Below are 57005 nucleotides of genomic sequence, written 5' to 3'. Positions count from 1 at the left end.
TCTTGGTAATCCTGGTGCTCTTGGTAACCATGGTTTATGGCCCAATCGCCGCGATGTTAGTTGAGATGTTCCCAACTCGCATTCGTTATACCTCGATGTCCTTGCCATACCATATTGGTAACGGTTGGTTCGGTGGCTTATTGCCAACAATCTCCTTTGCCTTGGTAGCGCAAAACGGCAATATTTACTATGGTCTCTGGTACCCAATCATCATCGCTGCGATGACATTGGTAATCGGTACACTGTTTATTAAAGAAACAAAAGACGTAGATATCTACGCAAAAGACTAAGTCATTTAGTTTGCATCAAATAAGAAACCCGATCAGAAATGGTCGGGTTTTTTTATTCCCACAAATCTTTTTGATTGCGATTGTTTAAGAGCTTTTGATTTTGCTGAGCAATAGAGGTTTCTCTTGAGCCTGGGATTACGGTAATTTGAGCGCCAGCAGAAATTACCCCAGTCTTTAATACACGTAAATACCAACCGCTAAAGCCAGATTGAAGCATTGCCTTGCTTGCGCCTTTGTAGCCAACGGCTGCATTGAATTTGAAACAAGGCTCGCGTAGTTTTGCAACTATGAATTCTAAATCGCCAATCTGTAGTCTATCGCCAACAAATACTTCCGTCTCTAGTAGGCCCTCGATCGTGAAGTTCTCGCCGATAGCGCCATATTGCAAATCGACGGGGCTTTTGGTTTCGCGGGTGAGTAGATCATTCCAGAAAGCGTAGTGCTCAGCTGGATAAACATAAATTGCCTTTTCAATACCGCCATGCACCGATAGGTCAGCCTGCTCATCACCCTTGACGCCCAGTGGGGTAATTTCAATTGGGGTGAAATTTTCTAGGTCGCTTACTGCTTTCTTGCGAATTGCTGAAGCAACTGACTTGTAGTTAGGATGATGATTGCCAAATAAAGGGGCTACTTTGCCAGCGGATATTGAAATTAGTCTCATAGGGTGAGGAAGTGATAATTAGTAGCGGCAGCGTGCATCACTCTTGTATTTAGTGAAATACACAATGAGATCTGCTTCAGACTTATATTGGGTGTAATAAATTACTGCACGTGCATCACCCTTGTATTTTGTATAGAACCAAACGCCCGGCTCGCTATCGCTGGAGTATTGAGTGTCATACACAATGCAGTTTGCCTCTGATGGGTACTTGGTGACAAAGACTTTAGCATTGGCTTCAGACGGGTAATTGGTGACGAAGATTTGGGCTGCTGAAGCGCAAAGAGGTATGCACAAGCTCAATAGTAGGGAAATTAAAAGGCAAGAGAGAAATCGATTCTTCATTTAAGAATATTACGCCTTCTGCTTTTTATCCGTAGCTTGGGATAATATGAATATATGAAGTATTTCTCTCAAAAGAAAATTGCCCCCACGCTTAGTCGGTTAGCCCTGCTAATTTTTGCTGTCATGACGAATCAAAGCGTACATGCCAAGTGGGATGCAGAACGTGACATGACTACTAATGGCAAAGAGGAATTGGTTTACTACTACAAGACCAATGATCAAGATCAAAAGCTTGTATTGGATAAGTATGTAAAACGCCTTATTTTTATACGCCCCGATAAGTTTTATAAGCGCTCTATTAAGCAAATTAAGATTGATGGTGTAGCCGTGGATGTCACAAGCGACCCTTTTTCGCGCTACCCCGAGCAAACAGCCATTGTTTTTGAAAACAAGGATGAAGTGCTGAAAAAGCTCTTTTTAGCTAAGAAAATAGAATTTAATGTGCTTTATGGTCGCGACGAGGCGCTTAGCACCTTCCAGATTAAATAAAGGCTCAACGGGGGCTTTGGGGATGGCAACCCCGTTTCCTTTAGACAGATAGGCTCTGATCATTTACAATAGTGAGTTCGGCGAATTAGCTCAGCTGGTTAGAGCGACGGAATCATAAAAATGTTTGTGAGTGCTAACTCAGTTCTAAAACATTGATTTAAGCATACTCAAATTCTGCCGTTCACTACACACCAAAAATATTGGCATCAAAAAATACTTGCAGGCATTAATCTGCGTTCGCAGAACATCGTGTGAGATTTTGACTACGAAGAAAAAATAATCGTCGTAGAAAATGCAAGACGACAGCACACTAAGCGTGTATGTCTAATCTCAATCAACTCTTTGCAAACCCCATCCCCGCAACCCCAAAGGCTATAAGGCTTATAGATGGGAAGGTTACTGTCTATAAGCGTCCCCAGTCGGCACAATGGCAATGCCGCTTTAAGCTGGCAAATAACAAGTGGCATTCGGCAAGTACTGGTACAGACGAGCTAACTGAAGCAAGACGCAATGCCATAGTTCTTTATGAAACTGTGCGTATCAAAATCGATGCAGGGTTAGCACTCACAGAAAAAACATTTGGACAGTTAGCATTAGAAGAGATGGCAAATATGCGTCGTACTTCGAATGGAAAAAGAGGTGAACGCAACTACAAAGATTATTTTTTTATCTGGCAAAAATATCTCATTCCATTTTTCGGCAAATACAAGGTAGGTGAAATCACGCAAGAGTTAGTTGCAGACTTTGAAGCGTGGAGAACTTCGGTAATGGGCAAAGAGTCAAAAGCAATCACCAAAAAACATCACGCACTGGCATACAACAGAGTGGTGACGTTGGCTAAAGAGCTTGGATAGATTTCTCAAAACAAGATTGTTCCATTGCTAAACATTGCTGGTGCAAAGAGTGAGCCTCGTCCCGCTTTCTCGCAAGAAGAGTTAGAGCAGTTGTATGCCTTCTTTCCGATTTGGCAAAAAGACGTGCACCACAGACATTCGGGTGAAGTTAGGGTGCTGTGTGCCGCTTACATTCAGTTTTTGGTGAATACAGGTATTAGGCACAGCACCGAATCTATGCCGCTTAGGTGGAAGCACCTGCAATGGCACTTTATCGGCGATAAGCGGTATTTACGTATATGGGTGAGTGGGAAGACAGGGCAGAGGAATTTAATCGCTAAAAACGCTGTTTTAGACGTTTTGGAGGGGTTAATGCACTGGCAGAAGCTCCCATATGCCAGTTTGGGGGAAATCATCGACATAAAGCTCGATAAAAAGATATTTACGCTCCCCACAGGTGAAATGCCCCATTTACTGGAAAACATCTTTCGACACTTAATGAAAAAGAGTGGATTGCTTAAAAATGGTGCTGGGCAAAACAGAACGCTATACAGCTTGAGGCATACCTACGCTACGCAAGCATTGGCTAGTGGGGTGGACATTCACACGCTGGCTAAGCAGATGGGTACAAGCGTCTTAATGATTGAGCGGCATTACAGCAAGATAACCCCAATGATGAATGCTGAGAAGCTGGCATAAACAAGGGGCAAAGGTGTCGTGTTTGACACGACAGACAGGATGTTGTGCAGCCCATAGCATCCAAATTGAAAATAAGTAGAAACCAGGATTTATTATAATATTTATATAGTTACAGTACTTGTAATCATAATAATGACTAGGGGATAAATTTGAAGCGCAAACTAACTTTCGCACTTATTTCGGCAGTTTTATTTTCAGGACAAGCCTTCGCACAAAGTTATTCGAACCTTATTATCTTTGGTGACAGTAATTCAGATAGCGGTAGATATAAATACATACCGTCATACACAGGGGGAGCACTTGCAACATATGGAGCGTTCACTACAAATCCAGGGGCTGAGTGGACGGTGGGTTTGGGGCAAAAATTTGGTGTGACTGTTATTCCAACCTCAGCACCTGGCGGTGGCAATAACTATGCGGCTGGAGGTGCTCGCGTTTCATATACTGCCGCGAACAGTAATGCTTGGTCTGCAACCTCTCAGGTTAGTGCTTATCTAGCAACTAATTCAAGTATTGCCGATCCAAATGCCCTATATATCATGTCAATTGGTGTTAATGACCTTAAGACAACTACAACTGGGGGCGCTGGCAATATAGTTGATCCTCAAAATATATCGGCAATTACCACCCTTGGTCGGCAAACGGCTAATTTAGTTGGTAGTCTTTACTCGGCCGGCGCTAGAAATTTCTTAATACCTAATATGAATGCTTTTAAATCCGCCGCAGCAGCATCGGCCGCGGGGTATTCGTATAACGCTGTTCAGGTAGCTTCTCGTGACTTATATAGCCAAACTGTTTGGAATAATGTTGCGGCCCAGGGCATTAATTTTGTGCCTGCTGATTGGAGTACGGTATACAACTACATTGCACTAAACCCTGCACGGTTTGGTATTACAAACACAAACGTTAATACTCCTGCTTGTGGCACGACTACTGCGTCAATCAACTGTGGCCCATCCAACTATGTCACCCCCACAGCAGATCAAACATATTTGTATGCCGACGGTCCATTATCGTCAAATGGAGGTGGACATTTAACTACGGCAGGTCAAAAAATTGAAACCGATTACTACTACGGTCTTTTAGTTGCGCCAGGTCAAGTCTCGATGCTTGCTAATCAAGCCTCGATTGGTCAGATCGCAATGAACAATTCTTATTTAGATCAGGCAGGCTATAGTTTTCGCGCTAACGCCCCTCAAACATTGGGTGCTTGGGTATTAGGCGGTGCGCAACAGGTCAATATGACTGGTAGTCAAACCAGCACTAGCAGTGCGCCCTACAACGGTGCCGCTGGTATGGATTATCAGTACAACCAAAATATCTTACTAGGCGGTTTTGTTGGCTACGGTCAAGCGCAGGTGAATTACAACACTAGTGGCAACTTTACACAGTCCGGTACAACCTTGGGGGCGTACTCAAGCTATAAGGATGGTGGTATATGGGCTAATGGGTTGGTTGCTTACAATTGGTTAAATAGCAATGTCAATCGCATTACTCCAATTGGCATTACTTCATTCTCAAACGCCTCAACGGTTAATGGCTCCAATACTTCTGTAGCAGTACAAACAGGCTATAACTTTGACTACAGCGTAATCAATCACGGCCCTGTTATCGGCTATGCGTATGTCAATACCAGCATTAATGGTTTTACTGAATCAGGCAACTTCAATAGCTTGCAATTTGGCAGTCAGAATATCAATGCACAAGTAGGCTCGGTTGGGTATCAGGTTCAGGCAAAAGTGGGTGATTGGCTTCCATTTGCTAAAGCAATCTATAACAGCCAGCTTGGTAACTTAGATCGTTTGGTAACAACTACATTAACTACGGTGGCGGCGCCAAGCTATACGATGCCGGCAATGGGTTATGGCAGAAATTGGACAAACCTAACGGCTGGTATTGGCTATCAAATTGATCCTAAGACTGTAATCAGGGCTAGCTTTACTGAGCAAGTGGCGCAGCAGAGTGTGAATAGTTATAACGCCATTGTCAGTTTGAGTTCACATTTCTAAGTATATTAAGGTGTCGTGTTGCACACGACACCACAGCCCCTTTAAATCCACTTCAAAAATCGTCTATACGCAAATCATTTGGCGCGCCAAATAGCTGTGCATCAGAGAGCCCCTGTTTTAAGCTTGTAGCTTGGATTTGAGGCATTTTCTTAATTCTGTCGTCTTTATCCCACGATTTGAATAAATACATTTAGCACCACCAAAGATTATTGCTATTTTCTTTGGCGGAGCTAAATGCTAAGTCATTGATTCTTGGAAAGATTATTGATCACACATTTTGGTCGTTCTTTTGAGCAAAAGAATACAAACTGCATACACAGTTTTATTTATCTAAAGGACAAAAATGGCTCAAGCAAAAGCACTCACCACAAACGAATTAGAACAAGTCTTACGCTACATCAGTAGCACAACTTATGCGGAACGCAATCGCGCAATGTTGCTCATGGGATATTGGGCAGGACTTCGCGTTAAAGAAATTGCCCAATTAAAAATGGGAGATGTATTAAATGACGATGGCTCGATTAAAAGTGAAATTCGTTTAAGTGCACAGCAAACTAAGGGGAATGACGGCAGAACGGTGTTCTTGCCAGCAAAGCTAAAAGAAGAATTGGCTGTGTATCTCAAAACTCGACATATCACCATGCCTGATATTCCCTTATTCCATACATCTAAGCGTTTGGGCTGGACGCCTAATACCTTATGCCAGCACTTCTTTTGGCTTTATAAGAAAGCGGGTATTGAATCGCTACCAATATCTTAGACACTTCCCAACCTCGCTTGGTACTGCTCTTCAAATCTTACCGGAGAAAGTCCATTGTTGTAACTATGGCGTCTAACCGGGTTGTAAAACATTTCGATGTAATCAAAAATATCTTCTCTTGCTTTTGCTCTGCTGGCATAGGTTTTACGTTTAATCCGCTCCCGCTTGAGTAGTTGGAAAAAGCTCTCCACTACGGCATTGTCATGGCAGTTTCCGCGCCGACTCATGCTTTGTTTGAGGTTATGTTCTTTTAAGAACGCTTGCCACTCGTAACTAGAAAATTGACTGCCTTGATCCGAGTGGATCATCACTGTCTGCTTGGGTTTTCGTTTCCATAAAGCCATCAGCAAGGCGCTGACCACCAACTCCTTATCCATTTGACCTTGCATCGACCAGCCTACAATCTGGCGGGAGAATAAATCCAAGACCACCGCCAAGTACAGCCAACCCTCATGCGTGCGGATATAAGTAATGTCCGTTACCCAGGTCTCATTAGGTTCTAAAACATCAAACTGCTGACCCAAGTGATTGGGGGCTGCCACATGAGGCTTACCAGTATGGTGCCGTGGTTTACGCTTGTAGCCTGTTTGGGAACGCAGGCCCTGTGCCTTCATCAATCGATACACCCGTTGCCCTCCACAAGCAATCCCCAGATCTTGCAGGTCATCATGGATCTTGCGATAACCATAGATGGTGCCGCTTGCCAGCCACGCTTGCTTAATTTGACCTACGATCATCTGGTTCTCATACGCTCGAGACGAGAGCGGCTCTTTAAGCCAAGCGTAATAGCCACTGTGGTGGACTCGCAAAACCTTGCACATCGTGCGGATGGCATGCTCATTCTGGTGCTTTTTGATGAAGGCGTACTTTAACCGGACTCCTTGGCAAAGTACGCAGCGGCCTTTTTTAGGATGTCGCGCTCTTCGGTAACCCGCCGCAGCTCCGCCTCCAGTCTTTTAAGCTTAGCTAATTGATCATCTTGAACTAAGCGCTGCTCGGCTGGAATACCATATTTATTAATCCAGGCATACAGACTATGGGGTGAGGTGCCCAGCCTAGCAGCCACATCTCGAACCCCAAATCCTCGCTCAACGATTTGCTTGACTGCCTCTAACTTGAACTCTTCAGTAAACCGTCTTCTTGTACTCATTACACACCTCCTAATAGACTAAATATTAGGCTAGAAAGTGTCTATAGAAGTGGTAGCGATTCAGGTAGGCAGTCAAGAAAAAAAGTTTTATGGAGGATTAATGGCGAAGCTATACAGCCTACGAGCATTGCATTGGGCTATAGACAATATGCTCGATATCAAACCCAAATCAAAAATTATCTAACTGGTGGCGTTGAGTACAGTAAGGTAAAAATCCCTAATTCCCCTTTATACAGAGGCATTCCTATTTTTGAATTTGAAAAAAAAGCGCTCCATATTCTTGGGTTGACCTATTTTTAAGAGATCATATTCATATGATTGGTTTGGGAATGGAGTACACAGAATCAATCTTGTGGTGGCTTTTGGTTGAAAAATTTGCCTTACAGATGAAGTATCCAAGTTATGTTGGCGGCGCTACATACCATCATGTAGTAGTGGGCAAAAAGATTGGTGACAGGGATCGAGTCAAATTAAATATGCTTGAGGATTTAGGTGTTCGAGTTGCCGTTGTTAATGCAAGTTCTTATGAAGATAGCTACTATCAAATTGCTGACAGCATTAAGCCTGGCATTTCTAAAATGAGGAAAACTGAGGACTGGAAGGGCATGTATAAGCCCTAAACCACAATTTCATTTGATAAAGAGAGGATTCTCATATCTTTGCCAGTCGCACACCGTTAAGCAGGATTTAGCACCGTAAAGAAACCTACGGACGGCTTAAATAGACAGAGTTTTCACAGACTTGCACATTTGCACAGCACCACTGTAATCATTTACAATAGCGAGTTCGGCGAATTAGCTCAGCTGGTTAGAGCGACGGAATCATAATCCGCAGGTCCGGGGTTCAAATCCCTGATTCGCCACCATATTTAGTTTTAACGATACCTAGCATCACCCAGAAAACCCTTGAAGATTAAAGCCTTCAGGGGTTTTTTGCTTTCTGTAGCCAACCCTAGGAAATGTGAGTAATATCAGTCCCATGTGAGTAGAAATGTGAGTAATTCGCAATCTACTCATAAAAGTTACTCACAAAAAGGCTTCAAAATGGCTTCAAAACTGCTTACAGATTCATTTATTAAGGCAATCAAGCCATTGCCCACCCCCAAGGGATATAGCGATGGTGATGGGCTTTCCCTGCTTGTTTTGCCAAATGGGGTGATGAGTTGGCGGTATCGGTATCGCTATGCAGGCAAGGCTAAGATGCTTTCCCTCAAAAGCTACCCTGAAGTAACACTCAAGCAAGCTAGGGAGAATAGGGATGAACTTAAGAAAATCCTCCAGTCAGGCAAAGACCCCTCCCTTTTTCGCCAGCAAGCAAGCAAAGAGAAGATTAAGGCTCAAGCCAATACCTTTGAAGCAATAGCTGGGGAATGGCACGAAAGATGGAAGGCAGATAAAACTCCTGAACACGCTGAGAGGGTGTGGAGAAGGTTAGAACTGAACATATTTCCCCATGTCCAAAATATCCCCATATCTGAAATTACTCCCAAGGCTTTAAAAGGAATCATTCAGAAATTGGAGGACAGGGATGCTACCTCTATGACAAGAAGGGTTTTAAATACCTGCTCACAAGTTTTTGGCTTTGCAGTCCATGAGGAGTTAATGGACATCAATCCAGCTACAAACATTGATGCTAAGTTAGCCTTTAAGCCCCATGTAGAAAAGAATTTCAAAAGAGTTAGTGCAAAGGAGTTGCCTGCATTGCTTAGGGCTATTGATGGCTATGGTGATGAAGTTGCTGGGACTGAACTCACTCGCCTTGGCTTGCAGTTGCTTGCCTATACCTTTGTTAGGACTTCAGAGTTAATCGGTGCAAGATGGGATGAAATAGACCTTAAGAAGGGTATATGGCAGATTCCAGCCGAAAGAATGAAGATGAGAAATCCTCATATCGTTAAGTTATCCAAGCAAGCCCTAGCAATCTTTGAAAGACTGCAGGATATAACTGGTGGAAGGGACTTGGTATTCCCAAATGCGAAAAGTCCTAAAAAGACGATGAGCAATAACACTTTGATTTATGCACTCTACCGCCTTGGGTATCACTCCAAAATGACTGGGCATGGCTTCAGGGGCATTGCTTCAACTATCTTGCATGAACAAGGCTTTCCCCATGCTCATATTGAATTACAACTCGCCCACTCTGAAAAGGACAAGGTATCAAGTGCCTACAACTATGCAGAGTATTTAGAGCCTAGAGCCAAGATGCTTCAAGCATGGGCGGACTACCTAGATGGCATTAAGGCTGGTGCTGAAGTTATCAACATAAAGCAGGCTTAACCATGAAACCATTGCAAAGCTGGTCACCTGACTACCTCCATAAACTCTATAAACACGAGGTCGATAAACTCACCCATGGTGAATTAAATCTTAAGCAAAAAGAAGTCCAAGAAAGAAAGATTGAAGCCCTCTATCGCCTTGGGACTTATCCAGATATGAAAGCGGTATGGGAAAAGTTGCTTTCTAAAGATGCTGACATGATTGTTTATCCAGTCGATAAGGAACTCGCCCTAGTAGGTGGGATTCTGGAGCAAATATGGATTAACCCCTTTGGTGAACCACAAGTCAGACCCTCTGATAAGGATGAGCAATTAGGGGAAATAGCAGAAAAGATTAAGGAACTTCAAAGGCTGATTAACAAATCAAAAGAAGCATCATACGAAGATGGGCAGATTCTAAAAACTATCCTTCATAAGAGGAATATTGAATATAGAAATCAGCATGGCGAACAAATTGGCTCACAGTCACCAAATTACTTCAAATTTATAGACATCAATGCCAATGCTGAATTAAGCCAAATAGCATTAGATGAGCATATGCCTTGGAGGGATAGGTATCCACTACAACGCTTAGGCTGGTGGACTAGGGAAGCTATGACACTTCAGCTAACCGACATTCTGGGCTACTACTCAGAAAGAATGGGCGATTACTCCAAGACTTACAAAGACCATTATGCAAAGGACACCTCCCAATTAAGCCGAGGTTTATCTTGGTTAATGAATCAGATTTATGGCAAAGACTTAGACGACTATGTAGCCAGAATCATTAACGCTATCTTGGATGTAGATTCATGGGACAAAGACAAGGTAAGAAAGAATAGAACCTACGAGAAAGCTAAATAAGGGGAAGTTTTTAGCTTAACTTTCAAACTTTTTTACCTCCCACCTAGATACCCTAAAAACTCATCATCACCCCATGGTTGCTAACCCTAGTAACCGCTAGCAAATGAGGTGCAAAATGAGTAATAGGAATGTAATTCAAGAAGTTGAAACCCTCCCCATAATTGGGATGAGTAGGTTCAGCCAGTTCAAAAAGTTTCTCCCTCTTTCAAGAGAGAAATTCCGCCAACTATCCAAAGCTGGGAAAGCCCCCAAAGGCATTCGTATGGGTTCTCGGCTAACCATGTATCGAAATGAGGAACTGCACCGCTTCCTTTCCAACCCTCTTATATATGTATCGGAGGAGAAATGAAACCAATCAATATTCCACAAAGCATCAAAAAAGACTTCCTATACCGAACATTGCTGCTTATTGCAGAACTAAACCAGAGTATCGAAAAAAGTTTTCCGATACTGGTGGGTGATGAATCTGTGTATATCAATGGTCTGGCAGAGATTGGTGATGTAGGGCTTCGCCACAAGGTAATGCTAGAAGCATTTGCGAGGGCATTAACAGAATGAAAAAAATCGCCTATTCCAAAACTTCAAGAATAAGCGACCTTGGCAAGCCTAATTCTAAATCTAAATTAAAACTAGTTAACAACACTTTTATTGGAGGTGCAGTATGACTTCAATACAAGATAGAGGTACTGCTGCTATAGCCATGTATTCCGCAGCTAGTAAGTTGATGGATAAAGATAGACCAAAAGTATTTTATGGGGATGAGGTCGGCTGGGTAAAAAACCTTGAATGGTTTGAGCCGGATGTCAAAACTACAGCCAGAAATCTATTTCCATTAGATGCTTTGCCTGACATTATTCGTGAGCATGTTCAAGAGGTTGTAGAAATTACTCAATGCCCAATTGCTTTGGCGGTGAATAGTGCATTAGGTGCGTTAAGTGGTGCAGCACAAGCCCATTTTGATGTAGCTAGGGATGCCAATACAAACATTCCAATTTCGTTATGGTTTATGACTGTCGCTGAATCAGGTGAGCGGAAATCTTCGGCTGATAGGTTTTGTTTTGAGCCTTTTAAAGTCTGGGAATCAAATCAGCATCTTGAGTATTCAAATCAGATGCAGGAATACAAGCTAGAGCTAGAAGCCTATGAAGTGGCTAAAAGTGCTATTAAGTCTGGTAGTAAGAAGCAGTCACCTGAAGAAATAATGCATCAATTGCGCAGGTTAAAAATGCCTGAACCGCCAATTGAGAAAATTATTCTATGGGAAACATTTACTACTGAAGCCTTGATTAAGCATTTATCAGGATTTCCGATTGCCTATGGATGTGTAAATGAAGCTGGAACATTGTTGGGTGGTTATGCAACGAAACCAGAAAATGTCCAAAGAACTTTTGCAACTTGGAATAAGTTATGGGATGGGCAGTCCGTTAAGGATGTGACACGAGGTGAAGGAACTAGGTTTGTAGCCAGCCCCAGATTCACCTTCCAATTGATGTTGCAGGAATCAATTTACAAGTCGCTACTAGGCATTGGTAATGGTATGGCTCAAGGAATTGGCTTAACCAGTCGATTTTTAGTGTGTCAGCCAGAATCAACTATGGGCATGCGGTTTTACTCTGAACCTCCAAATCGCATAAATCGCATTAATAGGTTTACAAAAATACTTACTCAATTCTTGGATAAGCCAATGAACCTAGAGGATGGGGTTCTTAAGCCTGCAGTTCTCAACCTATCGCCAGAAGCAAAGGTGGAGTGGATTGAGTTTCATAACCTAGTTGAGGAAGGTTTGGGCTTTGAGGGTGACTACCAAACCATCAAGAGCATTGCGGCTAAATCTGCTGAAAACCTCCTTCGTATTGCCGCAAATTTTCAAGTGGCTATAGAACCCAATGCCAATGAAATATCGGCAGAAACCATGGTATCTGCTAAAGAGGTTGCAAATTACTACTTAAATGAAGCCCTAAAAATGGCTTTGCCACAGGTGCAGATTGATGCAGAGAAGATTTTGAATTGGCTAGTAAGAACAATAGGCATACATCCATATGAAAAAAAGCTGGTAGGTAAAAACTCAAGCATTCGCAAAGCAGACAGGGTAAATCCAGCAATTGAATACTTGATTGAACAAGGTCTAGTACAGACCGCAATCATTAACCAAATTGAATGGATGGCAATTAATCCAAATTTACTGGGGGGCAGATAGTGCGATTGGTGCGATTTGTGCGATTCAAGATGTCTAAATCGCATGATTCGCATGAATCGCAGTAATGCAGGTATATGACAAAACTTTCGGAACGACTGGAATTGAATCGGTCTATGCAATCACCCAGTAAGGCTAAGCCAACAAGTAGGGATGTTGCGGAGTTTGAGGATTTATACAACCTCCTTGCCCCTAAAAACGATTGGAGTGAAGCTGACTATGTCGCTTGGTGCTTAGACCTTGCTGAGGATAAAAAACTCACCATAGGCTGTTTAAGGGCTTTACAGAATGCTTGCGAGGCAGGGCGAGCAATGACAAATGAAGATTGGAGTAATGAATGGTAGATAAAGAAACAAAACAAATTAGACTTCCCTACAAAGAAGGTCAAAGCCTAGAGCAGGCTTCGACTGAATACATCCTAGACCCTAAGACATTGGGGGCTTTAATCATTGATGGAAACAACTCCAATGTATCTACTCAAGTTGATATGGAATATGCAAGAGAAGTAATTGGGCAAGGCATAGATGAGGTTAAGAAAGGGGACTTATCCAAATTGGAGGAAATGCTTTATTCCCAAGCAGTAGCCCTCAATATGATGTTTAGCAATTTATCAAGAAGGGCATCACTTCAAACGAATGTGGACATCAAAGCCACCTTAACGAACCTTTGCTTCAAAGCCCAGAACCAAAGTAGAAACACGATTCAGACACTTATCAATCTGAAGCAACCTTCCCAGACCTCTTTTATCAAGCAGGCAAACATTGCCCATGGGCATCAACAAATCAATAATGGAGTTGCTCAATCTTCTCCAGAAAATTTATCAAATCAGACAAACGAACTTTTGGAGGTTCAAGATGGCAAATGGCTGGACAGAGGAAAGAAAGCAAAAGCAAAGGGAGTTAATTCAGAACTGGAAGCCTTGGGAGAAGTCCACAGGGGCTAAAACACTGAAGGGTAAGGCGAAGTCCAGTAAAAATGCCTATAAGCATGGGTTTGCCGAAACCAAAGCATTGCTTAGGGAGTTAAATCAAATGCTCAGGGAAGAAAAGAAGCTAATAGATTGACTATGGTCACCCAAGAATTGCTAAGATGGAAGTATTAAGGGGTGATGATGAAAACTATAAGAAAACTAACTTTGCTGGGTTTTGTCCTGTTTATGCCTTTATTTGTATTTGCTCAGGCTACAGACCCAAGTGCCGAATGTTTTAGTGCTTTGGAAAGTAATCCTGAGCTTCAAGTCCTAAAGGGCAAAGTAGCCCTAGGTAATGTTAGTGGGCAAAGTCTTGAAATACTTGCTAATGATAAAAAGCCTTCACCAGCAGAAAAATCTGCCCTAGCTAAATGGGATTCTTCTAGACAGCCCTGTATTCAGCAAAGCCTTGAATGGAGTCATTCCCACTATGCCCCTAATGTGGCTGTAATTCTTGAAAGGTTGATAAGTCAATTCAAGAGCAATCTAGCAGACTTATATGCTGGCAAGATTACTTATGGTCAGTTTGCAAAAGCTAGACAAGCCAATGCGGATAATGCGAAAGCCGAAGCGGTTAATCTTGACCAACAAAATCAGAATGCCAATGCTCAAAATAAGCAAAGACAGCAACAGTTAAACCAACAAGCACAGCAGGCAGAGGCACAAAATCAAGCCCAAAGAAATGCTTTAGCCACCCAAATGATTTTGAACAATAAGCCATATCAAGCACCATTCGTGCCAATGCAAACCGCACCATTGGTTGCACCTCATATAAATAGCCCTACGAATACAAACTGCCGAATGATTGGCAACACGATGAATTGCACTACTTACTAAATGAAAAAAGTTAAATACCTATTGGCAATTTGTATTCCTTTGGCTTTATCTTCCTGCGGAACGACGGAGGTCATAAAAAATACCGCTACCAATTCTTATCAAGTTTCCGCTCAATATGGTGCTTTCAATGGTAGCTGGGGAAGGGCAAGTAAAGAGGCTGGGGAAAAAGCAATTGCATATTGTCAGGCTTTAGGTAAGCAGTTTGTATTTCTGAATGAGCAAAGGTCTGGGGTGGTTGGTTGGTCTCCTCAGGAATCAGTTATTAATTTTGATTGTGGGGATAGCACCCCTCCCATTACCAATATCAATGGTGGATAAGTGGCTTAACAATAACTAACTAAATAAGAAATATATGAGAATCCTATTACCAACATTGCTAATTACCTTATTGGCTGGTTGCGTTGCATCTTCAACTGGAATTATTCCAATGGGTCGTGATACTTACATGATTGCTAAAGAGCAAGGTTCAGGCTTTCCAGGGCTTGGCACAATGAAAGGGGAAATCATTACTGAGGGTGTTCAATTCTGTGCAAAGCAAGGTAAGGAGTTTCAGATAACCTCAACCAAAGAAACTCAGCCACCTTATATTCTTGGCAACTATCCAAGGTCAGAAATTGAATTTATGTGCCTTAATGCTGGGGATAAAGAACTTCAGCGTCCAAAACTACAACCTGTTCCTAATACTGTTATTCAGATGAAATGATTTTGAAGATTCTTTTGTAATGTCAAATATTGAATACTTTGCTAAGTTAAGCCCCAAAAAACTTACCTCTTTGGATGAGGATTTCAAGGCATGGCGAAAACAGATGCAAGAGGATGACAAGCGAAATGCCCTAAGAAGGGCAGGTAAGCTAAAACCTGAGCCAGCAGAAACAGTCTATGAAAGATTCCCTGAAGAAACCTAAACCTACCCTTGAAAGTCTTTTGAAGGAAAGTCAGGTCATCACAGGAAAAGACCTGATTAAGCAGAAAGAGGATAAGGTCAAAGAATTGGCTTTATTCCAAGAGGCACTAGAGTTTGAGGAAAGACACCGAAAGTCGAAAACCTCCTAATCTATGGATAATGGAGTGAATAAATACAACACCTCAAAAAACCAGTTTTTAAGGGGGTACATTGAGGATTGTGAGTAACTTTGTGAGTAATAAATTAATAGGTGAGTTAAGACAGTTATATAAATCAATAGGTTACAAGCCTAGTATGAATGTCTGATTCGCCACCAAATCTAAAGGCCATTGCCCACCGGCAGTGGCCTTTTTCTTAGGGTGCTGGGTATGGCGAAATTGTGGAACTTTGTTATTTTCCAGCTTGGTTGGTTTGCCTGTGTGCTGGGCGCGGCCAATAAACAAGTGCTTTGGGCGGTAGTGGCCACCCTGGCCTATATCGCCTTCCACGTTTGGCGCTCACCTTCCCCCAAAACAGAAATTAGCCTTTTATTGAAGGCCTTCATCTTTGGCTTGATGGCCGACACCCTCATCATGCATTTGGGCTACCTGGATTTTCGGGATGATTGGCCGGCGCCGTATTTATCGCCGCTCTGGATGTGGGTCTTATGGGTATTGGTAGCCACTACCGTTAATGGCTCCTTGACCTGGTTACGCGGCAGACCTGTTTTAGGGGCTGTTTTAGGGGGCATTGCTGGCCCCATGTCTTATGAGGCGGGTATTCGGATGGGGGCTGGATCTTGGGTTCCTGGCAGCGAAGTAACTGGATTTATCCTAGTGGGAGTGGTCTGGGCGGTTGCTATACCCCTGTTTTTCTACTGGGACCGAGTCAATCAAGTGCAGCCTAGTCAAGAATCCGTAAATTCAGTTTAAAAGTCACTTGCAAAGAGTACTGTTTTTATATACAGTAACTCCTAAGTTGTTACACAGTAGATAAAACTTCGGGAAAAAGCCCAGTACATAGTGAAAAGGGAATCAAAAAATGGCCTTGGATAACAAAAAGCAATCAGCCTCTTCAGAATTTGAAGGAATGAGCGGAGACAAACAAAAAGCACTCACAGCAGCGCTGGCACAAATTGAGAAACAGTTTGGCAAAGGTTCAATCATGAGATTGGGCGATGCTGAAATTAGTCAAGATATTCAGGTGGTATCTAGTGGTTCACTCGGTTTAGATATCGCCCTTGGAGTTGGTGGTCTTGCACGCGGTCGCGTGATTGAAATCTACGGACCAGAGTCTTCCGGTAAAACAACATTGACCTTGCATGCGATTGCAGAAATGCAAAAGCTTGGTGGCACTTGCGCGTTCATTGATGCGGAACATGCTCTGGATGTGCAGTACGCGTCACGTCTCGGTGTAGATGTAAATAATCTTTTAATCTCTCAGCCTGATACTGGTGAGCAAGCATTAGAAATCGCAGATGCTTTAGTGCGCTCTGGCTCGATTGATCTGATCGTTATTGACTCGGTTGCTGCTTTGGTTCCAAGAGCCGAGATCGAAGGCGATATGGGTGACTCTTTGCCGGGCTTGCAAGCTCGTTTGATGAGTCAAGCTTTGCGTAAGTTGACTGGCGCTATCAAGCGTACCAACACTACTGTGATCTTCATTAACCAAATTCGTATGAAGATTGGTGTGATGTTTGGTTCCCCAGAAACCACTACTGGTGGTAATGCTCTGAAGTTTTACGCTTCTATGCGTTTAGATATCCGCCGTATCGGTAGTATCAAAAAAGGTGATGAGGTTGTTGGTAATGAAACCCGTGTGAAGGTTGTGAAGAACAAAGTTTCTCCTCCATTCCGCGAAGCAATTTTTGACATCATGTATGGTGCCGGTATTTCTAGAGAAGGCGAGATCATTGACATGGGTGTTGAAGCTGAGCTCGTTGATAAGTCAGGATCTTGGTATAGCTATAACGGTGATCGTATTGGTCAAGGTAAGGATAATGTGCGCGAATTCTTAAAAGAGAATCCAGCGATTGCTAAAGATATCGAAACAAGAATTCGTGAGAAATTAGGCGTTAAATCTGGTTCAGCAGTTGTAACTGATGTGCTGAGCGAGGAAGAAGAAGTCGAATAACCGCGTTGAATAACTCAATGTCAGAATTAAGCAGTAACAAGAAGGTCAAGCAAAGCCCGAGTCTCAAAGCTCGGGCTTTGCGCCTTTTGTCACAGCGGGAATACAGTCGCAAAGGCCTGGCTGCCAAACTGACGGAATCAGAGGCGAGATGGGGCAAGCTAGGGGGTGAGCAGGCAGAGCAGACTCCCGAATCCAGAAATTCTCAAATTGAGGCGGTTTTAGATGATTTTGAAGCTCGTGGATGGTTATCCGACGAGCGCTTTGCAGAGGCCCTGGTTCGTCGCAGGAGTGAGCGCTACGGGATGCGAAAGATTGCCGATGAGCTAGAAAGGGCTGGCGTGGATGCAAAACAGTCAGCCAAGCTTCTTGGGAGCCTCAAAGAGACGGAATTTCAGCGTGCATTTGATCTCTGGACTAGAAAATATGGGGTGCAACCACAGGACCAAAAGGAGAAAGCTAGGCAGTATCGTTTTTTGGCTTCTAAGGGTTTTGGCTCCGAAGTAGTTGCAAAAGTGATCAGCGGCCAGAGCCCTGATTAGGGCAATTACGGATCAGCATAGGCAATTTGCGGCGTTGCAGCATGCTAGACTAATGGAGTCGGTCAAGCCGTTCGCATTTATTCAAATTTGGCTAATTTAGCTATTTCTAGAGTAAGTATGGGATCAAGGCAACATCGGTTTTACTAATCCTCATCACTTGCTAAAAAAGATACCGTTTCGGAGTAATTATGAAAATTCACGAGTACCAAGGCAAAGAACTTCTTCGCCAATTTAATGTGCCAGTCCCTAATGGCATCCCTGCGTTTAGTGTTGATGAGGCAGTGAAGGCTGCTGAAAAACTCGGTGGTCCGGTGTGGGTAGTGAAGGCGCAAATTCATGCGGGTGGTCGCGGTAAAGGCGGCGGCGTGAAATTGGCTAGAAGCATGGACGAGGTGAAGAAATATGCTTCAGAAATTTTGGGAATGCAGCTCAAGACCCATCAAACTGGTCCAAATGGTCAAAAAGTTAATCGCCTCTTGATCGAAGATGGCGCGGACATTAAAAAAGAGTATTACTTCAGCATCGTTACAGACCGTGGCACACAAAAGAATGTGATCATGGCTTCTAGCGAAGGCGGTATGGACATTGAGGAAGTTGCAGAATCCCATCCAGAAAAAATTATCAAAGTATTTGTTGATCCAATGATTGGTTTGACAGATACGGATTGCGACATTGTTGCTAAAGGTATTGGCGTTCCAGAGGCGTCTATTCCAATGGCGCGTGACGTATTTAAAAACTTGTACAAGACATACTGGGATACCGATGCTTCATTGGTTGAAATCAACCCATTGATTCTTGAAGGTAACGGCAAGATCAAGGCCTTGGATGCAAAGTTCAACTTTGATCCAAATGCATTGTTCCGTCATCCAGAGATCGTTGCGTACCGTGATATCGACGAAGAAGATGCTGCTGAAATCGAAGCCTCTAAATTTGATCTTGCTTACATCTCATTGGACGGCAATATTGGCTGTTTAGTGAATGGTGCAGGTCTAGCAATGGCTACGATGGATACCATTAAGTTGTTCGGCGGCGAGCCAGCAAACTTCTTAGACGTTGGTGGTGGTGCTACCGCAGAAAAAGTAACCGAAGCATTCAAGATCATGCTCAAGAACAAGAGCGTCGAAGCAATTTTGGTAAACATCTTCGGCGGCATTATGCGTTGCGACGTGATTGCTGATGGTGTTGTTACTGCATGTAAAGCAGTAAACCTGACAGTACCTTTGGTTGTGCGTATGAAGGGTACAAACGAAGAGTTGGGCAAGAAGATTCTTGCAGACTCTGGTTTGCCAATCATTAGCGCCGATTCAATGGCTGAAGCTGCTACTAAGGTAGTTGCTGCTGTTGCCAAAAACAAATAATCCAGGAATTTCGATATGTCTATTTTGATCAATAAAAACACCAAAGTCATTACACAAGGAATTACTGGTAAGACCGGTCAGTTTCATACTGAAAAATGTCAGGAATACGCAAACGGCAAAAACTGTTTTGTTGCTGGTGTAAATCCTAAAAAAGCTGGCGAGTCCATTTTTAATATTCCAATTTACGGAACAGTTAAAGAAGCAGCTCAGCAAACTGGTGCAACTACTTCTGTAATTTATGTTCCGCCTCCTGGTGCAGCTGCTGCGATTTGGGAAGCCGTTGAAGCTGACCTCGACTTTGTGATTTGTATTACTGAAGGCATTCCAGTGCGTGACATGCTTGAAGTACGCAACAAGATGCATGCTAAAGAGGCTGCTGGTGGCAAGAAAACTTTGTTACTAGGCCCTAACTGTCCTGGCATCATTACTCCAGATGAAATCAAGATCGGCATCATGCCTGGTCATATTCATAAGAAAGGCCGCATTGGCGTTGTTAGCCGTTCCGGTACATTGACTTATGAAGCTGTTGGTCAGTTGACATCCATTGGCTTAGGTCAGTCCACAGCAGTTGGTATCGGTGGCGACCCAATCAACGGTTTGAAGCACATCGACATCATGAGAATGTTCAATGAAGATCCAGAGACTGACGCTGTCATTATGATTGGCGAAATCGGCGGTCCAGATGAAGCTGAAGCTGCTCGCTGGTGCAAAGACAATATGAAGAAGCCTGTAGTTGGATTCATTGCGGGTGTAACAGCGCCTCCAGGCAAGCGTATGGGTCACGCAGGTGCGTTGATTTCTGGTGGTGCTGATACTGCAGATGCCAAACTTGCCGTTATGGAAGAGTGTGGCTTCAAGGTAACAAAGAACCCATCAGAAATGGCTGCTTTGTTGAAGGCCATGTTGTAATTAGCCGCAAGAAAAAGGATGCTGTTTATTCAGCATCCTTTTTTGGTAGCAAATAGTTGTGAAAACATAAAAAACGTAGGAGACAAGATGGATTTATCAATATTTTCTGGACCGGCATTCTGGGCCGCTCTTTTATCAATTATTGTTGCGAATATTTTGTTGTCTGGTGATAACGCAGTTGTGATTGCGCTCGCTTCACGTAATTTGCCACCGGTACAGCAGAAGAAAGCCATTTTTTGGGGCAGTGCTGCCGCGATTATTTTGCGCGTATTCCTCACTATTACCGCAGTTCAATTATTGACATTGCCGTATCTCAAGATTGTTGGCGCTATTTTGTTGCTTTATATTGGCGTTCAGCTTTTGGCTGATAGCGGTGAAGAAGAAGATATGCAAGCGCATCCAAATATTTGGGGCGCGATTCGCACTATCTTGGTAGCTGACTTAGTTATGAGTCTAGATAACGTGTTGGCAGTAGCCGCCGCTGCTCAAAAAGGTCCAGAAGAAACTCGCTTGGTGTTACTCATTGTTGGCTTGGGTTTATCTATTCCGTTGATTATTTTTGGGAGCGCTTTGCTTTTAAAGGTGATGGATCGCTTCCCGATCATCATTACTTTGGGGGCTGGCTTATTGGGCTTGCTTGCAGGCGGAATGTTAGTTGAAGACCCTGCAATCAAAGACTCTATGCAGGCTGCCTTTGAAGATGCGCATATGATTTTTGAGGGTATTGGGGTTGCTATCGTACTTTTAGTTGGCACTTATCTTAAAAAGAAGCAGAAGAATAAAGAAGCTGCGTAATTTCTCCGCGTTAAATCAGAAAAGCCGGCTCAATATGCCGGCTTTTTTGTTACTCATTCCCTTGTGAGTGGCCGCGTAAAATTAGATGATTGAGTATTTCACATGGGGGAATTAGAAGATGCAGAAGCACAGTAAAGATATTCGAGATACTCAAAATACAAATAGCAATCAAGAGGCGGGCTTTACCTTGATTGAAGTGATGGTCGTTGTAGCCATCATTGGTATCTTGGTTGCAGTGGCAGTGCCACAATACCAAGATTACATTGCTAGAAGTCGGGTTGTGGAAGGCATGAATTTGTCCTCTAGTGCCAAGCTTGCAGTGACGGAAGCTTTTGCAAGTCGCGGGACTGTTCCTATGGATGAAGCAACGCATGGATCATTTACATTTACGCCAACACGCAGTGTGAAGTTAATTGAAATCACTACATCAGGTGCTATTGCGATTGACTATCAAGTGAGTGTAGCGCCTGACGGTAAAAATACACTTCATTTAGTACCAACAAATGAGCCTGATGCCAATTCTCCTAGACCTATTGATTTATCTAAACCAGAAGGTGCAACCTGGGCGGGCGGTTGGTCATGTCGATCTACTGAAACAAATTTAATTCCTCAGTTATTGCCTTCGGAATGCAGAATAGGTAAGTAAAATTTCTAATAAAAAGCCGCTCACGAAGCGGCTTTTTATTAGATTAATCAGTCCCAAGGTCTTTAGGAAGATTTCCATTCTCCAGACTTCCCGCCACTCTTCTCAAGTAGCTTCACATCACCCATGACCATGCCTCGGTCTACTGCTTTGCACATATCGTAGATTGTCAGTAGGGCTACTTGGACTGCAGTGAGGGCTTCCATCTCAACGCCTGTTGGTCCTGTAGTCTCTGCTCTGACTTGGCAGGTGACGCTACTTTCTTGGGGATTGCTTTTATATTCCAGGCTAACGTGAGTCAGCGCCAATGGATGGCATAAAGGAATAAGGTCTGATGTTCTTTTTGATGCCTGAATGCCTGCAATTCGGGCAATACCTAGGACATCACCCTTTTTATGGGTGCCTACTTCTACCATTTTGAAGGTTTCTGGCAGCATGGTGATTTTGCCGGTGGCGATGGCTATGCGGTGGGTGTTAGGCTTATCACCTACGTTTACCATGTGGGCTTGCCCGCTTGCGTCAAAATGAGTTAGTTTGTTCATGGGATAAGTTTTACCATATAGAGATGCAAGACATAAAGTCCGTTACAAAAACCTCTTTATTGCGCCGTGCTTTAGCCGTTCAGCTGATGGTCGGGCTGGCTTGCTCTGGATTTCCTGCATATGCAGCTACTCCTGCTGGGGACGTGTCTGTTGAGGGTAATTCAGCCGCCATTCAGAATATCGGTAGGGCAATGCAGTCGCCTGATGCGCGTCCCGCTAATGCACCTACACGTAACTCTATGCAAAGTCAGCCAACGATTATTTTGCCTGACATGGGCGATCCTGGCGGAGATGCCTTAAGCAGAATGGATGAACGCAAGTATGGCGAAATGATCATGCGCCAGATTCGTCCGGATCCCGATTATTCAAATGATTTACCACTCTATGATTTTTTAAATCAAATGGAGCGCCGTCTTTTGCAAGCTGCTAGAAAGTTGCAACTTGGGGGCGCAAATGAGCAGGGAAGTGGCGCTTATAACTTTGAAGTCTTCGCTGTAAAAGATAGCAGTATTAATGCGTTTGCATTGCCTGGCGGATTTATTGGCTTTCATACGGGACTGATCGTGAGTGCTGAATCTGATTCTGAGGTTGCATCAGTGATGGGGCATGAGACTGGTCACGTATTGCAACGCCATTTGGCACGTCAAATGGATAAGCAAACCACCAATATGATGATTGCATTGGCAGGCATGGTTCTGGGGGCTTTAGCAGCTTCCCGCAATCCTTCTGCTGCTGCCGGTCTAATGCAGGGCGGTCAAGCGGTTGCAGTGAATAACCAGCTGTCATACTCCCGTGATGCGGAGCGTGAAGCGGATCGTATTGGATTTCAGATTCTGGATGCAAGTGGATACGATGTCAATGGTGCGCCAGGATTCTTCCAGCGCCTGCAAAAAGCTACCGGGATTATGGATAAAGGGGTGCCTGGCTATGTTCGAACCCACCCCTTAACAACAGATCGTATTGCAGATATGCAAGATAGAGCTAGGACCGTAGGGGCACGTAACGTCCCAACTTCTGTCGAGTTTTATTTCATCAAAGCACGAGCTCGCATGGAACAATCAGGTACATCTAGCGGAATGTATGACTTGAAAAATACTTTTGAGAGCTACAGTAAGCAACAACCAATTGGCAAGCAATTAGAAGGCTTCTATGGGCTGGCATTAATAGCGCAACGCCAAGGAAAAATTGACCAGGCAGAGGCTGATTTGCAACAAGCTCGCAATTTGGCTCAGAAGGCAAGCGCACCGGGATCGCCCATCCAAAGACAAAGCCTATCTCTAGACATCACTGCCTCAGAGCTAGCCTTAGCAAAAGGAAAGGGCGAAGAAGCATTACAAATTGCCCAAGCTACATTACGCGCGTATCCCCAGTCTTATGCCGCTGGCGCTGCCATGATTAATGCTGAGCTAAAACTAGGTCGCACCAATGATGCCATTACATGGTTAAAGGCTCGTACAAGATCTCAGCCCGATGAAATTGTTTGGTGGACCTTGCTTTCTCAATCCTATGATCAGGCCAAGAATATCCCTATGCGACATTACGCTCTCGGTGAAAAATATGCCTTAGAGGGCGCTTGGCCCTCAGCAATTGAGCAGTTGAGAATTGCTCGCGCTGCCGGTGGCGCCGATTTTTATCAAGGCTCTAGTATTGATGCGCGTTTGCGTGAAATGCAAAGGCAGTATTACGATGAGCTCAAAGAGCAAGGGAAAAAAGCTCCGGGTTAAGGCTGTGGTTTTGCTATGTAGTGGAAGCGGGAAGCAAGCTCCTCAGAGTGAATGGGGTCCAAGGGCAATTGTTTTCCTTGCCAAACCCATGACCCCCCAAAACTACAAGCTTCTTCATGTAACTTGGCTAGCCCAGAAAACTGATCTAAATCGTGATCATGCAACAAAGCGATTGTTTGACTATTGCGCTCAGTAAATTGACCGTTCTTACGATCGCTGCTGTTATAAATTATTTGATTTAGGTTTCCGGCAATATAGATATTGCCCTTCTCATCACTCAGTGCGCCAGCTGGATCCATATTTTGATGGCATTGGTTAATAAAATTGAGACCTTTGTTGCTAGGAAGAATTCTTACAATCCAAGGAGTAGCAGCTAGTGTTATATGAACGCGTTGCGGCCCATTCTGAAAAAAGTATCTGCCAACTGCATCACAGGCATAGTTACGAGCGATAAATTCTTTCAGAGCGGTGTGTTCAATTACCTGACCTGGGAGATTGTTGAGTTGTGTGAACTCATCTCGCATACGCCATTGACCGCGACGATCCAAGGCAAGCCAGCCATAGCAATCAGGCACATTTGGCCACTTCATCAGTGACCGAAGTACTTGATCATCCATGATGCTTAATGCAGGCCGTGAGGCGTAGAAGGAGCGTCGAAAGTGTCTTCGGTAGAGTGGCTGGCATGTAAGTGTGCAATACGCCAACCCTGACTATCTTGCAGTAGCACGAGCGTGATATTGAGAAAAAATTCTGCTTCAACTTGATCTGCTCGCAGGTGTACTGCTTCGGTTGTGTCATATACAGCAGCACCTAAGACCGAGTGACTAATACAAGCAATAGGCTCTAAAAATAAAGGTTGCTTGGCAAGTAGCCTTTCTAAGCCCTCTCGAATTTCTGCATGACCAGTCAGGCGATGACCTTCTGGAAGAACGCAGGTGATCGAGTCATCATCCAACCAAATATCTAGGGCACCCTGAACATCGCGATGACGTAGTGCATCTCGCCACGCCTCTACAACTTCATCTGCATTGTGAAAGAGTCTGGCAAGTTTGGTCATAGCTTACTGTTCCTAGGTTATGGCTGCAAGGTATTCAGTGTAGCGAATACTTGTTCCGGCAAGATGTCGTTTAAGCACTTTAAGTGACCCAGTGGACATTCTTTTTTATGGCATGGGCTGCAAGGCAGGTTGAGCCAAATTACCTTGGCTTTATCTGACAATGGCGGAGTATGTGCTGGGTCGCTTGATCCAAAGATGGCAACTTGAGGAGTTTTGAGGGCTGCTGCAATATGCATTAAGCCCGAGTCATTGCTAATGACCGCTTTGCCCATACCAATCAGGGCAATCGCTTCATCCAGCGAGGTATCTCCACACCAGTTATGTATGGGGGCATCTTGCTTGGTCTGGGAGCGGATTTCTTGGGCAAGCGCATGATCACCTTTGCTTCCCAAAAGAATGATCTGACTATGTGGATTACTGGCAATGAGTTTTTGCGCCAATTGTGCAAAGTGACTACTTGGCCAGCGTTTGGTTGGGCCATATTCGGCGCCGGGACACATCACATAAATGTTGGCTGTATCAATATTGGCGCTGAGTAATTTGGCCTGTACTGAATGATTTGCAGCAGCAGATACATTTAACTTTGGAGTGAGATCGATTGCCGTGGCTACTGCCTGCTCTTGATTGAGGGCTTGGCTTAATGCAAGATAGTGCTCGACCATTGGCGGGCGATTTACTTTGCTTGGATTACCTAGCGCTACATTAATGAGACCAAAGCGTAATTCTCCGCGATAGCCAGCTCGAAAAGGAATGTTAGCAAGCCAAGGAATGAGCGCTGACTTAAGACTATTAGGTAATACAAAACAGGCTTGATATTTTTTTGTCGCCAACTTTTTTGCTAGTTGTTTACGAAGGTCCCACTGTAATTTTTTGTGTTCAAACTTCGCTTCAATGACTTCATGTACTTCAGAGCAAGCGCGATAAATTGGGGCTACCCAAGTGCTCGCTAGAACATCAATGTTTGCTTCTGGATATTGTTCTTTGAGCGATGCCAGCAATGGCTGAGTCATTACAGCATCCCCAATCCAGTTTGGGGCAATGATCAGAATACCGTGCATGTAATGCATCCCGACTCAGCACCTCAAGAAGAGGTGCTGATAAGGCTTAGTGACCGTGTGGCTCAGTGCCGGGAATGAGTTTGTACTCAGTGCCGCAGTATGGGCACTTGGCTTCACCGGTTTCAGTAATGTCTAAGAAAACTCGTGGATGCGAGTTCCATGCTGGTGTTTTATTAGTGGGGCAGTGCAGCGGCAAATCTTTGCCATCCACCATTACAACCTGAGCTTGAGTCATGTGCTGTTTCCTAATTACTGAAATAACTTAACGCATTACTTAACGTAAGTGAGCCAAGATTTGTACTGATCGTTTCTGCCATAAACCGCATCAAAATACGTCTTCTGAATCTTCTCAGTGATCGGGCCACGCTTACCGTCGCCAATTGTGCGGTCATCCAATTCACGGATTGGGGTAACTTCAGCGGCAGTGCCGGTAAAGAATGCTTCATCAGCAGAATAGACTTCATCACGTGTGATGCGTTTTTCGCGAATTTCATATCCCAAATCTTTTGCGATCTGAATAACGGAATCACGGGTAATGCCATCTAAGCATGAAGCCAAATCTGGCGTGTAAACGATGCCGTTACGAACCATAAAGAGATTTTCACCTGAGCCTTCAGAAACATAGCCTTCGGTATCAAGCAATAAAGCTTCATCGTAGCCATTGGCGGTTACTTCTTGATTGGCCAAAATGGAGTTGATGTAGTAGCCAGATGCCTTGGCGCGAACCAATGAAGAATTAACAAAGTGGCGTGTAAATGAGGAGGTTTTAACCCGAATACCCTTGTTTAGGCCATCTTCACCCAAATAGGCACCCCATTCCCAGGCGGCTATCGAGGTGTGGATGCTGTTACCTTTTGGGGAGATTCCAAGCTTTTGCGAGCCAATAAAGATAATTGGGCGGATATAGCAGGCTTCGAGCTTATTGCTGTTGACCACCTCAATAATGCCCTTGGTGATCTCTTCAGGGCTAAAAGGCATGTTCATTTGGAAGATCTTGGTGCCGTTAAAAAGGCGCTTTACGTGCTCCGGGAGGCGGAAAATAGCGGTTCCCTGGGGGGTTTTATAGGCTCGGATACCCTCAAAAACGCCCATTCCATAGTGCAAACTATGGGTTAACACGTGAACGTTAGCCTCACGCCAAGGGATTAGCTTCCCATCAGTCCAAATAAAGCCATCGCGGTCGGACATCGACATTTTCTTTACCTTTTGTGTCTATTAATTATCTGTAAAAGCGGTTTAAGCGGGGCACTGGGCCCAGAATGCATTTAAGTCCTTATTGTAGAGCAGGCAGGGCAGTCTGTTGGCTCCGATCCTTAGAGGTAGCTGGGCCAGAGCCTTTAGAATGGAGCATTCCCCATAAACCATCTTATTTACCCAAACTCATGCCGGATTCCTTATTTAAAGTTAAGCGTTTAAGCGAATTAGCCCAATCAGGTCAATTAAAGGGTAAGCGGGTATTTATCCGTGCCGACCTCAATGTTCCTCAAGACGAAGCTGGAAACATTACCGAAGACACTCGCATTCGGGCATCGATGCCGGCAGTACAAATGTGTTTGGATGCTGGAGCAGCTGTGATGGTGACCTCCCATTTGGGGCGTCCAACCGAAGGGGAATTTAAACCAGAAGATAGTTTGGCTCCTGTTGCTGATCGCATTGCCAACTTACTGAATCGCAAAGTTCCACTCATTAGTGATTGGGTGAATGGAGGATTTGAAGTAAATCCTGGTGAGATTGTGTTGCTCGAAAACTGCCGCCTTAATGTTGGCGAGAAAAAGAATAGTGACGAGTTAGCTAAAAAGATTGCTGCCTTGTGCGATGTCTATGTAAACGATGCATTCGGCACCGCTCACCGCGCTGAAGCTACTACATATGGTGTAGCCAAGTTTGCGCCAGTCGCTTGCGCCGGTCCTTTGATGGCTGCTGAATTAGATGCGTTGAGTCGTGCATTAGCCAGTCCAAAACGTCCGTTGGTGGCGATTGTTGCTGGCTCTAAAGTTTCTTCTAAGCTCACCATTCTGAAAGCCTTGTCAGAAAAGGTGGATGAGCTGATTGTTGGTGGTGGCATTGCGAATACTTTCATGCTAGCTAAAGGTTTACCTATTGGTAAATCACTTGCTGAGCCTGACTTGGTTAATGAGGCTAGAGAGATTATGGAGATCATGGAAAAGCGTGGTGCCCATGTTCCGATTCCAGAAGATGTTGTGGTTGCGAATGAATTATCTCCGTTGGCCCGCGCAAACCGTGTTCCATCTGATCAGGTGGCAGAAGATGACATGATTTTGGATATTGGTCCAAAGACCGCTGCACGCTTATCGATCATGCTCGCTCATGCCGGCACTATTGTTTGGAATGGCCCACTGGGCGTATTTGAAATTGATCAATTTGGCGGTGGCACCAAGATGTTAGCTGCAGCTATTGCACACTCACCTGCATTTTCTATTGCTGGTGGTGGCGATACTTTGGCAGCAATTGCGAAATACGGTATTGAGAATCAAGTTGATTACATCTCAACTGGTGGTGGTGCGTTCTTAGAATTTTTAGAAGGCAAAACCTTGCCAGCCTTTGCAGTACTTGCTGAAAGAGCGAAAGAATAAATATGTTGAGAGCAACAAAGATCATTGCAACCTTAGGGCCTGCTTCCGAAAAGCCTGAAATCTTGCGTGACATGATCCGTGCTGGTGTAGATGTTGTGCGGATGAACTTCTCTCACGGCACTGTTGCCGACCATAAGGCGCGTCATGACTTAGTGCGCACAATTTCCGCTGAAGCTGGCAAAGAAGTCGGCATCATGGCTGACTTACAGGGCCCTAAAATTCGTGTCGGTAAATTTGTCGATAGCAAAATTCTTCTAAAAGAAGGCGATAAATTTACTCTGGACGTAGCTTGTGAGCTCGGGGATCAAACTAAAGTAGGTCTTGATTACAAAGAGCTCCCAGGCGATGTAAAACCTGGCGACCGTCTTTTATTGAATGATGGTTTAGTTGTTCTTACCGTTGAGAGCGTTAAGGGCGGAGAGATTTTTACCATCGTTGAGCAGGGTGGGCCACTCTCCAATAACAAAGGTATCAATCGTGCTGGCGGCGGTTTGACTGCGCCCGCACTGACTGAAAAAGATATTGCCGATTTAGATGCTGCGATTGCTATGGGCGTTGATTTCTTAGCAATCAGCTTTCCCAAAGATGGTGCTGATATGGCCTATGCCCGTAAGCTGGCAGACGCTGCAAGCGCTAAGCATGGGGTTGGTAAAGTTAGGACGATTGCTAAAGTAGAGCGTGCAGAGGCGATAGAACCCGAAGCGCTGAAAAGCATTATTGCTGAGAGTGACGGCATTATGGTTGCTCGTGGCGACCTTGCTATTGAGGTTGGCAATGCTGCAGTACCTGCTTTGCAAAAGCGCATGATTAAGTGGGCGCGTGAAGCGGATAAATTTACAATTACTGCTACGCAAATGATGGAGTCCATGATTAATGCTCCAGTGCCAACGCGTGCTGAAGTGAGTGACGTTGCTAATGCCGTATTGGATGGCACTGATGCGGTGATGTTATCTGCTGAGTCTGCTGCCGGCATGTATCCAGTGCAGACCATCAAAGCGATGGCAGAGATTTGTGTGGAGGCGGAGAAATCTGATCTTGTAAAGCTTGATACTGACTTCTTAGATCAGACCTTTACGCGTATCGATCAAACGATTGCTTTGGGTGCTTTGTTTACTGCCCATCATTTAAATGCAGACGCAATTGCAGCCTTGACCGATTCCGGATCAACCGCGATTTGGATGAGTCGCCACAATATTCATGTGCCAATCTTTGCGCTTACTTCTAAGATCGCAACCCAGCGCGCTTTAAGCACGTATCGTAATGTCACGCCGATAGGATTGGATTACACCAAAGATCGTGATACTGCTTTGCAAGAGGTAGAGACTTGCTTAAAAAAATCGGGCGCGGTTAAAAAGGGCGATACCGTTGTGCTTACTTCAGGAGAGCCCATGGGTGAGCCTGGTGGTACCAATACCCTCAAGATTATTCATGTGAAGTAATTCACATTGAAAAAGATTCAAAACAGATTTATTTTTAACCTCATTACTATTTATTAAGAGAACATCATGGCTTTAGTATCTTTAAGACAACTCTTGGATCATGCTGCTGAAAACGGTTACGGCCTGCCAGCATTTAACGTGAATAACTTAGAGCAAGTAACGGCGATTATGGAAGCGGCGAATGAAGCCGACTCTCCAGTCATCATGCAGGCTTCAGCAGGTGCCCGCAAATATGCTGGTGAAGCATTCTTACGTCATTTGATCTCTGCTGCGGTTGAGGCTTACCCCCATATTCCAGTTGTGATGCACCAAGACCATGGTCAAAGCCCAGCAGTATGTATGGCTGCGATCAAGAGTGGCTTTACTAGCGTAATGATGGATGGTTCATTAGAAGCAGACGGAAAGACCGTTGCTAGCTATGAGTACAACGTTGACGTATCTAAAGAAGTAGTAAAGTTTTCTCACTCTATTGGGGTTACGGTTGAAGCTGAGCTCGGTGTTTTGGGCTCACTTGAGACTATGCAGGGTGATAAAGAAGATGGTCATGGTGCCGATGGGAAGATGACGCGCGAGCAGTTGCTGACTGATGTGGAACAAGCTGCTGATTTTGTGAAGGCAACCCAATGCGATGCTTTGGCTATTGCGATTGGTACTAGCCATGGGGCATATAAGTTCACAAAAAAGCCAACAGGCGATATTTTGGCAATCGATCGCATCAAAGAAATTCATGCTCGTATTCCGAATACGCATTTAGTAATGCATGGCTCTTCTAGCGTTCCCCAAGAGTTACTAGCTGAGATTCGTGAATTTGGTGGCGATATGAAAGAGACTTATGGCGTTCCTGTTGAAGAGATTCAAGAAGGCATTAAGAACGGTGTTCGTAAGATCAATATCGATACGGATATCCGTTTGGCGATGACTGGTGCGATTCGCCGTTACCTAATTGAAAATCCAACTAAGTTTGATCCACGCGATTATTTGAAGCCCGCTCGTGAAGCTGCCAAGAAGGTATGCATTGCGCGTTTTCAAGCTTTTGGTTCTGCTGGTCAAGCATCCAAAATCAAATCAATTTCTTTAGAGAAGATGGCTGAGCTATACAAGAGCGGCAAATTAACTCAAATTGTGAAGTGATTTAAATATGCCAGCTCTTTACGCTACCTCCATTAAATCATTGCCTTTGCTGTCAAAGGGCAAAGTACGTGACGTTTATGCTTTAGATGACGACAAGTTGCTAATGATTACAACTGATCGTCTCTCTGCATTTGATGTAGTCATGGGTGAGCCTATTCCTGAGAAGGGCGTAGTTCTCAATCAAATGGCAAATTTTTGGTTTGATAAATTAGCTTCTGTTATTCCAAATCATTTGACCGGTATTGACCCAGCCACTGTTGTCGCTCCTGGTGAAGTTGATCAGGTGAAAGGTCGCGCTGTTGTGGCTAAACGCCTTAAACCAATTTTGGTTGAAGCGGTAGTTCGCGGTTATCTAGCAGGAAGCGGCTGGAAAGATTACAAAGAAACTGGCAAAGTTTGCGGCATTGCATTGCCAGAGGGTTTAGAGAATGCCCAGAAGTTACCTGAGCCTATTTTTACTCCCGCTGCAAAAGCTGAGGTGGGTGAGCACGATGAAAATATCTCATTTGAAAAAGTGATCGAGGTTATTGGCGAAAAATTGGCTAACCAAATTCGCGAAGTGAGTATTCGTTTGTATAAAGAAGCTTCTGAATACGCCGCCACTCGTGGAATCATCATTGCAGACACCAAGTTTGAGTTCGGTTTAGATGCAAATGGCCAATTAGTATTGATGGACGAAATCTTGACTGCAGATTCTTCACGTTTCTGGCCAGCGGAGACCTACTATGTGGGCTCAAACCCACCCTCTTATGACAAGCAGTTTGTGCGAGATTGGCTTGAAACCGCCATGGTGGATGGCAAGCTATGGCCTAAAACAGCACCTGCACCGCAATTACCAGCAGATGTCATTGAAAAGACTGCCCAAAAGTATCGTGAAGCCCTTACCCGGCTTACTGAGACTGCTTAACGGATAGGTGTAACTCGAGGATAATAGAGTCCTTGATAGATATAAGGCATGTGGAGAGGTAAATGAGTAAGAAGCCAATCGTCGGAATAGTCATGGGATCCAATTCAGATTGGGACACCATGCAGCACGCTGCTCAAATGCTTGAGCAATTTGGTATTGCTCACGAAGCTAAAGTCCTCTCCGCGCATCGCATGCCTGACGATATGTTCCAGTATGCAGAAAAAGCGCAAGCCAATGGCTTGCAGGCGATTATTGCTGGAGCAGGTGGCGCAGCCCATTTACCAGGCATGCTCGCATCCAAGACTATTGTTCCGGTTTATGGCGTTCCTGTTGCAAGTAAATATTTGCGCGGTGAAGATTCTCTCTATTCCATAGTGCAGATGCCAAAGGGTATACCTGTTGCTACTTTCGCAATTGGAGAGGCTGGTGCTGCTAATGCTGCCCTGCATGTGATTGCTGGTTTAGCTTTGCATGACGCTGATTTGGCAAAACGCTTAGAAGAGTTCCGTATAAAGCAATCTGATGCTGCGCGTTCAATGAATTTGCCGGGATATTAATTACATGGCAGATCGTATGGAGCCCATTTTGCCGGGTTCGTATTTAGGAATTTTAGGTGGCGGTCAATTGGGGCGAATGTTCACTCAGGCTGCTCAAGCGATGGGCTATAAGGTTTGCGTACTTGATCCAGGTTCTGATAGTCCTGCGGGTTCCATTGCGGAAAAGTTTATTCAAGCTGATTACACGGATAGTGCCGCTTTAAAAGAGATGGCCGCATTGTGTTCATCAGTGAGTACTGAATTTGAAAACGTTCCTGCTCAAGCTTTGGATGAGTTGGAATCTTTGGGTGTCTTTGTGGCGCCGCGTAGTAGTTGTGTTTCATTGGCTCAAAACCGCGTTGCTGAGAAAAATTTCTTAGCTACCTGGAAGTCGGAAACCAATATTGGCCCAGCCCCTAACTTTGTCATTGAGTATGAGGCTGATATTGCCCATACTCCAAAAGATCTCTTTCCTGGGATCTTAAAGACAGCACGCATGGGCTATGACGGAAAAGGTCAGGCGACTGTTTACAGCTCAGAAGAATTAACTACTGCATGGAATGAATTCGGGTGCGTACCATGTGTGCTTGAAAAACGTATGGAGTTAGATTTTGAAGTATCAGCTTTGGTGGTGCGTGGCTATGATGATGCTGTAGTGGCTTATCCAGTTGCTCAAAATATTCATCGCGATGGTATTTTGCACACCTCGACTGTGCCAGCTCCGTCACTCAAGCCTGCTCAAGAAAAAAAAATCATTGATGCGGCTAAGGCTCTCATTCGCAAGATTGATTACGTTGGCGTTCTTTGTGTCGAGTTCTTTGTTCTCAAGAATGGCGACATTGTTGCGAATGAAATCGCCCCACGCCCACATAATTCTGGTCACTACACCATGGATGCTTGTGTGAGCAGCCAATTTGAACAGCAGGTTAGGGCAATGGCTAGATTGCCCTTAGGCGATACCCGTCAGTTAGCTCCTGTATCTATGTTGAACTTATTAGGCGATCTTTGGTTTGAAGGTAAAGAAGATCAGTCAAAAGAGCCTGCTTGGGATAAAGTACTGGCCCATCCTGATGCCAAGTTGCATCTCTATGGCAAGTCTGCACCGCGCATCGGCAGAAAAATGGGTCACATTAACTGCTTGGGCGAGAATCTTAATGAGGCTCGGAAAAATTGCGCAGCTGTTGCCCTTGAATTGGGGATCGAGCCCTAGAGATGTCTGCAGACAGTACCCCGCTGCAAATATCAGCAGTAATTAATGAAGCAGTGCAAAACTTGCGTGATGGTGGTTTAGTTGCATTCCCCACAGAGACTGTTTATGGCTTGGGCGCGGACGCTAAAAATCCTGAAGCAATTAAGAAAATCTTTTCTGCTAAGGGTCGTCCATCTAACCACCCCCTCATTGTTCACTTAGCTGCGCCAGATAAATTCGATCAAACCCAGATTGATTGGGTCTCCCTATTGACACCATGGGTGAGAGATTTATCCGAAGAGGCAATCAAGTTAATCAATTCATTTTGGCCTGGCCCATTAACGCTAGTCTTCAAGAAAGATAAAAGCGTTTTAAATGAGCTGACAGGTGGGCAAGACACTGTGGCCATTCGTGCGCCCTCTCACCCAATTGCTCAAGAGTTATTGCGTAAATTTAAAGGTGGTGTTGTCGCGCCCTCAGCAAATCGCTTTGGTAAAGTTTCCCCCACAAGCGCTGCAGATGTCCGTCATGAATTTGAAGGCATGTTGGATTTAATGGTGTTGGATGGCGGCGATTGCGAAGTTGGCATTGAGTCAACCATCATTGATTTATCTTCGGGCGATAAGGCCATACTTCTTAGACCGGGCGCCATTACTCCAAGTGAGATCTTTGCCAAGACAGGTGTGAAGGTTTATCAGCCTGGAGAAGTAAAAGGGAATGAAGCGGCCAATAAAGCAACGACAGATCTACCAAGGGTATCTGGAAGTCTTAAAGCCCATTACGCACCAACCACGCCTTTGCGCCTATATGCTCCAGGTCGTGTCTTGGATGCCTTGAGCGAATATCCAGATATTAAATCGCGTGTTGCTGTAGCGGTGTGGGATTCAGAATCCTCCTTAAGCGAAGATGGGCATCCTTCGGCCCACTTTGAAGAGGTTGAGGTTCCAAGTGATAGTGGTGCTTTTGCGAGTCGGCTATATCGCTTCTTGCGTGATTTAGATCAGCAGGGCTGGGATTTGATTTTGTTCCCTGAACCGCCAGCAGGCGAGGAGTGGGACGGCGTTAGAGATCGTCTTCAGCGCGCATGCTTTGGTTCTGGGCCATCTTCAAGCAGCCACGATAGTAACTGATCGTGCGCCTCTAGACCTCTCCAAGCATTGGGGTGGTTGATGAATGAAGTCACCGCATACATCTTTCCGGATTTACTCATTACATAGCCTGAGATCGCTCGCACATCAGCAAGAGAGCCGGTTTTAATTCTGGCTTCTGGTTTTTTCTTGAGATGTAAAAATTTACGTAGTTGAACCATTAAGCGATTGCGCATCGTGCCATCTGTGCCAGCAATTGGTAGGCTGTTATAAAAAATATCACCCACTGGGAGATTGCGTGCAGTCAATAAGAGTTGATTCATCTGACTTGCAGAGATCGCTTCATTGCGAGATAGTCCTGAGCCATTCTCAATCACTAGCCCCTGAAAGTCCAAGCCATTTTGTTTGAGCCAGCTCTGAATGACTAACTCACCATTCGCAGTCGTTGCTGGCTTACCCATTTTTTCTAGAGCCATAGTCAAAAGAACTTGGCGGGCCATGACGTTATTGGAGTACTTGTTGATATCAACAACATCATCGGTAAGCTTGCTGCCTTCAAATTGCAATAGGAGTCGAGCGGCTAAAGGAACTGAACCATCTTTGCCGATAGGGGCTTGTGCCCAGCTGCCACTAGCCAATTCCCAGGCGGCAGCAAAGCCTTGCGTTAGAAAGGTATTAGCATCAAGCGCAACGACATTAAAGTTCACACCCTTACAAGCGCTAGGGAATGTACCAGAGAACTGGGCAGTCAAAGGCTGATCGGTATTGGTGACACCTTCGGGATCTAAATTAAAGCGGATATTGCTTTTCCAGTTATCGCATGAGCGATCGACCAACTGCATTTGGTTGGATACCTTTAGCTGGGAGAGGGAGGGGGTGTAACTAATGTCAATAAAATCCGCGGTGCGTGACTTACCTAGTTGAAACGACAAAGTTCTAAATGCATAGAGCAGAGGATCTGGCGGAACGTTGTATGCACGCAGAGCTTCGCCATCAATAGTATTGTGCTCCATGACACTAGCCGCATAAGCACTTCGATCAAAGAATAGGTTGCCATCAATCTTCTGGATACCCAGACCTTGAAGGCCCTTCATCATCTTAGCTAACTCTTCCGGAACGAGTTTTGGATCACCCGTACCTTGCAAATAGAGATTGCCCTTCAATACCCCCTGACGAATCACTCCATCTGTATAGACATTAGTGCGCCAACGATATTGCGGACCTAAGATGTCTAAACCAGAAAGCGTAGTGAGTAGCTTCATGGTGGAGGCGGGGTTCATTGGGTCGCCACCACGCCAGTCCAAAACTTTCTTGGCTACGTTTTTTCCGGGGCGACCAGGTTCAATCTCTACAACTGAAATACTTACCGTATCAAGAGGGATTTGATTGTGTTCGAGGCTACTCGCTACGGATGGAGGAATTGCTGGGGATGTAGTCTCGCCGGCAAAGGCCAAAGAGCTAGCCGTCCAAAGGAGGATTGTGATAAAGGCGGATGGGCGAAAAGGAGATAAACGCATCTCCCATAGGATAAACCCAGCGCATCAAAGACTAAAGCTTTGTATATCGAGATTGATACCTACCAATCATTTGATTTTGCTCTTCAAGTAACTGGATAAAGGCTTGAATTTGAGGGTCTAGAGACTCTGCTTGCTCTAAAGCTTCGCAGGCCTCAATAAACTTTGCGGCACTCAGAAGCTGCGCCCCTCCTTTGACTTTATGAATCATGCTACTGAAAGTGTCTTTATCTACAGCTTCATTTCTTAGGGTGAGAAGGGTCTCATCATGCACCTTTTTAATTTCCTCCAAGATCACCAGAATGTACTCTGGGCTATTTCTGAGGAGGTTTCCGAAGGCGTCAAATGAATATTCCTCCTGATAGTTTGATTGTGTTGTGTTTTTTGTGGAGTCTTCGACCTGAAAATAGCGAGAAAGCTCATTCTCTAAAGTCATGAGACTTAAAGGTTTAATTAGGACGCCATTCATACCAGCCTCCAAGAATTGATAGCGTGAATCTAGGGCATAGATATCCGCAGTAATGCCGATGATGATGAGGTCTTGATTGCCTGTATTGCGTATGTGCTTGGCAAGCTCTGAACCCTGCATACCCGGGATAGATTGATCGGTTAGCAGAAGATCAAGGTGACGTTGACTGATGAGATCTAGAGCTGTGGTGGCGTTATCGCAAACCGATACCTCAATACCTAAGGCTTGAAGTTGAAGAGAGATAATTTGGCGGCTTGCTGGGTGATCTTCCACTACCAAGGCTTGTAATAGTCGCTCATTATTTTGAGCATGCTTGGAGACCAGCTTTCTGGATATATTGCTATGTTCAGGTCTTGAGGCTCTGGTTGTGGCAATGCTGGTACGTGGGAATGCAACGCAAAAATGAATATTGCTACCAAAGCCAGGTGCGCTCTCAAGGTAGAGCTGGCTGTTCATGGAGGTAACTAAGTGATTGGTAATGGTTAGGCCAAGCCCAGTACCATTAACTTGTTCAGTATTACCCGGAATTTGCTCAAAAGCTTGCAGTGCTAGGGTAATCTCTTCTTTACCCATGCCAACACCGGTATCAATGACTCTGAATTCAATCAGTTGTCCAGCATGATCATCTGCCAGCACGCTGATAGAGAAATAGATTTCACCATGATCGGTGAACTTAATAGCGTTACTAATCAGGTTCTGCAGTATTTGGCGTAGACGTAATGAATCCAACAACAAGACCTCTGCAATGCGTGGATCTTTTGAAGTATGCAGCGTGAGACTCTGCCTATGGGCAACGGTCGAGAATGCCGAATCGATATCATCAATTAAAGCATTGAGATTACAAGGCTCAATATTAAGGGTCAGCTTGCCTGCCTCTATCTTGGAGAGATCTAAAACCTGATTTAGGATTCCCAGAAGAGATTCTGCTGATGAGTGTGCACTCTTGAGCAAAGTTTTTTCATTTGCAGGTAGGGGGCTGCTGAGTAATAACTCCTGCACTCCTAAAATTGCATTCATTGGCGTGCGAATCTCATGACTCATTGTGGCTAGGAAGGCAGACTTTGCAGCGTTTGCATTTTCTGCTTGCTCTTTCGATGAAATAAGATGTTTCGCTTCTTGTTTTTGAATTATTTGTCTCCGATGCATGCGCCAAAGCAAGGTAGAGCCTATCAGTAGGATTACTAAAGTGAAGAGCCAAGGTAAATGGTTGGGTGGGGATAAGCGGCCTCTTTCAAAAGTAGACACGTTGATGTTAAAAAGATCTCTTGATGCGATTGGATCTAGATTATTAAGAAACTGCTCAAGTACTCCATGCAATGCTTCATCTTGATTCGAGATAAGCCAGCGATATTCAAAGGGCTCTCTGCTATAAAGCCCATCAACTTGTAACTTATCTGCGTTTAATTTCTGAATGAGTTGTTGCGCAAGACGAAGCGGTAAGACAAGCGCTTCAATATCGTTTTTGAGTAGGGCGAATATCAATTTTTCTGCATGACCTGATACGCTGGCTTGGGGGTGATTGGGTATTGGCGGATTTTCAAAGCCACGGTCGAAGTAGGCGATATTAATTGGCTCAATCGGCGCTTCGTTTTTTGATCGTTTAGTCAGAATAGCGTCATGCCCCCAAAAGATTGCTTCTGATAAGGAGCCAAACTTCAGATACTCGTCATCTAGAGTGGGCGGATCAATAATGAAATCCACCTCTCCATTAGCTAGTTGCTCAAGCCCCTCCTGATCACTCTTTCGCCACGTCGGTAAAAATTCTTGTTGGGTAAATTCGCTGAGCTTTTTTAGAAAGTTATGAAAAACTCCAGGCTCACCCTTTTCATTCACATCTAAGTAAGGCGCGTATTTTTCATGAATACTAAAACGTACTATGGGATGGGCATCGATCCATCGTTGCTCTGCTGAATTCAGTAAGTTCGCATAAGTATTGCTTAATACCCCATTTAAGAGGATAAAAAGGGCAATACGGGTGATGGACCGACGCATGCTGAATCAGCTTTCGATAATGTTGTTCATGCGGCAAAACAAGATGAGGTCGGCGATATTATTAATCCCTAGTTTGTCAAAGACTCTAGTCTTATAGGTTGCAACCGTCTTATTGCTGATGTGTAACATGTCAGAAATCTGTTGATTGGTATTGCCTTTGCCGAGGTATTTCATAACTTGTAATTCTCGATCAGAAATCAAGGCGAGCTTATCGTTGTCAGCTAATGAGCTATTACCATTTTTGCCATGAGTGAAAAAGTTATAACCTTGAGAGATGGCAACACAGGCGGCTAAAATCACATCTGCCCCGGCAGTTTTATTTACAAAGCCATGCCCGCCTAATGAGCGCACTCTACCTCCGTAAACTGCTTCGTCCATGCTAGAGAGAACAAGCATTCGAACTTCGGGGTACATTAATCCGATTCGGCGTATGACATCAAAGCCATCTGTCTTGGGCATATCTAGATCTAGAATTACCATATTCGGATTAACCTCTTTCATGGATCTGAGGCACTCTTCGCCATTCTGGGCTTGTCCTGCGATTTCAAATAACAACTGATCTTGCAACATACTTTTAAGAGCCATCAGCATTGCTGGATGGTCATCTACCAACATCACGCGTTTTCTCATTACTTGTCTCCGTTTTGGTTTGGGTGTTGATGAGGGTGCAGCGAAAAAATGGCTTTAGCGATACGGCTATCGTTAATCTGTAGCATCTGATGGCGGCTGACAGGTGGCATCATGAGGCCTCCATAAGAATGATCGGCAATAAGATTGGAGGCGTTTTCTAAATCCTTTACCAATCCGATATTGCTGGCATAAATCTGTGTAGGGGAATACGGCGATTGTCTGAGTTGCGAAAGCATATCGCCTGCCAGTTCGCGCTCGCGAATCTGACTCATATCAATATGTACGCCTTCTAATTGCATCTCAGTGATCCACTGAAGCTCTTCAATGCTGCCGGTGAATTTGAGGAAGTGCAGTAAGACGCCAAGCCGACGTAAACGTAATAATCCTTCTTTAAAAGCATCTGCTATTGCAGGCTCAGGAATTGTTTGAATGCCAATACTTACCAAGCCCACCGGTAGGCGTGAGTTCAAAATGAGCTCACTCATCGCATCTACATATCCACTTGTGGCTATGGCATGCGTCGGTATGGGCAAGATACCGGGAGTAAATCGTCCGCTTCTATACCAATATGCAATGGTGTCTAAGCCTTCCATAAAAAGGCGCAGTAATTGCATGTCCGATGTAGTAAGAAGTGGTCTAAATAAAGATCCTGTCAGTTTTGTTCCCTTGCAGTTAAAAATGGGTTCATGACTAATCGCTTGTCGCTTGGACCAGGATTGGTGTTCTTCAAGGGCTTGGTTACTTAAACCAAGCCAGGGGTCGCCACAGGCGTCTCGTACTTCTTGGAAGGGTTTGTTCTTCCATGCCTTTACAAGCGTGTACAGCCGGGATTTCGGGCTCATCAGCATTCTCCAATCGGTGACTGTCCAGTCTAGGCAGGACGGATTGGAGCGGTAAGGGCTTTAAGCTGATTTATCTGTAGGAATAGTCCTACCAGCCTGTCCAAAGTATAGATAGAGGCTAAATCCTTAAAGAATTTATGGGGATCTGCTGTTGGAGTTCTTTAAGGATTGAATTCTTAAAAACAAAGATTCTCTTTAAAAACAATGAGGTACCAAATTACCCAAAAAAAGATACCTCTTGATATGGTTCGTTAACGAATGAACTTATGAGTAAAAAGTTCGATAGCGATCATACTTTTTTGGGATGAGGCGCAAAAAAAAGACCGCCGAAGCAGTCTCTAGTCTAGCTGACACTCTATCTACATATAGAGTTCTTCGCTGCTTCTCTTTCTGATTGGATTTTTAAAGCCAATAAAGATGCGGTTGTTTTCTGAGCATTCAATATAAGCCATGTGAAAATTAACTATCAGTCGCTGAGTATCAGTGAGGGCATAGCTAGAATTTATTGAGATTGCTTGATTTTCTGGATTCATAATGTAGGGCTCTACTGAATATTTACCGAATCGGCAAATTTTGAGCAGGTAATCTTGCGCAATCAGCTTGTCATGGGTTTCCTTGTCGGAACGGTGTCGAGCGCATGATTTCGTAAGGTCTGCATTGCAATGGAGACAGTATTGCAAGGCTCGTTCATTTTTCTGCGCATCAAGCTTGAGGTTGACCTTATTTGTATGTTGATGTTCCCCGCATTCTGGGCATTCATCGTGCATTTTGCTTTGATGCTCTGGGCAGACTGTCCAAAATTTGAGGCGCCACTCTGGGCGAAAGTGCGGAATCTTGTCTTGTTCTAGGCAGTGAGGACAAAAGCGAGAATAAGGGGTTTTATTAATTTCCTTTAAAACTGCTGGTTTGGCTCGTGAGCTTCTCACTAAGGGCTCAAACCATTTTGCTATTGCATCTAGGTGGCTTGGCGGTATATCGCCGCTGTAGGCAAATCGTTTGAATAATTTGCAATAAGAGGCAATATCAATATCTTTTGGCGGGCCTAATCTGTGAGAGGTAAATACATCATCGAATTTCATTTGATGTAAATAACATAATCTTAGTAGCCAAGAAGCAGGTGATTCTGTCTCAATAACGCGCGGGGCGGTTAAAAGTCTGTAGTGTTTTCTCATGTGTAGAAGTTCCGAAAAGAGTAAGTTGATTGTGAGTGGTCAAGCTAGGTAGCTTTGACGTAGTGAGGTCTTTTTCGACAATTAAGTTAATTAGGTATTGAATTTTTAGCTGGTCATTCCATGGGGTATCTTTCTTAAGTTGTTTGATTCCATTGATATAAATACTTGATGTGAAATTACTCCTATTTTCTTGGTGATTCAGGGTTTTATAAATACGCTCAATCCCGTTTTTCACCACTTGCCCCGCAATAGCAGTGCTTGGAACCTTTCCGGGCCGAACTGAAAGGCTACGCCCATCGTCTTCTAACTGTCCAAATGACCAAATGAGGCGTAAAGCCGTATCTAATTGAAGATTATTTAGAAATGATAGGGAGTGATTTTTTGGTTCAAAAATCCCAAATAGTTTTTCCCAAATTAATCGAGATACGTATATTTCTGCTTTGCTAGCCAATTTACTTGGTTGATGCATGGGCAAAAAAGATGCCCCGCATTGGCAGTTGATTAGGCTACTTCTACGCCATGTGATTTTCCGTCCACATTGGGCACAGCTATCAATGAGTTGATTGTGGTGAATGTGACAGGCGGTCACTAGCGTAATATCCCACGCTAATTGCACAATGCGCTTGCTTGCCAAGCAATGTGGACATATCTGCGGGTGACGCTGACGTGCTAAGTATGGCTTTTGAAGCTTATGACCCATTACAAAAGTGGTAACAATGCTCTTTTGTTTAGATTGAGCGACAAATCTGGGCACAAGCTTAAAGTGGTTGGCTCCAAATAGCCTGCAAATCTCAGGAATGCGATTATCGGGAATGTAAGTAAAGCCAGTTAATCCCAAAATATTGGAGATATCGCAAAATTGCACAAGATTTAAATCGCACATGCGCAGGACGTAGCCAGGGCCCGATTCCTCGTCGTGAATCTGGTCATGATTGGGAAAGGTAATAGGCCTTAGCCAGTCCAATTGCATCTTAAGCGGCCATGAGGGATGGAAAGATTAGGTCTCTTGCATCTAGCAGGTGCTGCGCCGTTAATGCTGGCGCCTTTTCCTGCTCAGCCACATCAAACGCAGTAGTTAGCAGATTGGCTAAGTTACGCAGGTTGCCCCCAGTCCACTCATGCAGTTCTGAAAATAGATTTGGAAGGATGCTGATGTCATAGATTTTGGTTGTTTGTGCAACATAATCATTTAAAAGACGCACCCAGCTGGTATCCATTGCGAATATCGGCAACTCAAACTTTGATGGAAATCGAGTACGAAATTGTTCATCTGCAATTTCAAACAATTGTTCAAGAGCTGGCGTTCCAACCAAAATAATGTTGATTGAGGTATCGCTCAGCAGATGCTTAATCATCACCAAGAAGTCTTGTGCAAATTGTTTTTTATTGCGATTACTAAAGACATCGCTGACTTCGTCAATAAAGAGCGTGCCAACATGCCCTTTAAGTGCGCATACCACAAGCTTTTGTAGCTTATCTGCCGTAATGTTTTTATCTTCTCGCTTGTCGGTAATGGGATGGTTAAGTTCGCCCAAAATACCAATGTAAAAAGATTTGATAGTTGTATCGCTAGAAACCTTGGTAAGCAATACGGGGGCATTAAATTGCCCGGCATACTTTTTATTTAGATAGCTCTTAAGGTGTTCTATGGCGGTGGATTTGCCGGTACCACCGCTACCCATAATGGCGATACCTTTATTTGAGCGATTAATGCGCTCGCCAGATTGGATAATCTTAATGCACCCATTAACCACTTTTGCATAGGCATCATGGGTAATAATTACATTTCTCATCTGCTCGGCTACTGAGATTGGTTTGATGATGTTCATATGTGCCTCCTTTTTTATTCTTCGATAAGTTTGTTATTGGATGTGCCAACAGTCTCGGGCATAAAGTCTCGCCCAATTGTGTTTTGGGTAATTTCCTTTACCTCGACATCGATAAGCCCTCTATCACCGTTCGGACTACCCCCATGAATATTGCTAGCCCTTGCTTCTTTGCCGCTAATTTTTTCGGGTCTTACCCCATTTGCAACGAGTTGCGTTACAGCATCAGATTGCTCAATGCGTGCATTCCAGTCCTTTTGCTTAATGCCATTAGTAAGAAGGTCTTGATTTATTTTTTTACGCTCTAACTTATGTTTGTAAAGGGGCTTGCCTTTGGCCTGGGAATAGTTTTTTTCTGGAACGCTAATCCATTGATTAGATTTTGGGTGTAGCACAAAAACCTCGCCAATATCATTGACGTCTTGGCAAATTCTCAGTTTTTGCTTAGGGCCTATAGAGTGGACTAGTTCGCTTAACTCGCGACTTCTGTAAGTTAGCCCATTGAGCTCAATCCCTCCATGCTTGCAAGCTCTGTCAAAAGAGCGGGAGGTGAGGATTCTTAATTCATCCGATAAGGGGGTGAAATGAATCTTAGGTAGACTGCCATGCTCTCTCAGAGCCTTCTCCATCTCTATATAAGGGCTGGTATTAGTTCTCTTATTCAGTTTGTGGGGATAAATATCCACTACAAACTGATGAAGGTATTGAACTAAATCATCAAAATACACCCGAGCCTTTTCTAGTTTCTTGGACTGCTTTGACTTAACTTCAGTGGGCTTAGTGGGGCGACCATGATGTGGCAGCGCTCTAGTAAATTGCAGCATTAAATTTTCAACAGAACCTTTTTCCCATGGCGAACGAACTGCAGAAAACTCGATACTAAATCCAAGGTTTTTAGCCATCGAGTGCAAAATCTCGGAGTGATGAGATAAGGCGTTATCTAGAACCAGTTTTTCCCAAATGATGGGTGTAGTGAGCCATTCGTGCGAAAGTCCATATTCATCTTTAAGATGCCTCTTGTCTTCTAATGCCCCGCTAATGGCCCTTACAATTCGCCCAATCGATTCGCCTTCATAGCCAATCCACATACTAAGGATGTAGCCCGTATAGCGGTCTTTGAGAACCGTAATCGTAGGCCTTGCCATTTGCTTTCCTGTAAGGCGGTCTACTACATTTAAGTCCAGCACGGTATGGTCAAGCTCAACCGTTTCAAAAGCTCTGGTTGGCCATCTGCCACCTGATGAGTGGCGATGTTTGTACTTTGCCTCTGCCGTTCCAAGGCGAATGCGGTCTCTTTCGTAAGCTGGCACTCTGTAAATCATTCTTTTGACAGCGCTCATGCTCATGCTCTCGTCAATGCCGCGTCTTTCAAACTCTAGATTAATTCTCGCGGTACAGGTTTCAATATCATCCGGTTTTTGGATGCCTGTTTTAGGGATGAAATAGTAGTCATCAAGAATTTCTTTGGCAATTTCAAGAATTGCTAGTGGTTTCTTGGAGGCTCTTTTTTGCAATAGGAAGCTCTGGGTGACGTTTTTATAGTTGGCGGGATTTCCGCCGGCTTCTCGCATCCAGCGCATTGCGGTTGATGTGCTGGGCGGTTTGTCATCTACAATTTCTTGAGCAATCTGTCGTATTGCTGCCTCAATTTGTTTGCGCATCCCTTTGGAGATGCCTCTTTGCTCTAATCCTTTGCAGTAGGCATAGACTTGGGCTTCGTAGTGGAGCTGGTATGGAGATTTTTGTATGTGTACATTCTCAACTTGGCCTGGCTTGGTCATTAGCCCGCTGGTGAGTACTTTCATTTCGCCATGGTCAATCTTTTGGCAAATTTCATGCTCTAAAAATTCAACGGGTCGGTTTTCTGCCCGATTAATGAGTGATACGGTACGTTCTTGTGGTCCAGGGGCGCTCATACGTTCGAATGAAAACTCTACGCCGCCATAGCTTGCTGAAAATCCGTTTTGAATTGAATACCCAATCATTTGCATTCTCCTTTCAATGGAAATACAAGACTGTCTAGGGAGTACTCAAAAAAATGATTGAGCTTGAGTTGACGCAGGCCAACGCAGTGAAGAATATGGTCAGTTAATAGGCCAGTAATAGCTTGCAAATCATCCATTCGTATTCCCTGAGGGTAATTGCTCACTGCTTGAATGATTTTTTGACTTTGCTCTACAGGTATTAATAATCTTGCGCAACGATGAATATATGCGGCTCTGAGATGCCTATCTTTCTTTTCTATTTCCCAGTCCGATATCCACTCATAATGGATTCCTTGAGATTTGTAGTATTCAAAGGCAGCGCAAATCTTTGCCCACATTTTTTTCTCGTATGCAAATACAGTTGGCTTTACTTCTACATAAGATGGTGGCCCTGACTTATAGATAACCCGAAAATCAGGTGTATATTCCCCGCATTCACCTAAGCTGATGGTCTCGGGCTGACACTCAATGCGAACTACTTCTGGGTTGAGTGCAAGAATTAAGGCGCAATCACGCTCTAGGATGGATTCGCAGATGATGAGGTCATCTTGTAGCGCTGGAATATTGAGGTAGTTAATCCGGCGATGTGGCGCTTTTCTTTTGCCTCCGGGTTGTCTTGCAGGTTTGTAAGTTGTGCTTACTTGGTTTTTAGTGGAAATTAAATTTCCGTTTGATGTTGCATTAATTGTGTTCATGTATTTCTCCTTCATGACATTTACTTTGCGAATTCTTTGTTTTTTAGGTAAAGAATCCCCCTCGCTCGATAGAGCGTTTTTCATTAAAAAAATTGAGGGAATTTATTTGCTTGTCAAAAAAGAAGCGGGTATACTTTCGCTACGATACGCAGTAACCCGATTTAATCGGACAAGCCGGTTTAACCCTCAAGGTTAACTCGGCTTTTTACATTTTGGGTGCCTCGTTTTCTTCTGAGTTGAATTCGAGGGGCAGGCTTGGACGGCTTTGTCCATGCAAGAGCTTTGTTGGTGCTAAATACTGCAATTTTTTCGAAGATGCGTTAATTGTGTAAACGCGAGATAAGAGGCTTATGAGAGCCTTATTGATTAGCTTGCCATATTGTTGAGAAGCTTTTGGATATTGAAACCAGGTTGCACAAGTGTTGAACCGGGTTGTAATGATGCTCGATGCATTCATATTAATTGCTGACTTTCCGAAGAGCCATCCCCTTGAAGGACGACGATTTGCTATGAGAGAGTAGCCATCATAATCCAAGATCGTCGATTTGTCAATACCCCGCATGATAATTTTGTAAATGTCAACACTTTTTCTAAATTTTGAACAAATAATTTTAGAGCTTGTTGGCCAGTGGAATGGCCTGCTTAAGGTACGGTATTTTTCTGGTGTGTTCATAAGGCTCTTTAGGCGCATGGGGGGTATTGACTGGCCCCGTGTAAATAGTTGAATGGGTCGTTGGGTACTTGAGGCAGCCCAACTTTAGGCGCGCTATAGCCTATTGAGATGGGCAAACCTGATTAACTGGGTTTCTTATCATTTAGCGAGTATCAAAATTTCGCTCATTTTGGGACGGGGTTCACATAAACTCAAGGAACAATGAATCAGATTCAATCGCCCCTGCCCATGGAATTGGAAGTAAAAAAGTCTAGAGGCGGACAAAGAAAGACATCCCTTGCAATAGCGCGGGCTAAGTTATGGTGCCTGGAGGTAAAAGAGCGCACAGCCCTTCCCTATAAGGCGCTGGACGAGATGTTCTTGGGCAAGGATCCTGGGGAAGTTTTTTTTGAGCCCCCTAAAGCATTTGAAAAAATATGGCGACGTGGAATATATCCTCGGGAAGCTGGCCATAGAAGAGGTATTGAAGAGCTGGTTGAAGTTGTAGAGATGCATCCTGATTTTCAGGGCACCTCGATTGTTTTCAATTCCAGGCTTTGGGACTTATTTGAGCTGAACTCAATTAGTGAAGCAGAGGTACTTAAGCGAATTGACGAGGTGTTTCTTGATCATCAAGTGAAACGACACCCCCTCCCGCAGATTGAAAGCTGGCGTTACGGAAGAAATCCCGAGATAGATGTTCAGCATCCAGTAAGCCCATTGGAGATGCTAGGTTTACAGGCGGCAAATTTAAACAAAATTACTTGGATGTATCTGACAATACTTTTCTATTTTTTTGTTAAAATAACAATAGCAGCCAGATCTGAGCGGGTCCTTAAGCTTCATACAGATGCATTAAGAGATTATTTCGAGGAAAGGCTGGGGGATTTTGGTCAGGAGTGTTTTTTAGTGGCGCTCAAGAGCATTCAAAATGTTCAGGTAATTCGCGTTTTTGAAGCGCCCTAGCCAGCAAGCTCTAGCCCCTTATTTAAGCAATTGCAGCCATTAAAGCTGGGAAATTTTATAGATTTGGCCGTCTCAAATCGGCCAATAGAGGGCTGTCGATAACTTTACGAACTACTCTTCAATAATAAATCTAGCGATTCGGCATACTGCAAAGAATCAATTGCTTTTTTATCCATAAATACGCTTTGTACAGTAAAGCCGGGTATGACTAATCCAAATAGAGCTACGGATAACTGTTCAGAATTTTTATTTTTTTCCAACTTGCCTTTTTTCATCAAGAGAATAATTTTTTGCTCTAAGCCGCTACGAATCCGTTCAAAGTAGATCAGCGTAGTTTTGCGTACTTCAGGTTCAACCATTGACAGTGACCACACATGAAATGCAATCCCTTTGCCGGGACCCTTGGTGATTTCTTCAGCAAAAGCGGCTAATTCTTGAATAATCTCTAACAGACTAAAGTCACGTTCATCGGATTCCTTGAGAATGGCCTCGATCCGATCGCAGAACCGACCCAAGTTTTGCGACGTAATGATTTGAACTATCTCTTCTTTGGCTTTGAAGTGGTGATACAAGTTTCCACGCGAACAGTCTGCGGCCACTTGAATATCCTTCATGGAGGTGCCAGCAAAGCCTTGTTTGGCAAAGCAGGCCCTGGCCGCCACCAAAATCTTTTCTCTACCGCTTAAAAGATCCCCTTCTTTGGCATTTAAAAGACGCTTCTTAAGCGTACTGCCTTGACCTGTTCTAGCAACAGGAGAATTGGATTTATGCAGGGGTTTGGATACTTTTTGCTTGCTTGCCATAGTCACTTTCTTTCAAAACCGACCGCTTGATTCAAATTTATCGCTTGTTTTTGAATTCTATATCAATTACAACATTCGTTATTCCTTGGGCTAATGCCCAAATCCAAATAGATTAGGGGCGGTTCAATGATGAGGCATGTACTTCAGTTGCAAAATTTGATGGGAAGCATCATAGTGATTTTGGCAACATTTTTTTTAAGTGCTTGCAGCAATGACAAGCCATCTACCTCATTAGCCGAAAAAATAGGAGCCTTGCCTACCCCTCTTGTAGCAAGTGGTAGATGGATGACTGATCAACAGGGGAGGGTAGTAATCTTTCGAGGCGTAAATTTAGTTAACAAAAACTCACCTTATACATATTTAAGCTCGGGCATTACTGAGGAAGATGCCAGAATCATTCGCGCCGCAGGTATGAATATCGTACGACTTGGAATTATTTGGGGCGCTATTGAGCCGAGTCCCGGACAATATAATGACGTATATCTCAAAGACATCTCTAATACGATTACGATGCTAAAGACCTACGGAATCAATACCTTGCTAGACATGCATCAAGATCAGTATTCAACGTCTTGCAATGGTGTTGGAGCTCCAGACTGGGCAACTATTGTCAATTTTGCAAAATTTCCTAAAGGCTGTAATCCAAATAAATTGCCATTCCCAAAGGGAGAGTTGACGGATCTTAGCGTATCTGATGCCTGGGATGGATTTTGGCAAAACAAAAATTCTGCATCAACCGGTTTGGTTGGCTTGCAGGATCGCTATGCCGAAACATGGGCTTACGTAGTTAAATCTATTGGCGGCACACCGGGAATAGTTGGATATGAAATCATGAATGAGCCTTATCCAGGGACTGTATGTAAAGCAAAAATGTTAGGTGATGAATGTATCCTCTTCGATCAAGGGGTTTATGCAAAATTTATTGAAAAAGTTAGTAGCAAAATCCGAAATGTTGACTCAAAAACATTGATATTTTTTGAGCCCAGTGTATTTTTTGATTTTGGTACAGCCACTCACGTCACACCACCTAACGTACCAAATTTAGGCTTCTCTTTTCATCCCTATCTTACGATGGGCCATGTATTGGCAAATACATTTGTTTACCACAACAAGTTTCCAAATTTACCATTGCTAGCTACTGAATGGGGTGCCTTTACTGGCGACAAACCATTGACTGAAAATATGGTACCCGCTGAAATTACTGCAGGCTCTATGCGTTTGGATAAGGCCATGATGCCAGCAATCTATTGGACTTATGCCAATCCTGCTCCATCAAGTTTTTTGCCGGGTGCCTTTAGACAGGGTTTGGTATGGGATTTAAACAAACCGCGAACTACGCCAAATTTGATGGTTGATCGATTAAATGCGCTTACATGGCCTTATCCTCAGGCGGTTTCAGGAACGCCTCTTGAGTGGTCATTTCATCCTGAGCGTCAACTATTTCAGTTGAGCTACTCTACAAATAGTCCATCCGGTCAGCGGCTTGATATTAATGCACGCACTGAAATTATCCTTCCCTCTGAAAGATTTAAAAATGGCTATGAGGTATTCGTTGAGGGCGCAAAAGTTGTGTCGACGCGAAATGCCAATCTATTAGTTTTATTAAATCAGAGTGATGCTAAAAATGTGAAAATTTTAGTTAAGGGACTATGAAAACAAGCATTATCTGACAAGCAACTGACTTTAAGACTAAATTTTTAGGAACTAGAAAGGTTTTGATGAGGAATTCGTTATGAAAAAAATAGCCTTAATAATAGTTGCTTTGAGTTTTTGTAGTAGCACTTCTGCTCAAAACGGCATGGTGGGAATAATTGATCCATCATATAATCCGTATATGCCACCGCCAGTGGTGCCTGGATATCAAGCATGTGTGAGCATGTTTGATGACTATATGGATTGTCAGCCTAACTGGGTAAACTATGGCCAATCACAGTGTGTTGCGATAAACCGTGAATATTTTGAGACATTGAATTGTCCAAGCGTGTATAGGTGGCAAGCAAAGGTTAACGCTAATGCATTTGCGGGCAATTCGCCCTCTCTGATATTTGAATCACGGATGAAAAATCGATTACGTTAAAGTAAATATTTCGGTTGTCCTGATAACGTCATCATATTTGTAAAGCGATTAAGGGAGGCGGGGAGATATCTGACAAAATCGTTTCTAATCTGCCTTTAAAAAGTAAACTTATATGAGACTGGAAAATAACTTGCAATCCGACTTCATGCGATTATATAAAGCAAAGAGTTCAAGCTTGTAAAACCTATGGTTTGTAAACTTATTAAGAATAAAAATTAAGAGCTAATTAAATGAAGAATAGAGAAATTCTCGGAATAATTACCTTTCTTATTACATCTTGCATTAGCTCAGTTTAGTTCATATCACTAGCTGACGTTATTAGGATTGAAGCTTAAAACTAGTGCGAATCATCAGGACCCCCCATTGTTCTACTAATCTAGGATGCCAATTGATGGATCGTATGTACTCTGGTTGCTATATAGAAATCGAAAGACAGTTCAAGGCACAAGGTTGCCAAAATGTAGTTATCAATCTTTGCCAGTCAATTGTTCAGAGAGCCTTAAGCTGTGTTGGTAACCAGTTTAGAAAAACTGAGGGCTATTAGGACTTGAACTATCTTCGCTACCACTGGTTTGATCTAGCAATTGCCTTAGTAATTGCTTTGGCTGGTGCACTTTATATTACCCAGCCATCTGGCATGACTTTGCTTTTATGGCTTAGTCTTGGATCTTTGTTTTTGCACCAGATAGAAGAGTGGCGTTATCCAGGATACTTTCCAGGAATGCTTAATACTGCGCTGTTCAGTAGCGATATTCCTGATCGTTATCCGCTAAACACCAACAGCGGCATGATCGTCAATGTCTTTTTTGGCTGGGGTAGTTATGTGTTGGCAGCCCTATTTTGGCAGCAAGCTATTTGGTTGGCATTTGCAACCATGATGGTATCGATTGGAAATATTGTTGCTCACACCATTATTTTTAATATCAAAGGCAAGACTTTATACAACCCAGGGTTGATTACTTCTTGGTTATGCTTTGCACCCATCGTGTATTTCTTCTTTGATATGGTTATTACAGAAAATCTTGCAAGTCGATTGGATTGGGCTCTAGGGATTTGCTTTGGGTTAATTCTTAATTATTTCGGTGTATATAAGATGATTATTTGGTTGGCCGATAAAGATACGCCATATGTTTTCTCAAGGCGATTTTTAATTCCAACCGAAAGGCAATTGCCGCATGAGTGAAAAAGTATCGGGATTTGTTTTTCCTGGTTTATTTTTTATGGCATGGGGATTGGCTATCTCTGGTTCGATTCCTCCTGGTATGAGTGAGGCTAACCAGTTTGCACAATACGCGATTAATTGGCTCTTATATTTTTGCGGGTTTGCTTTTTTATCTGCCTCAGTGATGCACTCTATTTTTGCTAAAAAGATGGCTAAGACTATTGGGTGGGTAACAAACGGATTTCAGTACGAAATTGCAGCTGTCTCATTAGGGCTTGGCGTCTCTTGTTTTTATTCACTTTATTGGGGCAGGACTGCCCAGATCTCCATTTCCATTCCAGTGGTTACGTTTCTATTTTTTGCTGGTATAAATCATCTCAAGGAAATCATAATTAATAGAAATTTTGCTCCAAATAACACGCTAATTCTTATTTGGGATTTTGGTGTGTCAGCATCTCTCACTGTATTGCTACTTTTACCTATTTAATACCTAAGCCCTTATGACTTTACCGCTCAAACGAATTTTTGCTGCTACATTTGCCGCTCTAACAGTTGGAGGCTGCACCACTCCTGTTACGCCAGACTTTACAGAGATGTCAGCAAATTATGCTGGTATCTTGGAGCAATATCAGCTCAATAGTATTTTGATCAATATTGTTCGAGCTTCAAATGAGAGGCCGTTAAGCTTTTTGGATATTCCAAGCATCAACGGTTCTGGGAGCGTTACAACATCTCCTTCTATCAGCGGATCAATGAATGGCTTTATTGGTGGGTTGGCTGGTGGTCCTGCTGGAATTGCATCAATTAGCCCAAGCCTGAATTTATCTTTTGGTAACAGTTTTAACTTTTCACAATCCTCTTTAGATAACGCAACATTCTTGCGTGGGTTTTTATCGCAAATCCCCATTGAAACAGCCAAGTTCTTTATCTCTGATAACTTGCCCAGAGAGGTAATGTTTAGTTTAATTATTAGCTCGATTCAAATTAAGAAGGCAGATGGTACTTCAGTGAAGTACATGAATAACCCTTTACTTCCTGAATATCCTGCATTTCAGGCGGAACTGTATCGCTTGCTTAGTTATGGGTTAACAGTAGACCAGGTCCAAGAAGAGCCAAATAAACTTAGCCAGCCTCCGTTAGGCGGTATGCCGAACTATCCGCAACCTAATCCATATGCTACCTATCCGAGTATGGGTGGGTATGGTGGTGTGGGTGGGTATGGTGGAGGAGGGATGTATGGGCAAACACAGCCTCACACACAATATAAGGTTTGTGTTGACGAAAACAAGTTTGCTAACTTTGTTAAAGAAGAATTTAGCCCTGAAATATTTTGCAAATCAAGTTCAGCTGTCAGCAAGAAAAAAAGCTCGAAGGCTGAATTAATTTTGACCGTTAGATCAACCAATAGTGTTTTTGAGTTTCTTGGTCAGGTAGTGGCCGCTCAAAATCAACCTAAGCCATATATGGTTACTTTGCCACCCTCTGAATCAACTTATGCGCGAAAAGTTGGCCAAGAGAACCAATATGCATTGCTTGTAGTCCGTAAGAATGATTCAAGCAGTAAAAGTTTTGCTAGCGTGAAAAATCTTGATGGTAATACTTACAACATACCTTCCGAAGGTAATGGATATTCTCCTATGGTTATTAAGATCATCTCGTCATTGCTGAGCCTGAATAAGATACCTGGCAGTATTCCGACCTCCCCAGGAATTTTATTAAGATAAATCATTAAAAAGAGCGCAAATGAAAAAATTTAGCTACCTAGTTTTTACATTATCAATATTCCCATTTTCTGCATTTGCATTAGATGGCTGTCCAGGTAATATGCTTCCATTGGAAGGTCGCTGCCAGGAAGTCGCGGGAATAAATAATCCAGCAATCAATCAACTGAATTTCCCTCAAAATGCCTCTACTAGGGCCCCCGAATCAATTCGATCAAATCCCAATAATCCTTTAATCATAGACAACAATGGCATGCCTTATTCTATTGTTGCAAACACTATTCAGGGTCCATGGGTGGTTCGCTCTAATGTGCAAATCACCGCCCAATCTGTTTCAGAGTGGCCTTATGTGGAGCAGCCTGTCGATATAGTAATTAATGGTGCTCTTCCTCCAGGCCAGCCGACCACTGCACCTGGTATTACATGTAATGTATCTCGGCAGTCTTTATCTTCCGTACGGATACAATGCATTGCTGATAAGCAGTGGTATTACAGTTCATGCATGATGTCTGGCCTTGCAAATAGCCAGGGCGGTAGTGTGAATCCTGTAGAGTATTGTCAGTCTTGGGCGACGCAAAAGATCAGCTATTAATTGAATGCAGCACTTATTTGCGGATAAAGAGCGTCCATCATGGCCCGCTATGGGTCGGATTGAGCCTATCGCCCAAAGTCCATCTGACTGTCTGCTTATGAGAGAGGGGTAGACTGCGGCGATGGCATTAACGCAGCCTCCCCAATTTCAAACCTCAGTTTGTTCTGCCATCTCTAAAGCATCATCAACTTCAATGCCTAGGTAACGAACTGTACTTTCCAGCTTGGTATGACCCAGCAGCAACTGAATTGCTCGTAGGTTTTTAGTCCGGCGATAGATTAAAGAAACCTTAGTGCGGCGCATGGTGTGCGTTCCATAGTTTGCTGATTCCAAGCCAATAGAGCTAACCCAACTATGCACAATCCTAGCATACTGCCTAGTCGATAAATGTGGGGATTCTTTAATCCGACTGGGGAATAGATAATCCTCCAAGTGCAAACCATCAGAATGAATCCATTGCTCAACTGCAGTCCTTGTTAATTCAGTAATTTCAAACTGAACTGGTCGATGGGTCTTTTGTTGCAATATGTTGGCTCTAGATGAAACATGGTCACCAGTCGCGATATCTCGAACTTTTAACTTAACTAGGTCACAAGCTCTTAATTTGCTGTCGATAGCCAAATTAAATAAAGCTAAATCCCGCTTGTTGCCATTTAGTTGAAGTCGGACCCGAATGGCCCAAATATCTTTTAACTTAAGTGGTGCTTTCTGCCCTGTCAGTTTGCCTTTGTTCCAGGGTTCTTTATGCGTAGTTGCAATAAGCTGTTCCATGACATTCTCCTTATGTGAAAGGGAATACCACTTTGCGCTGAATTAATGGCATCAGCAAGGACTCTAGAAATCTCAAAAGCAGTCATTCAAGCTAGTTAGCTACTGGAGGCAAATATCGACCCACAGCTGCCGTTGGTTCTGGATAATTTGGTTATTTTTTAACTACAGATTTTGGGGTCGAATTAGCCTTAAGGCAGCTTATTGAGCCCAGTGAATTTGATTCATAAACCCACTTGCCATCAACCTGTTTTCTTGAGGCCGTATCGGGCATCAATACATAACAAATCACATCATCGGACTGGTCATAAAGTTTATAAATACCTGCTCCGGGTTGGCCTGCCTCAAAGGTGCCCACGTACTGCATTTGAGACTTTGGCTGGGTTTGGCTATTTTGAGCATAAGCAGAAGACATAAGTAGGCAGCAAATTGCAAAGGGTAGTTTGGTAATGTTCTTCATAGTTAGAAGCTCACACCTAAACCAGCACCTGCAGAATAACTTCCGGTTGATGAGCTGCCTGATACTTTAAAAACAACGTTCTCAGAGAGTCTGGCTTGTGCACCAATTGCTATTGCACTGGCGCTAATGTAGTTACCAACTCCAACCCCAAGTGCAAATTGCTTGTTAGCTTCTAAGGCTGGAATATTTGCAATCGCACTAACACCAGCAACTCCTCGTTGCGCTATTAAATTATTTTGATTCACTTGAGTCTGTAAATTATTTACTTGATTCTGAATGCCATTAACTTGATTCTGAAGTGCGGGTAATGCGCCTCCCGCATTAGCAATCAATTGATTGACTTGTCCTAAGTTGACTGCATCCGTAACTGCTGAAGCAGCCGCAACATTTTGAATACGGTTGTTATTAAAACTTACGGTTGAAGTTCCCACTCCACCAGCTTGATTACCAACGGTGACTGTTGAATTTGCTGCTGAGCCAATGGTTGTATTGCCAGTTGTAGTTAAAGATCCAGCTTGAATAGTGCCGGTCGTTTGGATAGCGCCTGATCCAGCATTAAGACTACCAACAGTCGCAGCCCCAGTTGCATTAAGTGTAGATGTCGTAATAGCACCAGTATTAGTAATTCCATTGGTGGTGGTAGATCCAGTTACTGCCAAATTGCCTGCTACGGCAGCATTTCCCACAGAAATGCCAGTTGTAGTTAAAGATCCAGCTTGAATAGTGCCGGTCGTTTGGATAGCGCCTGATCCAGCATTAAGACTACCAACAGTCGCAGCCCCAGTTGCATTAAGTGTAGATGTCGTAATAGCACCAGTATTAGTAATTCTATTGGTGGTGGTAGATCCAGTTACTCCCAAATTGCCTGCTACGGCAGCATTTCCCACAGAAATATTTGTAGAGCCACTTTGCAACTGCCCTAGATTCACGGCATCCGTTGCTAATGTACCGGCAGCAACATTGGTGATCTGCCTCTCAGAGCCAACGCTACCCACGGACACAGAGTTAGATCTATTCGCTAAAGAGTTAACACCCAAAGCTACTGAGTTAAACGCAGTAGCACTAGAACTTGCACCGAGAGCGGTTGAGGAAGATGCTGTTGCAGAAGATTGTGTACCAATTGCTACGGAAGTGTTTCCGGATGCGCTTGATGAAGCCCCTACAGCAGTGGAATTTACCGCAGATGTTGAGGACTGACCTATTGCAGTTGATTGACTTCCTGAAGCTGTAGCGCCGACTCCATACTGCGTCTGCGCTTGGGTAGCTCTTGCAAAAACAAAGCACCACATAAATACGAATGCAGTGATTAAAAAATACCCCTTTAGGGATTTATTGGATCGGATTTTCATACTTCGCCTAAGGTTGAGTTTTATCTTGAGGCGGTAGCGGGCTGGCTGCAGGATCAGGATTTTTCTGCAAACATTGTATAGAGCATTAGGCTTTTAAGCCAACCGGTACCCTATGAATACCCCTAGCACCAATAAAGTGATTTTGAGTTGTTTGGATACCCTTTGGGCGATAGCGGGCGCGACTTCGCGGAGAAATGCGCCGTCAATACAAAAATAAGGGCTTAAATCCTTTTAATACTTATTAACTTGGTAGAGTCGCTACTAGGGGGAATCCAGAAGTCTCCTGCTGGCCGAGGCTGTGTAAAAACCCCCAATAATCCCCCTGTTTTTGTAAACACCTAAGCACCCTCAAACGTTAATTCAGTATCACTAATTAACGGATGTTCATGAAGATGAAACGATTCATTACTGGCCAAGATCGAACCCAAAGTACTTTATTACCTGAGCTGC

62 protein-coding genes, 1 tRNA gene and 1 pseudogene (1 of these 64 cut by a window edge) are annotated in these 57005 nt (G+C 43.8%); 40 read left to right on the top strand and 24 right to left on the bottom strand.

What is annotated here, in order from left to right; genetic code table 11:
• Positions 1-290, top strand: partial view of an MFS transporter gene (locus ICN36_RS00585; protein WP_216226514.1) — the final stretch only. Its footprint begins 1381 nt before the window's first position; the window shows 290 of its 1671 coding nt (coding positions 1382-1671); the start codon falls outside the window, past its left edge; the stop codon is at positions 288-290.
• Between the two features lie 52 nt (positions 291-342).
• On the opposite strand, the gene ICN36_RS00580 is transcribed toward ICN36_RS00585, so the two are convergent.
• Positions 343-954: an MOSC domain-containing protein gene (locus ICN36_RS00580; protein WP_216226512.1), complete on the bottom strand. Its 612-nt coding sequence runs from the start codon at positions 952-954 to the stop codon at positions 343-345.
• An 18-nt stretch (positions 955-972) separates the two neighbouring features.
• A complete protein-coding gene (locus ICN36_RS00575) occupies positions 973-1296 on the bottom strand; it encodes a DUF6150 family protein (protein ID WP_216226511.1) in 324 nt (107 codons plus the stop codon).
• Between the two features lie 123 nt (positions 1297-1419).
• Here ICN36_RS00575 and ICN36_RS00570 point away from each other — a divergent pair, with 123 nt between their 5' ends.
• The 5 genes from ICN36_RS00570 to ICN36_RS00550 all read left to right on the top strand — a co-directional run bounded on the left by ICN36_RS00570 (position 1420) and on the right by ICN36_RS00550 (position 6086).
• Positions 1420-1785: a hypothetical protein gene (locus ICN36_RS00570; RefSeq protein WP_255531181.1), complete on the top strand. Its 366-nt coding sequence runs from the start codon at positions 1420-1422 to the stop codon at positions 1783-1785.
• A 320-nt stretch (positions 1786-2105) separates the two neighbouring features.
• Entirely contained in the window at positions 2106-2639 is a 534-nt protein-coding gene (locus ICN36_RS00565) for a hypothetical protein (RefSeq protein ID WP_216226508.1), read from the top strand.
• 24 nt (positions 2640-2663) lie between these two features.
• Positions 2664-3317: a site-specific integrase gene (locus ICN36_RS00560; RefSeq protein ID WP_216226507.1), complete on the top strand. Its 654-nt coding sequence runs from the start codon at positions 2664-2666 to the stop codon at positions 3315-3317.
• A 149-nt stretch (positions 3318-3466) separates the two neighbouring features.
• Positions 3467-5326, top strand: coding sequence for an autotransporter outer membrane beta-barrel domain-containing protein (locus ICN36_RS00555; protein WP_216226506.1), 1860 nt, complete (start codon positions 3467-3469; stop codon positions 5324-5326).
• A gap of 343 nt (positions 5327-5669) precedes the next feature.
• The gene (locus tag ICN36_RS00550; protein ID WP_216226505.1) at positions 5670-6086 is read left to right on the top strand and encodes a site-specific integrase; all 417 of its coding nucleotides are present in this window, start codon (positions 5670-5672) and stop codon (positions 6084-6086) included.
• Here the strand turns inward: ICN36_RS00550 and ICN36_RS00545 are convergent.
• A protein-coding gene (locus ICN36_RS00545; protein ID WP_216226504.1) for an IS3 family transposase occupies positions 6083-7236 on the bottom strand; the annotation gives its coding sequence in 2 pieces (ribosomal slippage) (positions 6083-6996 and positions 6996-7236; 1155 coding nt in all). The genes ICN36_RS00550 and ICN36_RS00545 overlap by 4 nt on opposite strands.
• 314 nt (positions 7237-7550) lie before the next feature.
• Between ICN36_RS00545 and ICN36_RS00540 the strand changes: the two genes are divergently transcribed.
• From ICN36_RS00540 to ICN36_RS00450, 19 genes are all read left to right on the top strand, one after another.
• Positions 7551-7856, top strand: a complete 306-nt coding sequence (locus ICN36_RS00540) for a hypothetical protein (protein WP_216226503.1) — start codon at positions 7551-7553, stop codon at positions 7854-7856.
• A gap of 168 nt (positions 7857-8024) precedes the next feature.
• Positions 8025-8101, top strand: a tRNA-Met gene (locus tag ICN36_RS00535).
• A 178-nt stretch (positions 8102-8279) separates the two neighbouring features.
• On the top strand, positions 8280-9512 hold the full coding sequence (locus ICN36_RS00530) for an integrase arm-type DNA-binding domain-containing protein (protein WP_216226502.1): 1233 nt from the start codon (positions 8280-8282) through the stop codon (positions 9510-9512).
• Between the two features lie 2 nt (positions 9513-9514).
• Entirely contained in the window at positions 9515-10354 is an 840-nt protein-coding gene (locus tag ICN36_RS00525) for a hypothetical protein (RefSeq protein ID WP_216226500.1), read from the top strand.
• 345 nt (positions 10355-10699) lie between these two features.
• Positions 10700-10912, top strand: a complete 213-nt coding sequence (locus ICN36_RS00520; RefSeq protein ID WP_216226499.1) for a hypothetical protein — start codon at positions 10700-10702, stop codon at positions 10910-10912.
• A 103-nt stretch (positions 10913-11015) separates the two neighbouring features.
• Entirely contained in the window at positions 11016-12551 is a 1536-nt protein-coding gene (locus tag ICN36_RS00515; RefSeq protein ID WP_216226498.1) for a YfjI family protein, read from the top strand.
• 74 nt (positions 12552-12625) lie between these two features.
• Positions 12626-12892, top strand: a complete 267-nt coding sequence (locus ICN36_RS00510) for a hypothetical protein (RefSeq protein WP_216226497.1) — start codon at positions 12626-12628, stop codon at positions 12890-12892.
• A complete protein-coding gene (locus tag ICN36_RS00505) occupies positions 12886-13491 on the top strand; it encodes a hypothetical protein (protein WP_216226496.1) in 606 nt (201 codons plus the stop codon). Before ICN36_RS00510 ends, ICN36_RS00505 begins: the two co-directional genes overlap by 7 nt.
• 165 nt (positions 13492-13656) lie before the next feature.
• Positions 13657-14355, top strand: coding sequence for a hypothetical protein (locus tag ICN36_RS00500; protein WP_216226495.1), 699 nt, complete (start codon positions 13657-13659; stop codon positions 14353-14355).
• Positions 14356-14673, top strand: a complete 318-nt coding sequence (locus ICN36_RS00495; RefSeq protein ID WP_216226494.1) for a hypothetical protein — start codon at positions 14356-14358, stop codon at positions 14671-14673.
• A 34-nt stretch (positions 14674-14707) separates the two neighbouring features.
• Complete coding sequence (locus ICN36_RS00490; protein WP_216226493.1) at positions 14708-15058, top strand: hypothetical protein; 351 nt, start codon at positions 14708-14710, stop codon at positions 15056-15058.
• Between the two features lie 19 nt (positions 15059-15077).
• Positions 15078-15260 (top strand): hypothetical protein, encoded by a 183-nt coding sequence (locus tag ICN36_RS00485; protein ID WP_216226492.1) that lies wholly within the window; start codon positions 15078-15080, stop codon positions 15258-15260.
• A 367-nt stretch (positions 15261-15627) separates the two neighbouring features.
• Positions 15628-16170 carry a DUF2878 domain-containing protein gene (locus ICN36_RS00480; protein ID WP_216226491.1) on the top strand — a complete coding sequence of 181 codons (543 nt, stop codon included), beginning with the start codon at positions 15628-15630 and terminating at the stop codon, positions 16168-16170.
• Positions 16171-16285: 115 nt separating this feature from the next.
• On the top strand, positions 16286-17371 hold the full coding sequence (gene recA / locus ICN36_RS00475; protein ID WP_370623387.1) for a recombinase RecA: 1086 nt from the start codon (positions 16286-16288) through the stop codon (positions 17369-17371).
• A 17-nt stretch (positions 17372-17388) separates the two neighbouring features.
• A complete protein-coding gene (gene recX / locus ICN36_RS00470; RefSeq protein ID WP_216226488.1) occupies positions 17389-17910 on the top strand; it encodes a recombination regulator RecX in 522 nt (173 codons plus the stop codon).
• 188 nt (positions 17911-18098) lie between these two features.
• The gene (gene sucC, locus ICN36_RS00465; RefSeq protein ID WP_216226487.1) at positions 18099-19268 is read left to right on the top strand and encodes an ADP-forming succinate--CoA ligase subunit beta; all 1170 of its coding nucleotides are present in this window, start codon (positions 18099-18101) and stop codon (positions 19266-19268) included.
• Between the two features lie 15 nt (positions 19269-19283).
• Complete coding sequence (sucD, locus tag ICN36_RS00460) at positions 19284-20177, top strand: succinate--CoA ligase subunit alpha (protein ID WP_215347738.1); 894 nt, start codon at positions 19284-19286, stop codon at positions 20175-20177.
• A gap of 87 nt (positions 20178-20264) precedes the next feature.
• Complete coding sequence (locus ICN36_RS00455) at positions 20265-20972, top strand: TerC family protein (RefSeq protein WP_216226486.1); 708 nt, start codon at positions 20265-20267, stop codon at positions 20970-20972.
• Between the two features lie 118 nt (positions 20973-21090).
• Positions 21091-21618: a pilin gene (locus ICN36_RS00450; RefSeq protein ID WP_216862007.1), complete on the top strand. Its 528-nt coding sequence runs from the start codon at positions 21091-21093 to the stop codon at positions 21616-21618.
• 62 nt (positions 21619-21680) lie between these two features.
• Here the strand turns inward: ICN36_RS00450 and moaC are convergent, their stop codons facing one another.
• Positions 21681-22157 carry a cyclic pyranopterin monophosphate synthase MoaC gene (moaC, locus tag ICN36_RS00445; RefSeq protein WP_216226485.1) on the bottom strand — a complete coding sequence of 159 codons (477 nt, stop codon included), beginning with the start codon at positions 22155-22157 and terminating at the stop codon, positions 21681-21683.
• Between the two features lie 23 nt (positions 22158-22180).
• Between moaC and ICN36_RS00440 the strand changes: the two genes are divergently transcribed.
• The gene (locus ICN36_RS00440) at positions 22181-23881 is read left to right on the top strand and encodes a M48 family metalloprotease (protein WP_216226484.1); all 1701 of its coding nucleotides are present in this window, start codon (positions 22181-22183) and stop codon (positions 23879-23881) included.
• Here the strand turns inward: ICN36_RS00440 and ICN36_RS00435 are convergent.
• The 5 genes from ICN36_RS00435 to ICN36_RS00415 are packed head-to-tail and all read right to left on the bottom strand — an operon-like array spanning position 23878 to position 27190.
• Positions 23878-24498 carry a DUF2946 family protein gene (locus ICN36_RS00435; protein ID WP_216226483.1) on the bottom strand — a complete coding sequence of 207 codons (621 nt, stop codon included), beginning with the start codon at positions 24496-24498 and terminating at the stop codon, positions 23878-23880. The two genes, ICN36_RS00440 and ICN36_RS00435, sit on opposite strands and share 4 nt — an antisense overlap.
• A gap of 5 nt (positions 24499-24503) precedes the next feature.
• Complete coding sequence (locus tag ICN36_RS00430) at positions 24504-24938, bottom strand: nuclear transport factor 2 family protein (RefSeq protein ID WP_216226482.1); 435 nt, start codon at positions 24936-24938, stop codon at positions 24504-24506.
• 17 nt (positions 24939-24955) lie between these two features.
• Positions 24956-25996, bottom strand: a complete 1041-nt coding sequence (waaF, locus tag ICN36_RS00425; protein WP_216226841.1) for a lipopolysaccharide heptosyltransferase II — start codon at positions 25994-25996, stop codon at positions 24956-24958.
• Between the two features lie 46 nt (positions 25997-26042).
• Positions 26043-26231 carry a zinc-finger domain-containing protein gene (locus ICN36_RS00420; RefSeq protein ID WP_072582777.1) on the bottom strand — a complete coding sequence of 63 codons (189 nt, stop codon included), beginning with the start codon at positions 26229-26231 and terminating at the stop codon, positions 26043-26045.
• Positions 26232-26266: 35 nt separating this feature from the next.
• Positions 26267-27190 (bottom strand): branched-chain amino acid transaminase, encoded by a 924-nt coding sequence (locus tag ICN36_RS00415; protein WP_216226481.1) that lies wholly within the window; start codon positions 27188-27190, stop codon positions 26267-26269.
• A 188-nt stretch (positions 27191-27378) separates the two neighbouring features.
• Here ICN36_RS00415 and ICN36_RS00410 point away from each other — a divergent pair, with 188 nt between their 5' ends.
• From ICN36_RS00410 to ICN36_RS00380, 7 genes are all read left to right on the top strand, one after another.
• On the top strand, positions 27379-28590 hold the full coding sequence (locus tag ICN36_RS00410; protein ID WP_216226480.1) for a phosphoglycerate kinase: 1212 nt from the start codon (positions 27379-27381) through the stop codon (positions 28588-28590).
• 2 nt (positions 28591-28592) lie between these two features.
• Complete coding sequence (gene pyk / locus ICN36_RS00405; RefSeq protein ID WP_216226479.1) at positions 28593-30029, top strand: pyruvate kinase; 1437 nt, start codon at positions 28593-28595, stop codon at positions 30027-30029.
• Positions 30030-30095: 66 nt separating this feature from the next.
• A complete protein-coding gene (fba, locus tag ICN36_RS00400; protein ID WP_216226478.1) occupies positions 30096-31160 on the top strand; it encodes a class II fructose-bisphosphate aldolase in 1065 nt (354 codons plus the stop codon).
• Between the two features lie 7 nt (positions 31161-31167).
• Positions 31168-32067 carry a phosphoribosylaminoimidazolesuccinocarboxamide synthase gene (locus tag ICN36_RS00395; RefSeq protein ID WP_216226477.1) on the top strand — a complete coding sequence of 300 codons (900 nt, stop codon included), beginning with the start codon at positions 31168-31170 and terminating at the stop codon, positions 32065-32067.
• A 62-nt stretch (positions 32068-32129) separates the two neighbouring features.
• A complete protein-coding gene (purE, locus tag ICN36_RS00390) occupies positions 32130-32624 on the top strand; it encodes a 5-(carboxyamino)imidazole ribonucleotide mutase (protein WP_216226476.1) in 495 nt (164 codons plus the stop codon).
• A 4-nt stretch (positions 32625-32628) separates the two neighbouring features.
• Positions 32629-33813, top strand: coding sequence for a 5-(carboxyamino)imidazole ribonucleotide synthase (locus ICN36_RS00385; RefSeq protein WP_216226475.1), 1185 nt, complete (start codon positions 32629-32631; stop codon positions 33811-33813).
• Positions 33814-33815: 2 nt separating this feature from the next.
• On the top strand, positions 33816-34922 hold the full coding sequence (locus ICN36_RS00380; RefSeq protein WP_216226473.1) for an L-threonylcarbamoyladenylate synthase: 1107 nt from the start codon (positions 33816-33818) through the stop codon (positions 34920-34922).
• Here the strand turns inward: ICN36_RS00380 and dacB are convergent.
• The 11 genes and pseudogenes from dacB to ICN36_RS00330 form a co-directional block, all read right to left on the bottom strand.
• Entirely contained in the window at positions 34868-36397 is a 1530-nt protein-coding gene (gene dacB / locus ICN36_RS00375; protein ID WP_216226472.1) for a D-alanyl-D-alanine carboxypeptidase/D-alanyl-D-alanine-endopeptidase, read from the bottom strand. The genes ICN36_RS00380 and dacB overlap by 55 nt on opposite strands.
• 31 nt (positions 36398-36428) lie before the next feature.
• Positions 36429-38855, bottom strand: coding sequence for an ATP-binding protein (locus tag ICN36_RS00370; protein ID WP_216226470.1), 2427 nt, complete (start codon positions 38853-38855; stop codon positions 36429-36431).
• A gap of 6 nt (positions 38856-38861) precedes the next feature.
• Positions 38862-39485: a response regulator transcription factor gene (locus tag ICN36_RS00365; RefSeq protein WP_216226469.1), complete on the bottom strand. Its 624-nt coding sequence runs from the start codon at positions 39483-39485 to the stop codon at positions 38862-38864.
• Positions 39485-40327, bottom strand: coding sequence for a diguanylate phosphodiesterase (locus ICN36_RS00360; protein WP_216226467.1), 843 nt, complete (start codon positions 40325-40327; stop codon positions 39485-39487). The genes ICN36_RS00365 and ICN36_RS00360 overlap by 1 nt, the downstream gene beginning before the upstream one ends.
• A 359-nt stretch (positions 40328-40686) precedes the next feature.
• On the bottom strand, positions 40687-41499 hold the full coding sequence (locus ICN36_RS00355; protein ID WP_216226466.1) for a TniQ family protein: 813 nt from the start codon (positions 41497-41499) through the stop codon (positions 40687-40689).
• Positions 41456-41968: a hypothetical protein gene (locus ICN36_RS11975; protein WP_255531180.1), complete on the bottom strand. Its 513-nt coding sequence runs from the start codon at positions 41966-41968 to the stop codon at positions 41456-41458. Before ICN36_RS11975 ends, ICN36_RS00355 begins: the two co-directional genes overlap by 44 nt.
• A gap of 99 nt (positions 41969-42067) precedes the next feature.
• Positions 42068-42469 (bottom strand): annotated as a pseudogene (locus ICN36_RS12100) (TniQ family protein); the annotation flags it as partial.
• A 1-nt stretch (position 42470) separates the two neighbouring features.
• Entirely contained in the window at positions 42471-43328 is an 858-nt protein-coding gene (locus ICN36_RS00345; protein ID WP_216226463.1) for a TniB family NTP-binding protein, read from the bottom strand.
• 14 nt (positions 43329-43342) lie between these two features.
• Positions 43343-45310, bottom strand: coding sequence for a Mu transposase C-terminal domain-containing protein (locus ICN36_RS00340; RefSeq protein ID WP_216226462.1), 1968 nt, complete (start codon positions 45308-45310; stop codon positions 43343-43345).
• Positions 45307-46005 carry a TnsA endonuclease N-terminal domain-containing protein gene (locus ICN36_RS00335; protein ID WP_216226461.1) on the bottom strand — a complete coding sequence of 233 codons (699 nt, stop codon included), beginning with the start codon at positions 46003-46005 and terminating at the stop codon, positions 45307-45309. Before ICN36_RS00335 ends, ICN36_RS00340 begins: the two co-directional genes overlap by 4 nt.
• Positions 46006-46210: 205 nt before the next feature.
• Complete coding sequence (locus tag ICN36_RS00330) at positions 46211-46678, bottom strand: hypothetical protein (RefSeq protein ID WP_216226460.1); 468 nt, start codon at positions 46676-46678, stop codon at positions 46211-46213.
• 201 nt (positions 46679-46879) lie between these two features.
• On the opposite strand from ICN36_RS00330, the gene ICN36_RS00325 reads away from it, so the two are divergent.
• Positions 46880-47623: a hypothetical protein gene (locus ICN36_RS00325; protein WP_216226459.1), complete on the top strand. Its 744-nt coding sequence runs from the start codon at positions 46880-46882 to the stop codon at positions 47621-47623.
• Between the two features lie 104 nt (positions 47624-47727).
• Here ICN36_RS00325 and ICN36_RS00320 read toward each other — a convergent pair whose 3' ends face one another.
• Positions 47728-48426, bottom strand: a complete 699-nt coding sequence (locus ICN36_RS00320; protein WP_216226458.1) for a TetR/AcrR family transcriptional regulator — start codon at positions 48424-48426, stop codon at positions 47728-47730.
• A gap of 285 nt (positions 48427-48711) precedes the next feature.
• Between ICN36_RS00320 and ICN36_RS00315 the strand changes: the two genes are divergently transcribed.
• From ICN36_RS00315 to ICN36_RS00290, 6 genes are all read left to right on the top strand, one after another.
• A complete protein-coding gene (locus ICN36_RS00315; protein WP_216226457.1) occupies positions 48712-50079 on the top strand; it encodes a cellulase family glycosylhydrolase in 1368 nt (455 codons plus the stop codon).
• Between the two features lie 79 nt (positions 50080-50158).
• Positions 50159-50503, top strand: coding sequence for a hypothetical protein (locus ICN36_RS00310; protein WP_216226456.1), 345 nt, complete (start codon positions 50159-50161; stop codon positions 50501-50503).
• Between the two features lie 547 nt (positions 50504-51050).
• Complete coding sequence (locus tag ICN36_RS00305) at positions 51051-51686, top strand: HXXEE domain-containing protein (RefSeq protein ID WP_216226455.1); 636 nt, start codon at positions 51051-51053, stop codon at positions 51684-51686.
• Complete coding sequence (locus ICN36_RS00300; RefSeq protein ID WP_216120642.1) at positions 51679-52152, top strand: DUF6790 family protein; 474 nt, start codon at positions 51679-51681, stop codon at positions 52150-52152. The genes ICN36_RS00305 and ICN36_RS00300 overlap by 8 nt, the downstream gene beginning before the upstream one ends.
• Before the next feature lie 13 nt (positions 52153-52165).
• A complete protein-coding gene (locus ICN36_RS00295; RefSeq protein WP_216226454.1) occupies positions 52166-53389 on the top strand; it encodes a hypothetical protein in 1224 nt (407 codons plus the stop codon).
• Positions 53390-53408: 19 nt separating this feature from the next.
• Positions 53409-53978, top strand: coding sequence for a hypothetical protein (locus ICN36_RS00290; protein ID WP_216226453.1), 570 nt, complete (start codon positions 53409-53411; stop codon positions 53976-53978).
• 147 nt (positions 53979-54125) lie between these two features.
• On the opposite strand, the gene ICN36_RS00285 is transcribed toward ICN36_RS00290, so the two are convergent.
• The 3 genes from ICN36_RS00285 to ICN36_RS00275 all read right to left on the bottom strand — a co-directional run bounded on the left by ICN36_RS00285 (position 54126) and on the right by ICN36_RS00275 (position 56555).
• Entirely contained in the window at positions 54126-54749 is a 624-nt protein-coding gene (locus tag ICN36_RS00285) for a tyrosine-type recombinase/integrase (protein ID WP_216226452.1), read from the bottom strand.
• 151 nt (positions 54750-54900) lie between these two features.
• Positions 54901-55161, bottom strand: a complete 261-nt coding sequence (locus ICN36_RS00280) for a hypothetical protein (protein WP_216226451.1) — start codon at positions 55159-55161, stop codon at positions 54901-54903.
• A gap of 47 nt (positions 55162-55208) precedes the next feature.
• The gene (locus tag ICN36_RS00275; protein ID WP_216226450.1) at positions 55209-56555 is read right to left on the bottom strand and encodes a YadA-like family protein; all 1347 of its coding nucleotides are present in this window, start codon (positions 56553-56555) and stop codon (positions 55209-55211) included.
• Positions 56556-57005: the final 450 nt, after the last annotated feature.

The sequence above is a fragment of the Polynucleobacter sp. UK-Gri1-W3 genome (genome assembly GCF_018881595.1).
Taxonomy (GTDB): domain Bacteria; phylum Pseudomonadota; class Gammaproteobacteria; order Burkholderiales; family Burkholderiaceae; genus Polynucleobacter.
This window is presented reverse-complemented; position numbering and strand designations above follow the sequence as displayed.

Coding starts and splice junctions, on each gene's coding strand:
- ICN36_RS00580 (WP_216226512.1), bottom strand. CDS start 954: ATGAGACTAATTTCAATATCCGCTGGCAAAGTAGCCCCTTTATTTGGC.
- ICN36_RS00575 (WP_216226511.1), bottom strand. CDS start 1,296: ATGAAGAATCGATTTCTCTCTTGCCTTTTAATTTCCCTACTATTGAGC.
- ICN36_RS00570 (WP_255531181.1), top strand. CDS start 1,420: ATGACGAATCAAAGCGTACATGCCAAGTGGGATGCAGAACGTGACATG.
- ICN36_RS00565 (WP_216226508.1), top strand. CDS start 2,106: ATGTCTAATCTCAATCAACTCTTTGCAAACCCCATCCCCGCAACCCCA.
- ICN36_RS00550 (WP_216226505.1), top strand. CDS start 5,670: ATGGCTCAAGCAAAAGCACTCACCACAAACGAATTAGAACAAGTCTTA.
- ICN36_RS00540 (WP_216226503.1), top strand. CDS start 7,551: ATGATTGGTTTGGGAATGGAGTACACAGAATCAATCTTGTGGTGGCTT.
- ICN36_RS00530 (WP_216226502.1), top strand. CDS start 8,280: ATGGCTTCAAAACTGCTTACAGATTCATTTATTAAGGCAATCAAGCCA.
- ICN36_RS00525 (WP_216226500.1), top strand. CDS start 9,515: ATGAAACCATTGCAAAGCTGGTCACCTGACTACCTCCATAAACTCTAT.
- ICN36_RS00520 (WP_216226499.1), top strand. CDS start 10,700: ATGAAACCAATCAATATTCCACAAAGCATCAAAAAAGACTTCCTATAC.
- ICN36_RS00515 (WP_216226498.1), top strand. CDS start 11,016: ATGACTTCAATACAAGATAGAGGTACTGCTGCTATAGCCATGTATTCC.
- ICN36_RS00510 (WP_216226497.1), top strand. CDS start 12,626: ATGACAAAACTTTCGGAACGACTGGAATTGAATCGGTCTATGCAATCA.
- ICN36_RS00505 (WP_216226496.1), top strand. CDS start 12,886: ATGGTAGATAAAGAAACAAAACAAATTAGACTTCCCTACAAAGAAGGT.
- ICN36_RS00500 (WP_216226495.1), top strand. CDS start 13,657: ATGATGAAAACTATAAGAAAACTAACTTTGCTGGGTTTTGTCCTGTTT.
- ICN36_RS00495 (WP_216226494.1), top strand. CDS start 14,356: ATGAAAAAAGTTAAATACCTATTGGCAATTTGTATTCCTTTGGCTTTA.
- ICN36_RS00490 (WP_216226493.1), top strand. CDS start 14,708: ATGAGAATCCTATTACCAACATTGCTAATTACCTTATTGGCTGGTTGC.
- ICN36_RS00485 (WP_216226492.1), top strand. CDS start 15,078: ATGTCAAATATTGAATACTTTGCTAAGTTAAGCCCCAAAAAACTTACC.
- ICN36_RS00480 (WP_216226491.1), top strand. CDS start 15,628: ATGGCGAAATTGTGGAACTTTGTTATTTTCCAGCTTGGTTGGTTTGCC.
- recX (WP_216226488.1), top strand. CDS start 17,389: ATGTCAGAATTAAGCAGTAACAAGAAGGTCAAGCAAAGCCCGAGTCTC.
- sucC (WP_216226487.1), top strand. CDS start 18,099: ATGAAAATTCACGAGTACCAAGGCAAAGAACTTCTTCGCCAATTTAAT.
- sucD (WP_215347738.1), top strand. CDS start 19,284: ATGTCTATTTTGATCAATAAAAACACCAAAGTCATTACACAAGGAATT.
- ICN36_RS00455 (WP_216226486.1), top strand. CDS start 20,265: ATGGATTTATCAATATTTTCTGGACCGGCATTCTGGGCCGCTCTTTTA.
- ICN36_RS00450 (WP_216862007.1), top strand. CDS start 21,091: ATGCAGAAGCACAGTAAAGATATTCGAGATACTCAAAATACAAATAGC.
- moaC (WP_216226485.1), bottom strand. CDS start 22,157: ATGAACAAACTAACTCATTTTGACGCAAGCGGGCAAGCCCACATGGTA.
- ICN36_RS00440 (WP_216226484.1), top strand. CDS start 22,181: ATGCAAGACATAAAGTCCGTTACAAAAACCTCTTTATTGCGCCGTGCT.
- ICN36_RS00435 (WP_216226483.1), bottom strand. CDS start 24,498: ATGGATGATCAAGTACTTCGGTCACTGATGAAGTGGCCAAATGTGCCT.
- ICN36_RS00430 (WP_216226482.1), bottom strand. CDS start 24,938: ATGACCAAACTTGCCAGACTCTTTCACAATGCAGATGAAGTTGTAGAG.
- waaF (WP_216226841.1), bottom strand. CDS start 25,996: ATGCACGGTATTCTGATCATTGCCCCAAACTGGATTGGGGATGCTGTA.
- ICN36_RS00420 (WP_072582777.1), bottom strand. CDS start 26,231: ATGACTCAAGCTCAGGTTGTAATGGTGGATGGCAAAGATTTGCCGCTG.
- ICN36_RS00415 (WP_216226481.1), bottom strand. CDS start 27,190: ATGTCGATGTCCGACCGCGATGGCTTTATTTGGACTGATGGGAAGCTA.
- ICN36_RS00410 (WP_216226480.1), top strand. CDS start 27,379: ATGCCGGATTCCTTATTTAAAGTTAAGCGTTTAAGCGAATTAGCCCAA.
- pyk (WP_216226479.1), top strand. CDS start 28,593: ATGTTGAGAGCAACAAAGATCATTGCAACCTTAGGGCCTGCTTCCGAA.
- fba (WP_216226478.1), top strand. CDS start 30,096: ATGGCTTTAGTATCTTTAAGACAACTCTTGGATCATGCTGCTGAAAAC.
- ICN36_RS00395 (WP_216226477.1), top strand. CDS start 31,168: ATGCCAGCTCTTTACGCTACCTCCATTAAATCATTGCCTTTGCTGTCA.
- purE (WP_216226476.1), top strand. CDS start 32,130: ATGAGTAAGAAGCCAATCGTCGGAATAGTCATGGGATCCAATTCAGAT.
- ICN36_RS00385 (WP_216226475.1), top strand. CDS start 32,629: ATGGCAGATCGTATGGAGCCCATTTTGCCGGGTTCGTATTTAGGAATT.
- ICN36_RS00380 (WP_216226473.1), top strand. CDS start 33,816: ATGTCTGCAGACAGTACCCCGCTGCAAATATCAGCAGTAATTAATGAA.
- dacB (WP_216226472.1), bottom strand. CDS start 36,397: ATGCGTTTATCTCCTTTTCGCCCATCCGCCTTTATCACAATCCTCCTT.
- ICN36_RS00370 (WP_216226470.1), bottom strand. CDS start 38,855: ATGCGTCGGTCCATCACCCGTATTGCCCTTTTTATCCTCTTAAATGGG.
- ICN36_RS00365 (WP_216226469.1), bottom strand. CDS start 39,485: ATGAGAAAACGCGTGATGTTGGTAGATGACCATCCAGCAATGCTGATG.
- ICN36_RS00360 (WP_216226467.1), bottom strand. CDS start 40,327: ATGAGCCCGAAATCCCGGCTGTACACGCTTGTAAAGGCATGGAAGAAC.
- ICN36_RS00355 (WP_216226466.1), bottom strand. CDS start 41,499: ATGAGAAAACACTACAGACTTTTAACCGCCCCGCGCGTTATTGAGACA.
- ICN36_RS11975 (WP_255531180.1), bottom strand. CDS start 41,968: ATGCATCAACCAAGTAAATTGGCTAGCAAAGCAGAAATATACGTATCT.
- ICN36_RS00345 (WP_216226463.1), bottom strand. CDS start 43,328: ATGAACATCATCAAACCAATCTCAGTAGCCGAGCAGATGAGAAATGTA.
- ICN36_RS00340 (WP_216226462.1), bottom strand. CDS start 45,310: ATGATTGGGTATTCAATTCAAAACGGATTTTCAGCAAGCTATGGCGGC.
- ICN36_RS00335 (WP_216226461.1), bottom strand. CDS start 46,005: ATGAACACAATTAATGCAACATCAAACGGAAATTTAATTTCCACTAAA.
- ICN36_RS00330 (WP_216226460.1), bottom strand. CDS start 46,678: ATGAACACACCAGAAAAATACCGTACCTTAAGCAGGCCATTCCACTGG.
- ICN36_RS00325 (WP_216226459.1), top strand. CDS start 46,880: ATGAATCAGATTCAATCGCCCCTGCCCATGGAATTGGAAGTAAAAAAG.
- ICN36_RS00320 (WP_216226458.1), bottom strand. CDS start 48,426: ATGGCAAGCAAGCAAAAAGTATCCAAACCCCTGCATAAATCCAATTCT.
- ICN36_RS00315 (WP_216226457.1), top strand. CDS start 48,712: ATGACTGATCAACAGGGGAGGGTAGTAATCTTTCGAGGCGTAAATTTA.
- ICN36_RS00310 (WP_216226456.1), top strand. CDS start 50,159: ATGAAAAAAATAGCCTTAATAATAGTTGCTTTGAGTTTTTGTAGTAGC.
- ICN36_RS00300 (WP_216120642.1), top strand. CDS start 51,679: ATGAGTGAAAAAGTATCGGGATTTGTTTTTCCTGGTTTATTTTTTATG.
- ICN36_RS00295 (WP_216226454.1), top strand. CDS start 52,166: ATGACTTTACCGCTCAAACGAATTTTTGCTGCTACATTTGCCGCTCTA.
- ICN36_RS00290 (WP_216226453.1), top strand. CDS start 53,409: ATGAAAAAATTTAGCTACCTAGTTTTTACATTATCAATATTCCCATTT.
- ICN36_RS00285 (WP_216226452.1), bottom strand. CDS start 54,749: ATGGAACAGCTTATTGCAACTACGCATAAAGAACCCTGGAACAAAGGC.
- ICN36_RS00280 (WP_216226451.1), bottom strand. CDS start 55,161: ATGTCTTCTGCTTATGCTCAAAATAGCCAAACCCAGCCAAAGTCTCAA.
- ICN36_RS00275 (WP_216226450.1), bottom strand. CDS start 56,555: ATGAAAATCCGATCCAATAAATCCCTAAAGGGGTATTTTTTAATCACT.